General features: G+C 69.5%; 54 protein-coding genes and 3 pseudogenes (2 of these 57 running past the window's edge). 31 read left to right on the top strand and 26 right to left on the bottom strand.

Going from position 1 to position 55808, the window contains the following annotated elements; all coding sequences use genetic code 11:
- The 5 genes in view from iolD to BLU79_RS36350 are tightly spaced (at most 58 nt apart) and all read left to right on the top strand, a layout consistent with a single transcriptional unit that may run on beyond the window.
- Positions 1 to 327: the 3' end of a 3D-(3,5/4)-trihydroxycyclohexane-1,2-dione acylhydrolase (decyclizing) gene (iolD, locus tag BLU79_RS36330; RefSeq protein WP_093910255.1), read on the top strand. Its footprint begins 1557 nt before the window's first position; 327 of the gene's 1884 nt are visible here — the last part of the coding sequence; its start codon lies beyond the left edge, outside the window; it ends in the stop codon at positions 325 to 327.
- A gap of 29 nt (positions 328 to 356) precedes the next feature.
- Positions 357 to 1853: a CoA-acylating methylmalonate-semialdehyde dehydrogenase gene (locus tag BLU79_RS36335; RefSeq protein WP_093910256.1), complete on the top strand. Its 1497-nt coding sequence runs from the start codon at positions 357 to 359 to the stop codon at positions 1851 to 1853.
- 39 nt (positions 1854 to 1892) lie between these two features.
- Positions 1893 to 3335, top strand: coding sequence for a sugar porter family MFS transporter (locus tag BLU79_RS36340; RefSeq protein ID WP_093910257.1), 1443 nt, complete (start codon positions 1893 to 1895; stop codon positions 3333 to 3335).
- Positions 3336 to 3393: 58 nt separating this feature from the next.
- The gene (locus BLU79_RS36345) at positions 3394 to 4590 is read left to right on the top strand and encodes a Gfo/Idh/MocA family protein (RefSeq protein ID WP_093910258.1); all 1197 of its coding nucleotides are present in this window, start codon (positions 3394 to 3396) and stop codon (positions 4588 to 4590) included.
- Positions 4591 to 4621: 31 nt separating this feature from the next.
- Entirely contained in the window at positions 4622 to 5620 is a 999-nt protein-coding gene (locus BLU79_RS36350) for a sugar phosphate isomerase/epimerase family protein (protein ID WP_093910259.1), read from the top strand.
- A 148-nt stretch (positions 5621 to 5768) separates the two neighbouring features.
- On the opposite strand, the pseudogene BLU79_RS36355 reads toward BLU79_RS36350, so the two are convergent.
- Positions 5769 to 5986 (bottom strand): annotated as a pseudogene (locus tag BLU79_RS36355) (GntR family transcriptional regulator); the annotation flags it as partial.
- A gap of 126 nt (positions 5987 to 6112) precedes the next feature.
- On the opposite strand from BLU79_RS36355, the gene BLU79_RS36360 reads away from it, so the two are divergent.
- Positions 6113 to 8329 carry an alpha-L-fucosidase gene (locus BLU79_RS36360; protein ID WP_093910260.1) on the top strand — a complete coding sequence of 739 codons (2217 nt, stop codon included), beginning with the start codon at positions 6113 to 6115 and terminating at the stop codon, positions 8327 to 8329.
- A 34-nt stretch (positions 8330 to 8363) separates the two neighbouring features.
- Here BLU79_RS36360 and BLU79_RS36365 read toward each other — a convergent pair whose 3' ends face one another.
- Positions 8364 to 9797 (bottom strand): glycoside hydrolase family 43 protein, encoded by a 1434-nt coding sequence (locus tag BLU79_RS36365; RefSeq protein ID WP_093910261.1) that lies wholly within the window; start codon positions 9795 to 9797, stop codon positions 8364 to 8366.
- A gap of 204 nt (positions 9798 to 10001) precedes the next feature.
- On the opposite strand from BLU79_RS36365, the gene BLU79_RS36370 reads away from it, so the two are divergent.
- Complete coding sequence (locus tag BLU79_RS36370; protein ID WP_218137814.1) at positions 10002 to 11339, top strand: Gfo/Idh/MocA family protein; 1338 nt, start codon at positions 10002 to 10004, stop codon at positions 11337 to 11339.
- Positions 11340 to 11373: 34 nt separating this feature from the next.
- Here BLU79_RS36370 and BLU79_RS36375 read toward each other — a convergent pair whose 3' ends face one another.
- Together BLU79_RS36375 and BLU79_RS36380 are read right to left on the bottom strand one after the other, a co-directional pair.
- On the bottom strand, positions 11374 to 12540 hold the full coding sequence (locus tag BLU79_RS36375; RefSeq protein WP_093910262.1) for an acyl-CoA dehydrogenase family protein: 1167 nt from the start codon (positions 12538 to 12540) through the stop codon (positions 11374 to 11376).
- 30 nt (positions 12541 to 12570) lie between these two features.
- A complete protein-coding gene (locus BLU79_RS36380; RefSeq protein ID WP_093910263.1) occupies positions 12571 to 13770 on the bottom strand; it encodes a CaiB/BaiF CoA transferase family protein in 1200 nt (399 codons plus the stop codon).
- A 151-nt stretch (positions 13771 to 13921) separates the two neighbouring features.
- Between BLU79_RS36380 and BLU79_RS36385 the strand changes: the two genes are divergently transcribed.
- The 13 genes from BLU79_RS36385 (at position 13922) to BLU79_RS36445 (ending at position 24759) form a co-directional block, all read left to right on the top strand.
- On the top strand, positions 13922 to 14893 hold the full coding sequence (locus BLU79_RS36385) for a LysR family transcriptional regulator (RefSeq protein ID WP_093910264.1): 972 nt from the start codon (positions 13922 to 13924) through the stop codon (positions 14891 to 14893).
- 97 nt (positions 14894 to 14990) lie between these two features.
- Positions 14991 to 15530 (top strand): thiamine pyrophosphate-binding protein, encoded by a 540-nt coding sequence (locus BLU79_RS36390; RefSeq protein ID WP_093910265.1) that lies wholly within the window; start codon positions 14991 to 14993, stop codon positions 15528 to 15530.
- A complete protein-coding gene (locus tag BLU79_RS36395) occupies positions 15530 to 16126 on the top strand; it encodes a thiamine pyrophosphate-dependent enzyme (RefSeq protein ID WP_093910266.1) in 597 nt (198 codons plus the stop codon). Before BLU79_RS36390 ends, BLU79_RS36395 begins: the two co-directional genes overlap by 1 nt.
- A 15-nt stretch (positions 16127 to 16141) precedes the next feature.
- Entirely contained in the window at positions 16142 to 17608 is a 1467-nt protein-coding gene (locus tag BLU79_RS36400; protein WP_093910267.1) for an aldehyde dehydrogenase, read from the top strand.
- 50 nt (positions 17609 to 17658) lie between these two features.
- Positions 17659 to 19011, top strand: a complete 1353-nt coding sequence (locus BLU79_RS36405; protein WP_093910268.1) for an MFS transporter — start codon at positions 17659 to 17661, stop codon at positions 19009 to 19011.
- A 19-nt stretch (positions 19012 to 19030) separates the two neighbouring features.
- Positions 19031 to 19909, top strand: coding sequence for an HTD2 family dehydratase (locus BLU79_RS36410; RefSeq protein WP_093910269.1), 879 nt, complete (start codon positions 19031 to 19033; stop codon positions 19907 to 19909).
- Positions 19906 to 20745, top strand: a complete 840-nt coding sequence (locus tag BLU79_RS36415) for an HpcH/HpaI aldolase/citrate lyase family protein (protein ID WP_093910270.1) — start codon at positions 19906 to 19908, stop codon at positions 20743 to 20745. Before BLU79_RS36410 ends, BLU79_RS36415 begins: the two co-directional genes overlap by 4 nt.
- A gap of 148 nt (positions 20746 to 20893) precedes the next feature.
- Positions 20894 to 21277 (top strand): peptidase inhibitor family I36 protein, encoded by a 384-nt coding sequence (locus BLU79_RS36420; RefSeq protein ID WP_177001318.1) that lies wholly within the window; start codon positions 20894 to 20896, stop codon positions 21275 to 21277.
- Between the two features lie 11 nt (positions 21278 to 21288).
- Entirely contained in the window at positions 21289 to 21666 is a 378-nt protein-coding gene (locus BLU79_RS36425; RefSeq protein WP_143052546.1) for a hypothetical protein, read from the top strand.
- Positions 21667 to 21719: 53 nt separating this feature from the next.
- A complete protein-coding gene (locus tag BLU79_RS36430; RefSeq protein ID WP_093910273.1) occupies positions 21720 to 22259 on the top strand; it encodes a hypothetical protein in 540 nt (179 codons plus the stop codon).
- Between the two features lie 52 nt (positions 22260 to 22311).
- Positions 22312 to 22689, top strand: coding sequence for a peptidase inhibitor family I36 protein (locus BLU79_RS36435; RefSeq protein ID WP_093910274.1), 378 nt, complete (start codon positions 22312 to 22314; stop codon positions 22687 to 22689).
- A gap of 172 nt (positions 22690 to 22861) precedes the next feature.
- The gene (locus tag BLU79_RS36440) at positions 22862 to 23557 is read left to right on the top strand and encodes a response regulator transcription factor (RefSeq protein WP_177001319.1); all 696 of its coding nucleotides are present in this window, start codon (positions 22862 to 22864) and stop codon (positions 23555 to 23557) included.
- The gene (locus BLU79_RS36445; RefSeq protein WP_256333589.1) at positions 23545 to 24759 is read left to right on the top strand and encodes a sensor histidine kinase; all 1215 of its coding nucleotides are present in this window, start codon (positions 23545 to 23547) and stop codon (positions 24757 to 24759) included. Before BLU79_RS36440 ends, BLU79_RS36445 begins: the two co-directional genes overlap by 13 nt.
- 61 nt (positions 24760 to 24820) lie before the next feature.
- Here BLU79_RS36445 and BLU79_RS36450 read toward each other — a convergent pair whose 3' ends face one another.
- From BLU79_RS36450 to BLU79_RS36490, 8 genes are all read right to left on the bottom strand, one after another.
- On the bottom strand, positions 24821 to 26119 hold the full coding sequence (locus tag BLU79_RS36450; protein WP_093910275.1) for an MFS transporter: 1299 nt from the start codon (positions 26117 to 26119) through the stop codon (positions 24821 to 24823).
- Complete coding sequence (locus BLU79_RS36455) at positions 26116 to 27258, bottom strand: PLP-dependent cysteine synthase family protein (protein WP_093910276.1); 1143 nt, start codon at positions 27256 to 27258, stop codon at positions 26116 to 26118. The genes BLU79_RS36450 and BLU79_RS36455 overlap by 4 nt, the downstream gene beginning before the upstream one ends.
- A gap of 169 nt (positions 27259 to 27427) precedes the next feature.
- Positions 27428 to 27739 carry a hypothetical protein gene (locus BLU79_RS36460; protein ID WP_256333590.1) on the bottom strand — a complete coding sequence of 104 codons (312 nt, stop codon included), beginning with the start codon at positions 27737 to 27739 and terminating at the stop codon, positions 27428 to 27430.
- Positions 27740 to 28701: 962 nt separating this feature from the next.
- Positions 28702 to 29685 carry a BtrH N-terminal domain-containing protein gene (locus tag BLU79_RS36470; protein WP_093910278.1) on the bottom strand — a complete coding sequence of 328 codons (984 nt, stop codon included), beginning with the start codon at positions 29683 to 29685 and terminating at the stop codon, positions 28702 to 28704.
- A gap of 176 nt (positions 29686 to 29861) precedes the next feature.
- Positions 29862 to 30386 (bottom strand): GtrA domain-containing protein, encoded by a 525-nt coding sequence (locus BLU79_RS36475; protein ID WP_093910279.1) that lies wholly within the window; start codon positions 30384 to 30386, stop codon positions 29862 to 29864.
- A 135-nt stretch (positions 30387 to 30521) separates the two neighbouring features.
- Positions 30522 to 30905 carry a PPOX class F420-dependent oxidoreductase gene (locus BLU79_RS36480; RefSeq protein ID WP_093910330.1) on the bottom strand — a complete coding sequence of 128 codons (384 nt, stop codon included), beginning with the start codon at positions 30903 to 30905 and terminating at the stop codon, positions 30522 to 30524.
- 169 nt (positions 30906 to 31074) lie between these two features.
- Entirely contained in the window at positions 31075 to 32427 is a 1353-nt protein-coding gene (locus BLU79_RS36485; protein ID WP_256333591.1) for an aldehyde dehydrogenase family protein, read from the bottom strand.
- Between the two features lie 79 nt (positions 32428 to 32506).
- A complete protein-coding gene (locus BLU79_RS36490) occupies positions 32507 to 34075 on the bottom strand; it encodes an MFS transporter (protein WP_371132009.1) in 1569 nt (522 codons plus the stop codon).
- A gap of 163 nt (positions 34076 to 34238) precedes the next feature.
- Between BLU79_RS36490 and BLU79_RS36495 the strand changes: the two genes are divergently transcribed.
- Both BLU79_RS36495 and BLU79_RS36500 read left to right on the top strand, forming a co-directional pair.
- Positions 34239 to 34655, top strand: coding sequence for a MarR family winged helix-turn-helix transcriptional regulator (locus BLU79_RS36495; RefSeq protein ID WP_256333592.1), 417 nt, complete (start codon positions 34239 to 34241; stop codon positions 34653 to 34655).
- An 856-nt stretch (positions 34656 to 35511) separates the two neighbouring features.
- Positions 35512 to 36162 carry a class I SAM-dependent methyltransferase gene (locus BLU79_RS36500; protein WP_093910281.1) on the top strand — a complete coding sequence of 217 codons (651 nt, stop codon included), beginning with the start codon at positions 35512 to 35514 and terminating at the stop codon, positions 36160 to 36162.
- A 10-nt stretch (positions 36163 to 36172) separates the two neighbouring features.
- Here the strand turns inward: BLU79_RS36500 and BLU79_RS50120 are convergent, their stop codons facing one another.
- The 4 genes from BLU79_RS50120 to BLU79_RS36515 all read right to left on the bottom strand — a co-directional run bounded on the left by BLU79_RS50120 (position 36173) and on the right by BLU79_RS36515 (position 38602).
- Positions 36173 to 36805, bottom strand: coding sequence for a zinc-binding dehydrogenase (locus tag BLU79_RS50120; protein WP_371132010.1), 633 nt, complete (start codon positions 36803 to 36805; stop codon positions 36173 to 36175).
- The gene (locus BLU79_RS50125; RefSeq protein ID WP_371132011.1) at positions 36780 to 37070 is read right to left on the bottom strand and encodes an alcohol dehydrogenase catalytic domain-containing protein; all 291 of its coding nucleotides are present in this window, start codon (positions 37068 to 37070) and stop codon (positions 36780 to 36782) included. The genes BLU79_RS50120 and BLU79_RS50125 overlap by 26 nt, the downstream gene beginning before the upstream one ends.
- Positions 37071 to 37162: 92 nt before the next feature.
- On the bottom strand, positions 37163 to 37858 hold the full coding sequence (locus BLU79_RS36510; protein WP_093910282.1) for a type 1 glutamine amidotransferase domain-containing protein: 696 nt from the start codon (positions 37856 to 37858) through the stop codon (positions 37163 to 37165).
- 72 nt (positions 37859 to 37930) lie between these two features.
- Positions 37931 to 38602: a type 1 glutamine amidotransferase domain-containing protein gene (locus BLU79_RS36515; RefSeq protein ID WP_177001320.1), complete on the bottom strand. Its 672-nt coding sequence runs from the start codon at positions 38600 to 38602 to the stop codon at positions 37931 to 37933.
- A 253-nt stretch (positions 38603 to 38855) separates the two neighbouring features.
- Here BLU79_RS36515 and BLU79_RS36520 point away from each other — a divergent pair, with 253 nt between their 5' ends.
- Positions 38856 to 39764 carry a LysR family transcriptional regulator gene (locus tag BLU79_RS36520; protein ID WP_093910284.1) on the top strand — a complete coding sequence of 303 codons (909 nt, stop codon included), beginning with the start codon at positions 38856 to 38858 and terminating at the stop codon, positions 39762 to 39764.
- 72 nt (positions 39765 to 39836) lie between these two features.
- Here BLU79_RS36520 and BLU79_RS36525 read toward each other — a convergent pair whose 3' ends face one another.
- Together BLU79_RS36525 and BLU79_RS36530 are read right to left on the bottom strand one after the other, a co-directional pair.
- Positions 39837 to 40253, bottom strand: coding sequence for a DUF4345 domain-containing protein (locus BLU79_RS36525; RefSeq protein WP_093910285.1), 417 nt, complete (start codon positions 40251 to 40253; stop codon positions 39837 to 39839).
- A 40-nt stretch (positions 40254 to 40293) separates the two neighbouring features.
- Positions 40294 to 41055, bottom strand: coding sequence for an SDR family NAD(P)-dependent oxidoreductase (locus tag BLU79_RS36530; protein ID WP_093910286.1), 762 nt, complete (start codon positions 41053 to 41055; stop codon positions 40294 to 40296).
- A gap of 136 nt (positions 41056 to 41191) precedes the next feature.
- Between BLU79_RS36530 and BLU79_RS36535 the strand changes: the two genes are divergently transcribed.
- The gene (locus BLU79_RS36535) at positions 41192 to 41800 is read left to right on the top strand and encodes a TetR/AcrR family transcriptional regulator (protein ID WP_093910287.1); all 609 of its coding nucleotides are present in this window, start codon (positions 41192 to 41194) and stop codon (positions 41798 to 41800) included.
- Between the two features lie 492 nt (positions 41801 to 42292).
- Here the strand turns inward: BLU79_RS36535 and BLU79_RS36540 are convergent, their stop codons facing one another.
- Entirely contained in the window at positions 42293 to 43780 is a 1488-nt protein-coding gene (locus BLU79_RS36540; RefSeq protein WP_093910288.1) for a long-chain-fatty-acid--CoA ligase, read from the bottom strand.
- A gap of 149 nt (positions 43781 to 43929) precedes the next feature.
- On the opposite strand from BLU79_RS36540, the gene BLU79_RS36545 reads away from it, so the two are divergent.
- The 4 genes and pseudogenes from BLU79_RS36545 to BLU79_RS36560 all read left to right on the top strand — a co-directional run bounded on the left by BLU79_RS36545 (position 43930) and on the right by BLU79_RS36560 (position 48689).
- Complete coding sequence (locus BLU79_RS36545; protein ID WP_371132012.1) at positions 43930 to 45111, top strand: PucR family transcriptional regulator; 1182 nt, start codon at positions 43930 to 43932, stop codon at positions 45109 to 45111.
- Between the two features lie 357 nt (positions 45112 to 45468).
- The gene (locus tag BLU79_RS36550; RefSeq protein ID WP_093910290.1) at positions 45469 to 46455 is read left to right on the top strand and encodes an NAD-dependent epimerase/dehydratase family protein; all 987 of its coding nucleotides are present in this window, start codon (positions 45469 to 45471) and stop codon (positions 46453 to 46455) included.
- A 186-nt stretch (positions 46456 to 46641) separates the two neighbouring features.
- Positions 46642 to 47687 (top strand): annotated as a pseudogene (locus BLU79_RS36555) (IS701 family transposase); the annotation flags it as partial.
- 450 nt (positions 47688 to 48137) lie between these two features.
- Positions 48138 to 48689 carry an AAA family ATPase gene (locus BLU79_RS36560; protein WP_093910291.1) on the top strand — a complete coding sequence of 184 codons (552 nt, stop codon included), beginning with the start codon at positions 48138 to 48140 and terminating at the stop codon, positions 48687 to 48689.
- Between the two features lie 18 nt (positions 48690 to 48707).
- On the opposite strand, the pseudogene istB reads toward BLU79_RS36560, so the two are convergent.
- Positions 48708 to 49423 (bottom strand): annotated as a pseudogene (gene istB, locus BLU79_RS36565) (IS21-like element helper ATPase IstB).
- A gap of 65 nt (positions 49424 to 49488) precedes the next feature.
- Complete coding sequence (locus BLU79_RS49420) at positions 49489 to 49623, bottom strand: hypothetical protein (RefSeq protein WP_256333593.1); 135 nt, start codon at positions 49621 to 49623, stop codon at positions 49489 to 49491.
- Positions 49624 to 50131: 508 nt separating this feature from the next.
- On the opposite strand from BLU79_RS49420, the gene BLU79_RS36570 reads away from it, so the two are divergent.
- Together BLU79_RS36570 and BLU79_RS48665 are read left to right on the top strand one after the other, a co-directional pair.
- Positions 50132 to 50557, top strand: a complete 426-nt coding sequence (locus BLU79_RS36570; RefSeq protein ID WP_371132013.1) for a VOC family protein — start codon at positions 50132 to 50134, stop codon at positions 50555 to 50557.
- A 27-nt stretch (positions 50558 to 50584) separates the two neighbouring features.
- A complete protein-coding gene (locus BLU79_RS48665) occupies positions 50585 to 50773 on the top strand; it encodes a bleomycin resistance protein (protein ID WP_218137815.1) in 189 nt (62 codons plus the stop codon).
- 94 nt (positions 50774 to 50867) lie between these two features.
- Here BLU79_RS48665 and BLU79_RS48670 read toward each other — a convergent pair whose 3' ends face one another.
- The 5 genes from BLU79_RS48670 to BLU79_RS36590 all read right to left on the bottom strand — a co-directional run bounded on the left by BLU79_RS48670 (position 50868) and on the right by BLU79_RS36590 (position 54497).
- Positions 50868 to 51062, bottom strand: a complete 195-nt coding sequence (locus tag BLU79_RS48670; protein WP_218137816.1) for a hypothetical protein — start codon at positions 51060 to 51062, stop codon at positions 50868 to 50870.
- A gap of 26 nt (positions 51063 to 51088) precedes the next feature.
- Entirely contained in the window at positions 51089 to 51289 is a 201-nt protein-coding gene (locus BLU79_RS48675; RefSeq protein WP_371132014.1) for a Mu transposase domain-containing protein, read from the bottom strand.
- A gap of 559 nt (positions 51290 to 51848) precedes the next feature.
- Positions 51849 to 52379: a cupin domain-containing protein gene (locus BLU79_RS36580; RefSeq protein WP_093910292.1), complete on the bottom strand. Its 531-nt coding sequence runs from the start codon at positions 52377 to 52379 to the stop codon at positions 51849 to 51851.
- Between the two features lie 64 nt (positions 52380 to 52443).
- Complete coding sequence (locus BLU79_RS36585) at positions 52444 to 53496, bottom strand: phosphotransferase family protein (RefSeq protein WP_093910293.1); 1053 nt, start codon at positions 53494 to 53496, stop codon at positions 52444 to 52446.
- Positions 53496 to 54497, bottom strand: a complete 1002-nt coding sequence (locus tag BLU79_RS36590) for a C-terminal binding protein (RefSeq protein WP_093910294.1) — start codon at positions 54495 to 54497, stop codon at positions 53496 to 53498. Before BLU79_RS36590 ends, BLU79_RS36585 begins: the two co-directional genes overlap by 1 nt.
- A gap of 740 nt (positions 54498 to 55237) precedes the next feature.
- On the opposite strand from BLU79_RS36590, the gene BLU79_RS36595 reads away from it, so the two are divergent.
- Positions 55238 to 55808, top strand: the start of a protein-coding gene (locus BLU79_RS36595; protein ID WP_093910295.1) for an MFS transporter. Its footprint extends 698 nt past the window's final position; the window shows 571 of its 1269 coding nt (coding positions 1-571); the start codon lies at positions 55238 to 55240; its stop codon lies off the right edge, out of view.

The following is a 55808-nucleotide window of genomic DNA, read 5'->3' on the forward strand; positions in this document are numbered from 1 at the left end:
TTCGGCACCAAGTACCGCTTCCGTGACGGCGGTTCGGGCCAGCTCGACGGCGACGTCCTCCCCGTCGACCTCGCCGCCAACGCCTCCTCGCTGGGCGCGGACGTCCTGCACGCCACCTCCGTCGACGAGTTCCGTGCCGTGATGGAGAAGGCGAAGGCCGCGACCCGCACCACCGTCGTGCACGTCGAGACCGACCTCTACGGCCCCAACCCGCCCGGCCACGGCTGGTGGGACGTCCCCGTCAGCCAGACCTCCGCCCTGGACTCCACCCGCGCCGCCTACGAGACCTACGCCGCGAACAAGCTCAACCAGCGGCACTACCTGTAAGTCCCGTCCCCACAAAGGAAACCCGCACCGTGAAGACCATCCCGCACTGGATCAACGGCAGCCCCGCCCCGGGCGCCACCGCCGACACCCAGCCGGTGTTCAACCCGGCCACCGGCGCCGAGCAGGCTCAGGTCGTCCTCGGCGGCGGCGCCGACGTGGACGCGGCCGTCGCTGCCGCCTCCGCCGCTTTCGAGACCTGGTCGGAGTCCTCCCTCACCCAGCGCACCCAGGTCATGTTCACCTTCCGCCAGCTGCTCGTCGAGCACGAGGAGGAGCTGGGCCGGATCATCTCCGCCGAGCACGGCAAGACCGTCGACGACGCCCGCGGTGAGATCACCCGCGGCCGCGAGGTCGTGGAGTTCGCCTGCGGCCTCGGCGACGTGTTGAAGGGGGCCTTTTCGGACCAGGTCTCGCGCGGCGTTGACGTGCACAACTTCCGTCGGCCCCTCGGCGTCGTCGCGGGCATCACGCCGTTCAACTTCCCGGCCATGGTGCCGCTGTGGATGCACCCGATAGCCATCGCCACGGGCAACACGTTCCTGTTGAAGCCCAGCGAGCGCGACCCCTCCGCCGCCAACTTCGTCGCCGAGCTGTACAAGAAGGCCGGCCTTCCGGACGGCGTCTTCAACGTCATCCACGGCGGCAAGCCCGCCGTCGACGCCATCCTCACCCACCCGGGCATCCGCGCCGTGTCCTTCGTCGGCTCGACGCCCATCGCCAAGTACGTCCACGAAACCGCCACCGCCCACGGCAAGCGCGTCCAGGCCCTGGGCGGCGCCAAGAACCACGCCGTCGTCCTGCCCGACGCCGACCTGGAGTTCGCCGCCAACCACATCACCGCCGGTGCCTACGGCTCCGCAGGCGAGCGCTGCATGGCCGTCTCCGTCGCCGTCGCCGTGGGTGACGCGGCCGACGGGCTGGTGGAGATCCTGGAGCGCAAGGCACGCGAGGTGAAGGTCGGCCCCGGCGACCAGGCCGGCACCGAGATGGGCCCGCTGGTCACCAAGGCCGCCCAGGAACGCGTCGAGAACGCCGTCGGCGGTGCCGCCGCGCAGGGCGCCACCGTCGTCGTCGACGGCCGCGGGCTGAAGGTCGAGGGCCATGAGGAGGGCTTCTTCACCGGCCCCTCCCTCCTGGACCACGTCACCACCGAGATGGACGCCTACAAGGAGGAGCTCTTCGGCCCGGTCCTCGCGATCGTCCGTGCCGAGTCCCTCGATCAGGCGATCGACCTCATCAACGCCAACCCCTACGGCAACGGCACCGCCCTGTTCACCGGCTCGGGCGAGGCGGCCCGCCGCTTCCAGCGCAAGGTCGACGTCGGCATGATCGGCATCAACGTGCCCGTCCCGGTCCCGATGTCCTGCTACTCCTTCGGCGGCTGGAAGGACTCCCTCATCGGCGACTCCCCCATCCACGGCCCCGAAGGCATCCGCTTCTACACCCGCCCCAAGGTCGTCACCACCCGCTGGCCGGAGCCCAAGCAGCAGGTCACCGCCGGCTTCAACTTCCCCACCTCCAACTGAGGTACACCCGTCCCCCACATCGACCGGTAGGAGGTGGCCATGGACGTCAGGGACGACGCATCCCAGGCCCTCACACCAAGCAGTACCGTCAAGGACAACGCCTCGCCGGAGGTCTATCGGCGGCTGCGGCTCATCACCGTCATCGCCACCTTCGGCGGGCTCCTCTTCGGCTACGACACCGGCGTCATCTCCGGTGCGCTGCCCTTCATGTCCCTCTCGCACGAGGAGGGCGGCCTCGGGCTCACCCCGCTGACCGAGGGGATCGTCGCGTCGTCGCTGGTGCTCGGCGCGGCCTTCGGGGCGCTGTACGGCGGGCGGCTGGCCGACCGGCATGGGCGCAGGCGGACGATCCTCGGGCTCGCCGTGCTGTTCTTCGTCGGTGCGCTGGGCACCGCGCTGGCTCCGGGTCTCGAAGTGATGGTGCTGTTCCGGGTGCTGCTCGGGCTGGCCGTCGGCGGAGCGTCCGCGACGGTGCCGGTGTTCATCGCCGAGTTGGCCCCGGCGGAGCATCGCGGTCGTCTGGTGACGCAGAACGAGCTGATGATCGTGACCGGGCAGTTGCTGGCGTACACCTCGAACGCGGTCATCGCCAGGACCGTGGGCGAGGGTGGTGTGTGGCGCTGGATGCTCGCGATCGCCACCGTCCCGGCCGTGGCTCTGTGGATCGGGATGCTGTTCGTGCCCGAGTCGCCCCGGTGGCTCGCCTCGCGCGGGCGGTTCGACGACGCGGCCCGCACGCTCGGCCGGATCCGTGACGCGCGCGTCGTGGACGCGGAGTTCGCCGAGATCAAGCGCACCGTCGCAGCCGACGCCGATGAGCCGCGGGCCGGTTGGCAGGATCTGCGCACTCCATGGATACGGCGCATCGTGACCGTCGGGCTGGGGCTGGCCGTTCTGTCGCAGCTGACCGGCGTCAACTCGATCATGTACTTCGCGCCGACGATCCTGCTGGACACCGGCCTCGGCACCCAGGCGGCCCTGACGGCCACCATCGCCAACGGTGTCGTGGCGGTGCTCGCGGTGTCGACGGGCATGTGGCTGCTGGGCCGGTTCGGCCGACGTCCGATGCTGCTGACCGGGCAGGTCGGCGTCACGGTGTCGCTGGTGCTGATCGCGCTGTGCTTTCTGCTCCTGCCGGAGTCGACCGTGCGCAGCTATCTCGTGCTCGCGTCCATGCTGACGTTCCTGCTGTTCATGCAGGGCTGCATCGCGACGGTGTTCTGGCTGATGCTCTCGGAGATCTTCCCGCTGCGGCTGCGCGGCTTCGCGATGGGCATCGCCGTGTTCGGCACCTGGATGGCCAACTTCGTGGTCACGTTGGTGTTCCCGCCGCTGATCGACGCGGTCGGCGGGACCACGTTCCTGATCTTCGCCGCGGTCAACGTCGCGACGTTCTTCTTCTATCTCCGCACCATCCCCGAGACCAAGGGCCGCTCGATGGAAGCCATCGAGTCCCACTTCCGGCAGCAGTTCGCCGCCTGAGCACGCTTCCCTCCCTTTCCATAACCCCCCTCCTCTGAGACTTCTGAAAGGCACCGCCATGACCACCTCTGCCAAACCACTCTCCGTCGCGGTCATCGGCGCCGGTATGGCCGGCCGCAGCCACGCCGCCGGGTACCGCAACGTGAACACGGTCTTCGGCGCCGGCCTGCCGCCGGTCCGGCTGGCCGCGATCGCCGACGCCAACGTCGCGCTCGGTGAGGACGCCGCGCGTCGCTACGGGTTCGAGACGGCGCTCCCCAGCTGGGAGGCCGTGGTCGAGGACCCGACGATCGACGCCGTCAGCATCGTCGTCGGCAACGCTCTGCACCGGCCGATCGCCGAGGCGCTGGTCGCCGCGGGCAAGCATGTGCTCTGTGAGAAGCCGCTGGCCGGCTCGATGGAGGACGCCCGTGCGATGGCCGAGTTGGAGCGCACCGCCGAGGTCGTGACCTCGGTCGGGTACACCTTCCGGCGCGCCCCCGGCATCGCCGCGATCCGCGAGCATGTGCGGGGCGGCGAGCTCGGTGACCTGACCCTGTTCAGCGGTCGCTACTGGTGCGACTACGCGACCGACCCGAACGGGCCGCTGAGCTGGCGCTTCAAGGGCGGCCCGGGTTCCGGCGCGCTCGGCGACATCGGTTCGCACGTCATCGACGTCGCCGAGTACGTCGCCGGGCCCATCGCCTCGGTGTCCGGCGCCTCGCTGTCGACGCAGATCCCGAAGCGGCCGTTGCCGCTGGGCGCGGTCGTCGGGCACAACGCGGCCCCTGTCTCGGACGAGTTCGGCGAGGTCGAGAACGAGGACACGGCGACCTTCACGGCCCGCTTCGAGTCCGGTCTCGTCGGCACCTTCTCGGTGACCCGCACCGGTTTCGGGCTGCCCAACGGCCTCTTCTTCGACGTGCTGGGCGTCAGCGGCCGGGCCGCGTTCGACCAGCACCGGCCCGCCGAGTACCTCTTCGACGACGCCCAGCCGGAGGCCCGTACGCGCGGCGCCCGGCAGATCATCGCCGGCCCGCAGATGCCGTACTTCGCGGGCGGTGTCCCGATGGAGGCGCCGGGTGTCGGCGCCAGCAACGGCGACAACTTCACCTACCAGGCCCGGGCGTTCCTCGACCAGGTCGCGGGGGTCGCCGAGCCGCTGCCGGCCTGCGCCACGTTCGCCGACGCGCTGCGGACGATGGAGATCATCCAGGCCGTCGTCGAGTCCTCCCGCACCGACGGCGCGGCCGTCGCGGTCCCGCCCGTCGCCTGACCTCCCACACTTATCTCCAAGGAGCACCCGCATGGCCCTCAAGCTCGGCGCCTACACCGCCTGTCTGCACGACCGCACCCTCACCGACGCCCTCGACATCCTCAAGGAGAACGGCCTGACCTCGGTCGAGGTCAACACCGGCGGCTTCATCCCCTCCCCGCACTGCCCGGTCGACCTGCTGCTGTCCTCGGCCAAGGCACGCGAGGAGTACCTGGCGACCTTCGCCGGCCGCGGCATGGAACTGACCGGCCTCAACTGCAACGGCAACCCGCTCAACCCGCTCCCGGGCGTCGGCCCGAAGCACGCCGACGACCTGCGCCGCACCATCCGCCTCGCCGGCCTCCTCGGCGTCAAGCACGTGGTCACCATGTCCGGCACGCCGGGCTCCGACCCGGACGCCAAGTACCCCTCCTGGGTCGTGAACCCCTGGGACGGCGTCTACATGGACGTCCTGGACTACCAGTGGGGCGTGGCCGTCGAGTTCTGGAAGGAGATCGACGCCCTCGCCCGGGAGAACGACGTCCGGGTCGCCATCGAGATGCACCCGCACAACCTCGTGTTCTCGCCGGTGACCTTGAAGCGGCTGGTCGACGAGGGCGGCCTGACGAACGTGGGCGCGGAGATGGACCCGTCGCACCTGATGTGGCAGGGCATGGACGTCATCGCCTCCATCAAGTGGCTGGGCCCGCTGGTGTTCCACGCCGCCGCGAAGGACGCGACGCTGTGCCCCGGCGCCGACATCCGCGGCGTACTCGACACGTCGTTCACCCGCGTGCCGGCCGACGCCGAGGGCAAGGTGCCCACCGGTTACGGCTTCTGGTGCAACGCCTGGCCCGAGAACCCGGCGTGGAAGTTCGTCGCCGTCGGCCTCGGCAACGACGTGCCGTTCTGGACCGAGTTCCTCGGCGCCCTCGCCGAGATCGACCCGGACATGGCCGTGAACATCGAGCACGAGGACGCCGCCTACTCGCAGACCGAGGGCCTCGCCCTGGCCGCGAAGAACCTGCACACCGCGGCGGCGGCCTTGTAGCCCGGCCGCGTCACATGGCCCTGCCCCCGCCAGTCGGGTGCGGGGCCATGTCGCGTTCCGGTACGGGCTGTTGCGGTACGGACTGTTCCGGTACGGACCCGCCGGCGTTCAGGTGCTCCCGCAGCCACTGCTCCGTACTGCTGGAGACGGCCTCCCGCATCGCGTCAAGGTGCCGCTTCACCTCGGCCAGGTCCTCGTCGGAGATCCGGGCGACGGCCAGCGCCTTGACCGCCTCACGGGCGAGGTTGCGGGACAGCCCCAACTGGGCGGCGAGGTCGGGTTCTGGGGCAGCGTCGAGCCCGGGGGCAGCGCGCCCGAGCGGATCAGCTTACCGAGCTGGTCGATGGCCCTGTCCGTCAGAGACATGCGATGTCTCCCCTTGGGCAATCAACGTCATTCATCACCAACCGGTCAACTCCCCTATCTCAGCAGGCACATTCATCCCTGCACACCCGTTGACAGTAGTAGGTCCCATGCCTGACGTTCATGCGTATGTCGCAGTCGATCAGCAGGCGCAGGTTACTTGCCGGTGCCACGGCCGTCGTGACGGCCGCGGTGGCCACCGATGTGTTCGCTGCCGGAAGTGCGCCGGCCGCCCCGAGGACCTACCAGCCCACCTGGGACTCCGTGAACCGACACCCCGCCGCCCCCGAGTGGTTCAGGGACGCCAAGTTTGGCATCTACTTCCACTGGGGCGTCTTCAGCGTCCCCGCGTACGACAGCGAGTGGTATCCGCGCAACATGTACGTGCCGGACAGCAAGGCGAACAAGCATCACATCGCCACCTACGGCGACCCGTCCGACTGGCCGTTCCACCACTTCATCGACGGCGCGGACGATCTGGCGGGAAACCACCAGGAGTTCGCGCCGAAGCTCAAGTCCGAGGGCGGCGCCTTCGACCCCGACGAGTGGGCGCAGCTCTTCGTGGACGCCGGTGCGCGGTTCGCCGGCCCGGTCGCCGAGCACCACGACGGCTACTCGATGTGGGACAGCCAGGTCAACGAGTGGAACTCCGTGCGCAGGGGCCCGCGCCTCGACCTGCTGAAGCTGTTCACCGACGCCATCCGCGCCAAGCAACTGAAGCTGCTGGTGGCGATGCACCACGCGTACAACTACACCGGCTACTACGAGTACGCGCCGGCGCAGTCGGACGAGAGCCTGAAGAAGCTGTACGGGCAGCTCGGTCCGGAGCAGGAGAACCAGCTCTGGTACGACAAGCTCAAGGAGGTCGTCGACCGGGCCGAGCCGGACATCCTCTGGCAGGACTGGCGGCTGGACCACGTCGACGAGCGGCAGCGGCTGAACTTCCTGGCGTACTACTACAACCAGGCCGACAGGTGGGGCCGGGAAGTCGTCGCCACCTACAAGGACGGGTTCAACAGCCACGGGCAGGTCTTCGACTACGAGCGGGGCGGCCCGGCCGACCTCACCGCGCCCTACTGGTTGACCGACGACAGCATCTCCAGCTCCAGTTGGTGCTACACCGAGGGCATCGGCTACTACTCACTGGCCCAGATGCTGCACTCGTTCATCGACCGGGTCAGCAAGAACGGCAACATGCTGCTCAACATCGCCCCCAAGGCCGACGGCACCATTCCGCAGGGCCAGCGCGACATCCTGCTCGGCATCGGCGACTATCTGAAGCGCTTCGGCGAGTCGGTCTACGGCACCCGGGCCTGGACGGCGTACGGCGAGGGCCCGACGAAGATGGGCGGCGGCTCCTTCACCCGGCCCACGGCAGGCACCGCCCAGGACATCCGCTTCACCCGGAACAAGGCGAACACAGTCCTGTACGCCACCGTCCTGGGCCGGCCCGGCAGTTCGCTGACGATCGGGACCCTGGCGTCCGACCGCATCGCCCTGGACTCACTGTCGTCGGTGCAGTTGCTGAACGCGACGGCCGGCACCTACATCGACCTCCCCGCCCCGACCCAGGACGCCACCGGCCTGAGGGTGACACTCCCGCCGACGGTTCCGTTCGACGCCCCCGCCTACGTCCTGAAGCTCCGTTTCTCCGGCCGGATTCCGGCACTGCGTCCGCTCACCGGCGCGGTGGCCTTCAACGGCTTCGGCTACGGCGGCGACAGCGCCGCTCTCCCCCTCGGGGGCTACACCGCCGAGCAGTTGACCCTCGCGGGACTGCCGCCCCGTACCCTCTCCTCCCTCAGACTTGCCCCCGGGTACGAGCTCGTCGGCTACTCGGGCGACGACTTCACGGGCACCTCCTGGACCTTCACGGCCGACAACGCCGGAATCCGGAAGCGGATCACCTCCCTCAAGGTCGTGTTCAACCCGTCGGCCCACTTCCGGATCACCAACGTCACCAACGGCCTGGCCCTGGACAGCGGCGGCGACGTCCCCTCCGGCTCCGTCCTGAAGCAATGGACCTGGGACGCCTCCCCGAACCTGCAGTGGCAAGCGGTCGACCTCGGCAACGGCTACTACAAGCTGGTCAACCGCGCCAACGGCATGGTCGCCGACGGATGGGGCGCCACGAGCGACGGCGCCACCGCCCGACAGGCCGACTGGAACGGCGGCACCGATCAGCAGTGGCTGATCATCCACCGCGGCGACGACCGGTACTCCCTCGCCAACCGCACCACGGGTCTCGTCCTGGACGGCGGCGGCAAGGTGTCCGCCGGCTCCGTCACCAAGCAGTGGACGTGGGGCGCCTCCACCAACCTGCTGTGGACGTTCACCGAGTCCTGATCGACAGCTCCGGCGCCCCCGCCCGGCTCAGCCATCAGCTCGTCACACGGAAGGTGGCGTCGGCGCGTGCCGTGGCGGTGGTGACGGGGTCGAGCTTCAGTTGGTAGGCGTAGTGCCGGATGTAGCGGTCGGGGTGGTTGTAGGACCGGAACGACGACCAGCTTCCGTCGGCGAGCCCGGCGACCTGGTGGAAGGTGGCGTCCGCGGCGAAGGCGGTGGTGCCGTCGTAGTAGGCGAGTTGGAAGTCGGATCCGTCGTGCCGCAGGAAGTAGCCGGGGAAGTTCACCGACTCGAAGGAGACGGTGCCGGAGCCCGCGAGCCCGGTCCTCAGCCGGAACCGGGCGTCGTCGGCGGGGCTGACGCTCGGGTCGATGCGTACGTCGAAGTTGGTGTGCCGTACGTACCGGTCCTGGAAGTTGTACGACTGCAGCCGGCCGGCGGTCGCGGCGGGCCAGCGTGTCTGCACCCGGCTCTCCTCAGCGGCCGTCAGGTTCAGGATGGAACCGTGGCGCTTCTTGGTGCCGCCAAGGGAGTACGAGCCCGACGCCGGGAGCTTGAAGGCGCCGGGGGCGGACGGGTTGGTCGTCAGGACCGGCATGTAGCCCTTTCCGGCCGCGTACTGGTCGAGGTACAGGGTCCACTCGTCACGGTCCCGGAACTTCATCCACATCGGGCCCTCGACCTGGGAGCCGGTCAGGCCGATGCCGGAGAGGTTGCCGAGGCCGGTCCACGAGCCGAGGATCGAGTTGCTGCCTTCGAGGGTGATCTGGCCGTCACCGGAGGCCCGGACATAGCGGAAGTTGCCGACGCCGGACGGCACCTCGACGATCTGGGTGTCGATGATGCCCTGGGTGCCCGGGCGGTCGATGTAGACCTGCGGGGTGGTGATCGTACGGAAGTCCGTGGTGCGGGCGGCGTAGATACGGTGCTTCAGCACGCCGTTCAGGGTCGCGTTGGTCGCCCAGTACAGGACGTAGTCGTTCGTGGCCGGGTTCCAAATCGCTTCCGGCGCCCACGCGTTGCGCCCGTCGGGGATCGCGCCGGCGACGTTGAGCAGCCATGGCTGCGACCAGGTGACCAGGTCCTTCGACTCCCACACGACGAGGTTGCGGCTGCCGTTGTTGATGGCGTCGTCCCATGACTGCCCGCAGCCGATGCACAGGTCGGTCGCGATGATCCAGTAGCGGTCGCCGTTCGGGGAGCGGACCAGCGCGGGGTCGCGCACCCCGCGCGTGCCCACGGTGGAACGCAGGGTCATCCCGCCACCGTTGAGGTCGTTCCAGTGCAGGCCGTCCGCGCTGTGCGAGAAGTAGATCTGCTGACCGGTGGCCCCCTCCCCGATGAAGTGCGTCATCAGGTAGCCGGCGTCTGCGGCGGCTGCCCGGTCCGGTGCGGTCAGGGCTTGGCCGGTGAGGAGGAGGCAGGCGGCGACCAGTATCGCCGTCAGCCGGGCGAGAACCGCGGACATGCGCGTCTCCTATCCAGGGCGTTCGATATATCGTACGACGTTCGCAGAATCGGGCAGACGTTAAGGGCGTTCGAATGGACACGTCAATACTTCCGACATGCGCACCCCATCCCCGGGACGGAAGGGGAAAGGATTGGAAAGGGTTGCCAGAACACGCAGCACCACGCCATGCCCGACAACTCCCCTCTTCGAATGGAGACTTGCATGCCTCAGGGCACCGCACGCCGCCGAGCCGCCGTGGTCGGCCTGGGCGCCCGCGCCCGGCTGTTCACCCAGGCGCTGGCCGGTCCCTACGCGGACCGGATCGAGCTGGCAGCCTTCTGCGATGTCAACGCCCACCGGATGGCCGTCCACGACGCCTGGCTCACGGACGCCCACCCGGGACGGCCGCCCGTACCGACGTACGCCGCCGAGGACTTCGACGCGATGTTGCGCCGCGAGCGGATCGACCTGGTCGTGGTGTGCACGGTGGACCGCACCCATGACGACTACATCGTGCGAGCCCTCGAAGCGGGCTGCGACGTGATCACCGAGAAGCCCATGACGACGGACGCCGACAAGGCCCGCCGCATCCTGGACGCGCGGCGGCGCACCGGCCGCGAGGTCCGGGTGGCCTTCAACTACCGCTACAACCCGGTGCATTCGGCCGTACGGGAACACCTCGCGGCCGGTGCGATCGGCGAGGTCGGCTCGGTGCACTTCGAGTGGCTGCTCGACCTGCGGCACGGCGCCGACTACTTCCGCCGCTGGCACCGCGACAAGGCCAACTCCGGTGGCCTGATGGTGCACAAGTCCACCCACCACTTCGACCTGGTCAACTGGTGGCTGGGCACCCGGCCCGAGACTGTCTACGCCCAGGGCGGCCTCTTCTTCTACGGCGACCAGGCCGGCCGGCGCCGCGGCCTCGCCCGGGACTACGACCGCGCCCACGGCTCCCCCGCCGCCGAGACCGACCCCTTCGCCGTGCACCTGTCCGACTCGGCCGTGCTCAGCGCGCTGTACCTGGACGCGGAGGCCGAGGACGGCTACCACCGCGACCAGAACGTGTTCGCCCCCGGCGTGACGATCGAGGACGACATGGCGGTGCTGGTCCGGTACGCCACGGGCGCCACCCTGACGTACCACCTCACCGCGTACTCCCCGTGGGAGGGCTACCGGATCGCCTTCAACGGCAGCGAGGGACGCCTCGAACTGCTCGTGGAGGAGTCGACGTGGACCCGTCCCCGCGTGCGGACCGGCAGTTCCGAGCCCGTCCTGCACGGCGCCGAGACGGACCACAACGCCGGGCGCACCGAGCTGCTGCTGCGCCCCTTCTGGGGGAAGCCGCACGAGATCAAGGTCGCGACCGGCGAGGGCGGGCACGGCGGCGGTGACGTACGCATGCTGCAGGACCTGTTCGGCACCCCGGCCCCGGACCCCCTGCACCGCGCGGCCGACGCATCCGACGGCGCCCGCTCCCTGGTCACCGGCCTGGCCGCGAACCGCTCCTTCGAGACGGGGCTCCCGGTACGGGCCCGGGACCTGCTCGACGTCGACCGGTGACCGTGCGACTAACACCCGGTCCCAGCAAGGAACTTCAGGTGTCCAGCCCTCCCCGCTTGACCAACTGGCTCGCGATGACGTTGCGCTGGATCTCATTGGTGCCCTCCCCGACGATCATCAGGGGTGCGTCGCGGAAGTAGCGCTCGACGTCGAACTCGGTCGAGTAGCCGTAACCACCGTGGACGCGTACGGCATTGAGGGCGATCTGCATGGCCGTCTCGGAGGCGAAGAGCTTCGCCATCCCGGCCTCCATGTCCACCCGACGCCCGGCGTCCGCCTCCCGGGCCGCGAACAAGGTGAGCTGGCGGGCCGCTGTCAGTGAAGTCGCCATGTCGGCCAGGTAGTTGCCGATGGACTGGTGCTGCCAGATGGGCTTGCCGAAGGACTCACGTTCCCGGGCGTAGGCGAGGGAGTCCTCCAGGGCGGCCCGGCCGACGCCGAGGGCGCGGGCGGCGACCTGGAGGCGGCCGGTCTCCAGGCCCTTCATCATCTGGGCGAAGCCCTTGCCCTCGACGCCCCCGAGCAGCGCCTCGGCCGGTGCGCGGTGGTCCTCGAAGGACAGCTCGCAGCTCTCCACTCCCTTGTAGCCGAGCTTGGGCAGGTCGCGGGAGACGGTCAGGCCCGGGCCGTGCTCGACCAGGAGGATGGAGATGCCCTGGTGCGCCGGGCTCGCCTCCGGATCGGTCTTGCACAGCAGTGCGATCAGCTGGGAGCGGCGGGAGTTGGTGATCCAGGTCTTCGCGCCGTTCACCAGATAGCCGTCCGCGTCCCTTCGGGCGACGGTGCGCATCGCCTGGAGATCGGAGCCGCCGCCCGGCTCGGTGAGGGCCATCGTCGCGCGGATCCCGCCATCCGCCATGCGCGGCAGGTAGCGCCGCTTCTGCTCCTGCGTGCCGAACCTCAGCAGCAGCTTGGCCACCACCGTGTGGCCGCCCATCGCACCGGCCAGGCTCATCCAGCCGCGGGCCAGCTCCTCGGTGATCAGCACGTAGCAGGGGGTGGAGACGGGGGTGCCGCCGTATTCCTCGGGGACGGCGAGCCCGAAGATGCCGAGCTGCTTCATCTGCTCGATCAGCGCTTCGGGGTAGGTGTCGGTGTGCTCCAACTCCCGTACGACCGGCCTGACTTCCTTGTCCACGAAGTCGCGCACCGTGCGCACGACGAACCGCTCGTCCTCGGACAGGGTGTCCAGAGTGCTCATGTTGAGTTGCTCCCGGAAGTGGGACCGGCGTCACAGGACGCGGTCGGCTCGTAGGGCCTGGATCTCGGCAGGGGTGTAGCCCAGTTCGGCGAGAACGGTTTCGGTGTGATCGCCCACGGCGGGGACGGCGCCCATACGGGCGGTCACGCCCGCCAGGTCCGCCGGCGGGACCAGGGCCGGTACCGCGACGCCGCCGGGTATCGGCACGTCCCGCCATCGGCCGCGGGCGGCGAGCACGGGGTGGGCCAGGAAGTCCTCGATGTCGTTGACCCCGGCGTTGGCGATGCCCGTCTCGTCCAGCGCCTTCATCACCCCGGCGCTGTCCGACGCGGCGAACCGCTCGGCCACGATCTCGTTCAGTTCGTCGCGGTGGGCCACGCGCGCCGGGCCGGAGGCGAAGCGGGGGTCGTCGACGAGGGCGGGGGCGTCGAGGAACCGCTCGCACAGGGCGGCCCACTCGCGCTCGTTCTGGATGGAGAACAGGACGTCCTTGCCGTCGGTACAGGGGTAGGCACCGTACGGGGCGATGGTGGCGTGCTGGGTACCGGCCCGCGGGGGCTGGCCGCCCCCGAAGCGGGTGTAGTAGGCGGGCTGGCCCATCCACTCGGCGAGCGCCTCGAACAGGGAGACCTCGACGGCGCGGGCGACGCCCGTGGTGGCACGGGCGAGCAGGGCGGTGAGGATGCCGGAGTAGGCGTACATGCCGGCCGCGATGTCGGCGATCGAGATGCCGACGCGGGCGGGCTCTTCGGGGCTGCCGGTCAGGGAGACCAGACCGGTCTGGCACTGCACCAGCAGGTCGTAGGCCTTGCGCTCGGCCCAGGGGCCGGTGGCGCCGTAGCCCGAGATCGAGCAGGGGATCAGTGAGGGGAAGCGCTCGGTGAGCTCCTGCGCGCCCAGGCCCATCCTCGTGGCCGCGCCGGGCGCCAGGTTCTGCACGAACACGTCGGCCCGCGCGAGGAGTTTCTCCAGGATGCGGCGCCCGTCCTCCGCCTTCAGGTCGAGGGTCAGGGACTCCTTCGACCGGTTGAGCCAGACGAAGTAGCTGGACTCGCCGTGCACGGAGGTGTCGTACCGCCGGGCGAAGTCGCCGCCTCCCGGGCGCTCCACCTTGATGACCCGGGCCCCGAGGTCCGCCAGCTGGCGGGTGGCGAAGGGGGCCGCCACGGCCTGCTCAACACTGACGACGGTGATGCCGGACAGGGGCAGGGCTTCGGGGTGTTCGGGCATGCGTTGGCCTCCGGGGAAGGGCTCGACCCGCTGGGACTACCATCATGTGCACTCATGACATTCTGAGTGAAATAGCAAATCCTGATGCACCCATGCCCGGCACGGATGGCCATGGTGCGGATGCCGGTGCACCCATGGTGGTGGAGAAGCAATGGACGTCAAACAGCTCAAAGCGCTCGTCACCGTCGCCGAGGTGGGCAGCGTCACCCGGGCCGCGGAGCTGCTGCACCTGGTGCAGCCGGCCGTGACCCGGCAGATCCGCACCCTGGAGCAGGAGCTCGGCGTCCCGCTCTTCGAGCGCACCCGGCAGGGCATGCGGCCCACCGAGGCCGGGACGATCATGGTGGACCGGGCGCGGCGCGCCCTGAACGAGCTGGAGCGGGCGCGCGCCGAGGTCCAGCCCACTCCGGGCGCGGTGACGGGCATCGTCACCGCCGGACTGCTGGAGAGCACGACCGACCTGCTGGCCGAACCCCTCGTCTCGACCCTCGCCCGGGATCATCCCGGCATCGAACTGCGCCTGATGACGGCCTACTCGGGACACCTCCAGCAGTGGCTCGACGACGGCGACCTGGATCTGACCCTGCTGTACAACCTGGACAGCACGCCGTCGCTCAACGCGCGGCCACTGCTCCGGGAGCAGCTGTGGGTGGTCGCCCCGCCCTCGGCGGGTCTGCGGGCCGATCACCCCGTGCCCTTCACCGAGGCCGCGGCCCACCCCCTCGTCATGCCCGCGTCCGGCCATGCCCTGCGCGCCCTGATCGACGCCGCCTCGGCGCGGGCCGGGACCGCCATGGACATCGTCGTGCAGACCAACTCGATGCGGGTGCAGAAGCAACTCGTCCTCGCCGGGCACGGCTGGACGGTCCTGCCGGGCATCGGTATCGCCGAGGACGTCGCGGACGGCACGCTGAGCGCGGCGCCGTTGTGCGAGCCCGACGTGTGGCGTTCGATCGTGCTCGCCACGCCGCGGTCCGGCCGGACACCGCCCGCCGTGGAGGTCGTCGCACGGGAGCTGGTCCGCCAGATCGACACGGCCGTACGTCAGGGCAGATGGCCTTCGGCGCGACAGCCACACCCGCAGCGTCAGACGGAGCCGCAGCCGCGATCACAGGGCGGGTGAACTACGCGCCCGGGACGTGTGGTCATGCGGGTAGAGCATGCCGGGATCACGCTTTTCTATTGTTCACGGCCATCCATCAGTACCCATGATGTGCGGCATGAACGAGACACCCACTGCCGCGCCACCCTCCTGGCAGGAGGACGTCTTCGCCGCCCTGAAGAAGCGTGGCGTGCGACAGATCGCCTACGTCCCGGACTCTGGCCACTCCCACGCCATCCGCGAGGCCCAGCGGGACCCCGCGATCCACGACGTCGTGCTGACCACCGAGGAGGAGGGCGTCGCCGTGGTCAGCGGCGCGTGGCTGGGCGGTCAGCGGGCGGTGCTGTTGATGCAGAGCAGCGGCGTCGGCAACTGCGTCAACATGTTCTCCCTGCCGGCAATGTGCCGGTTCCCCTTCCTCACGCTGGTGACGATGCGGGGCGAGTACGCCGAGTTCAACCCGTGGCAGGGCCCGATGGGCCGCACCACCCAGCAGGCCCTGGAACTCATGGGCATCACCGTCCTGCGCGCCGACACCCCCGACGAGGTCGAGGAGACCGTCGAAGCCGCCCTGGACTCGGTGTTCGAGGCGGGCGAGCGCGTCGCCGTCCTCCTCGGGCAGAAGCTGATCGGCCGCAAGAAGTGGGAGCGGGACTGATGACCACCACGACCGACGTACGTCTCGACCGGCGCCGCTTCGTCGCCGACCTGATCGGCCGCGTTCCCGAGGACACCCTGATCGTCTCCGGCCTCGGTTCGCCCAGCTACGACGTCTTCGCCGCCGGCGACCGACCGGAGAACTTCTACCTGTGGGGCGCGATGGGCGCCGCCGCCCCGCTCGCCCTCGGTCTCGCCCTCGCCCAGCCGCAGCGCCCGGTCGTGGCGGTCACCGGGGACGGCGAACACCTCATGGGGATCGGCACATTGGCCACCATCGGTGCCCAACTCCCGCCCAACCTCACCCTCGTCGTCCTCGACAACGCCCACTTCGGCGAGACCGGTATGCAGCCCAGCCACACCGGCCTCGGCACCGACCTCGTCGCCGTCGCCCGGGGCTTCGGCATCCCCGACGCCGTCCGGATCACCGACCTGGCCCAGACCGAGGACCTCGCCCGGCGCATCGAGGCCCGCACCGCGACGACGTACGCACAGGTACTCATCGCCACCGACGAACCGCCGCGCGCACTGCCGCCCCGCGACGGCGTCGCCAACAAGAACGCCTTCCGCGCCGCGCTCGGCCTGAGCACCTTCTGAGCAGGCGAATCACCCATGCAGCACTACGAGTTGTTCATCGACGGGGAGAGCCGCGAGGCCACCGACGGTGAGTGGTTTCCCACCGACAACCCCTACCTGGGCACGCCGTGGGCGCAGATCGCCAAGGGCACCTCACAGGACGTCGACGACGCGGTGCGAGCCGCCGACCGCGCCCTGCGCACCGGCCCGTGGGCCGAGCTGACCGCCAGTGCGCGCGGCGCCCTGCTGCGGCGGCTCGGCGACACCGTCACGGCCCACGCCCGCGACCTCGCGGAGCTCGAAGTCCGCGACAACGGGAAGCTGTTCACCGAGATGCACGGCCAGGTCGCCTACCTCGCCGAGTGGTTCCACTACTACGGCGGCCTCGCCGACAAGATCGAGGGCAGCGTCCCGCCGCTCGACAAGAAGGGGTACTTCGCCTACACGAGGAAGGAGCCGGTCGGCGTCGTCGCGGTCATCACGCCGTGGAACTCCCCGCTGTTGCTGCTGGCCTGGAAGATCGCTCCGGCGTTGGCCGCGGGCTGCACCGTGGTGGTGAAGCCGTCGGAGTTCACCTCCGCCTCCACCCTGGTCCTGGCCCGGCTCTTCCACGAGGCGGGACTGCCCCCGGGCGTGCTCAACGTCGTCACCGGGTTCGGCCAGGACGTCGGCGCCGCGCTCGTCGAGCACCCGCTGGTCCGCAAGGTGAGCTTCACCGGCTCGGACGCCACGGGCCGTCGTATCAACGAGTCGGCCGCCCGCGACTTCAAGCACGTCAGCCTCGAACTGGGCGGCAAGTCGCCCAACATCGTGTTCGCCGACGCCGATCTGGAGGCCGCCGTGAACGGCGCCGTCTCCGGTATCTTCGCCGCCACCGGACAGACCTGCATCGCAGGCTCCCGCCTCCTGGTGCAAACGGGCGTGCACGACGAGGTCGTGGGCCGCCTGGTGGAGCTCGCGGGCACGGCCCGCATGGGCGATCCGATGGACGAGGCCACCCAGGTGGGTCCGATCACCACCCCCGCCCAGTACGCCAAGGTCCTCGACTACATCGGCATCGCGCGACGGGAGGGCGCCAGGCTCGCCCTGGGTGGCCGGGCCGCCGCCCGGGGCGGGTGGTTCGTCGAACCCACCGTCTTCACCGGGGTGCACTCCAGCATGCGTATCGCCCAGGAGGAGGTCTTCGGCCCGGTCCTCGCCGTCATCCCCTTCGAGGACGAGGACGAGGCGGTCGAGATCGCCGACGACAGCCGCTACGGCCTCGGCGCCGGCGTATGGACCAGTGACATCGGCCGCGCCTTCCGCATGGCCGACCTCATCCGATCGGGCACCGTCTGGGTCAACACCTACCGCGCGGTCAGCTACCTGACGCCCTTCGGCGGCTTCAAGGACTCCGGCCTCGGCCGCGAGAACGGCATCGCCGCCGTAGCCGCCTACCTGGAGGACAAGAGCGTCTGGATCAACACCGGCGCGCCCACGGGCAACCCCTTCGTCCTGCGCTGAGCGGAACCGCACGAGCCGTCCCCACCGCGACACGAGCAACGGAGCTTCCCATGTCGCAGAGCCGCACCCCCGCCCCCGCACCCTCCCAGGTCACCGCCAACGTCGTACGCGGCTGTCTGGGCAACCTCATCGAGTGGTACGACTGGTTCGCCTACGCCACCTTCAGCATCTACTTCGCCGCCGCGTTCTTCCCCGAGGGCGACGCCACCGCCCAACTCCTGTCCACGGCGGTCGTCTTCGCCGTCGGCTTTCTCATGCGGCCACTCGGCGGCTGGCTGCTCGGCGCCTACGCCGACCGGTACGGCCGCCGCCGCGCCCTGACCCTGTCCGTCACCTTGATGAGCGTCGGCTCGCTCACCATCGCCCTCGCCCCCGGCCACGCCACCATCGGCGTGTGGGCTCCCGTCCTCCTGGTCCTGGCCCGCCTGCTGCAAGGGCTCTCCGTGGGTGGCGAGTTCGGCTCCAGCGCCTCCTACCTGGCCGAGGTCGCGCCGCCGGGCCGACGCGGCTTCTACTCCAGCTTCCAGTACGTCTCCATCGTGCTCGGCCAGCTCGCCGCCCTGCTCGTGGCCATCGTCCTGCAGCGCCTGCTCACCGACGACCAAGTGCAGAGCTGGGGTTGGCGCATCCCCTTCGCGATCGGTGCCGTGGCCGGTCTGGTCGTGATGTACCTGCGCCGCACCATGGAGGAGTCGCAGCACTTCCAGCGGGAACGCGCGAAGGCCGCCGCGGCCCACGAGCGCAAGGGCCTGTACGCCCTGTTCACCGAGTATCCGCGCCAGCTGCTCGCCGTCTTCGGCCTGGCCATCGGCGGCACCGTCGCCTTCTACACGTACACCACGTATCTGCAGAAGTACCTGGTCAACACCGCGGGCATCGCCAAGTCGACCGTGTCCGTCATCGGCTTCGCCGCGCTGTTCGTCTACATGCTGCTGCAACCGGTCGCCGGTGCGCTGTCCGACCGCTTCGGCCGCCGACCCGTCATGTTCGTCTTCTCCCTCGGCGGCATGGCGCTCACGGTCCCGATCATGACCGTCCTCGGTGACACCGACAGCCCGTGGTTCGCCTTTCTGCTGATGACCGTGGCCCTGACCTTCCTGACCGGGTACTCGGCGCTGGCCGCCATCATCAAGGCGGAGATGTTCCCCACCAAGGTCCGGGCCCTGGGCGTGGGCCTGCCGCACGCCCTGGTCACCGCCACCTTCGGCGGGCTGACCGAACCCATCGCACTCGCCCTGAAGAAGGCCGGCCACGAGACCGTCTTCTTCTGGTACGTCACCGGGTGCATCGCCCTGACCTTCCTGGCCACCCTGGTGGTACGCGAACCGTCCCGCACCTCCCTGCTGGAGACCGGGGCGACCAGCGCGACGCCCGCCCCGCCGACGACCGCCCCGCTCCCCTGACCTCCCCCGAGGACCCGACATGCCCGCCTCCCTCTCCTCCCACGTCGAGTCATGGCACCCGGAACCGGTCACCGACTCGGACGCCCTGCCGCCCGGCCCGGCCGCCGCCCTGTCGGCGCTGCTGGACCTCCCCGCCGCCACGAAGTCCGGCGACCCGCTGCCGCCGCTGTGGCAGTGGCTGTACTTCCTGCACTGGGCACCGCAGCGAGCCCTCGGCCCCGACGGACACCTGCGCGAGGCCCGCTTCCTGCCGCCCCTCCCCCGACGTCGGCGCATGTTCGCCGGGGGACGCTGCGAGATCGCCGAACCCCTGCGCCTCGGCGAACCGGCCGAGCGCGTCGGCAGCCTGGCCGCGGTCACGCCCAAGCAGGGGCGCAGCGGCGAGCTGCTGTTCGTCACCGAGCGACAGGAGTTCCGGCAGAACGGCCGTACCTGCCTGGTCGAGGAGCAGGACATCGTCTACCGGTCGGGGCCCGGCTCCACTCCACGGCACCCGACCGCGCTCGACGACACGGCCGTACCCGAGCCCGAGGCGCCGGGCTCGGGCTCGGCCCCGTGGCGGCTGCGCCTACGACCGGAGGAAACCCTTCTCTTCCGGTTCAGCGCGCTCACCGCCAATGCCCACCGCATTCACTACGACGCCCCGTATTGCCGCGACGTCGAGGGCTACCCGGGCCTCGTCGTGCACGGCCCGCTGCTGGCCCTCCTCATGCTCGAACTGGCCCGGCGCGACGCCCCGGAACGCCAGGTACGGTCGCTCTCCTACCGGCTGCACCGGCCGGCGTTCACGGGCGAGCACCTCCTCGCCGAAGGCACGCCCACCGACGCGGGCGCCGAGCTGCGCATCGCCACGCACCGCGAGACCCGGCACGCCACCGCCGAGGTGACCTTCGCATGAGCCACCCGGACCGCGACCGCGTCGCCGCCGCGCGCACCCTGCTCTTCGTCCCCGGCGACCGCCCCGACCGTTTCGCCAAGGCGGTCTCCTCGGGCGCGGACCTCGTCGTCGTCGACCTTGAGGACGCCGTCGCCCCCGGCGACAAGGACGGCGCCCGCGCCGACGCCGCCGCCTGGCTCGCCGACGGTCACCGGGCCGTCGTACGCGTCAATCCGCCCGGTACCCCCTGGTTCGAGGAGGACCTGGCGCAGATCGCCGGCCACAGCGTGCCCCTCATGGTGCCCAAGGCCCAGGACCCGGCCGTCCTCGCGGACATAGCCGCCCGCACGGCCGGGCGCTGCCCGCTGATCCCGCTGGTCGAAACCGCCCTGGGCATCGAGCGGGCCCTCGCCGTGTGCGCCGTCGCCGGAGTCGTCCGGGCCGCCTTCGGCAACGTCGACCTCGCCGCCGGGCTCGGCATCGCCCACGACGACCACCTGGCCCTCAGCCCCGCCCGCTCCCGACTGGTCCTCGCCTCCGCGGCAGCGGGCATCGCCCCGCCCGTCGACGGTGTCACCACCGCCGTACGCGATCCGGCCGCGCTCGACGCCGACGTCGCCCACGCCCGACGCCTGGGCTTCACCGGCAAGCTCTGCATCCACCCTGCCCAAGTACCGCCCGTCAGCGACGGGTTCACGCCCACGCCGGACGAACTGCGCTGGGCCCGCCGCGTCCTCGACGCCGGCGAGTCGGTCACCACGGTCGACGGGCAGATGGTCGACCGGCCGGTACTCGAACGGGCGCGGGGCGTCGTGGCCCGAGCTACCCAGGCGGAACCCCCCTTGCTCCCCGCGTAGATTTTTCTGTTCCTTTCCTGAGATCTCTCCGACGTCCTTCTGATCCGGCGCCGCTTCAATGTGCGTGGTCCGAGTGATCGTCTCCGTCGTGGCCCCGCACACCGGAGCGACCAGCAACACGATCAAGGGAGCAAGCACGGTGAAATCCATGAGACCGCTGTCGACCATGGTCGGCCTCGCCGCCGCCACAGCCGCTGTCATCGCGGGTACGGCCACGCCGTCCTCGGCGGCGGTGAGCGACTGCCCGGACTTCGGTGTCTTCTGCGCCTTCAAGCACGTCAACTACGGCGGCACCCCTGTGTGGACCGAGAGTCGGCCCGGCTTCTACAGCTTCTCGGGCAGCGTGCGGGCCACGACCTCGGTCGTCAACCGCTCCGCCTACAAGGTCAGGATCATCGGCGACAACGAGAACCTCGGGCTGTGTGTGGTGAGCGGTCACGCCGTCCGCGATCTGCCCGACGGCTTCGACGACAGGCTCAGCGCCATCGAGATCAACCCGTCCGCCGACTCCCGCTGCGACTACACCTACTGAGGCTGATGACCATGCGCGTATCCACGGCACTCGCCGGATTCACCGCCGCGGCCGGGCTGATCGGCCTCACCGCGGTACCGGCCTCCGCGGCGCCCTACGACGACTGCCGGGGCCTGCAGTTGGTCTGCGTGTTCGAGCACCCGGACCACGGCGGCCTGGCCGTCTGGACCGGCGCCGAGGACGGCACGTACCGGATCAACTACCGCACCCGCACCACCGGGTCGAACGTCGTCAACTCCTCCAGCAGCTTCGCGCACATCAAGGCGTACAGCGGAGGCAAGTCCTGCTACGTCTACCCCGGTCGCGAGGCCAACCTGCCGGGCGGCATCAACGACAACATCGGCCAGATCGTCATCACCAACTGGAACGGCGGCCTTCCGGCCTGCTGACGAAGGCGGGCACGCGCCTCAACGCCCTTCCGCACACACCAAGGAGACATGACATGAAGGTCACCACCCCCCACGCCCTTCGCTCGTTTCTCGCCGGCGGTGTCATCACCGGTGTGGTTCTGACCGGCCTCGCGATTCCCGCCCAGGCGGCCGACGACACGGCGGCCGACTGCAGCAGCTTCACCCGCGCCAAGGTCATCAGCAAGCGCGAGATCCTCAACCCGATCACCAACGGCGAGCTGCGCAACCGTACCGGGGAGGTGCAGACCCTGGTCCTGGAGCGGTCGGTCTCCGACACCCGCTCGACGAGCAAGGAGTACCGCGGCGACTGGCAGCTCTTCAAGGCCGTGTTCACGGCCGGTGTCTCCAGGACCGTGACCGAGGAGCACACCACCAGCGGTCTCCAGCAGGCCCGTATCCAGGTTGGCGCCTGGCGCACGGTCCAGGTCACGGGCTACGTCCGCACCTGGCGCGTCGAGTCCGAGGTCACCAGCCGCAACAGCAACTGCGACTACAGCACGCGCCGCATCACCGGTGACGTCGCCACGACCGACTCCATGGTCTGGGACGCCCGCGACATCGGCCCCGCGTGACCCCGTCGGTCCGGCACAGGTCAACCGAACACTCGCAACGGAGAACCACCCCATGAAGACGAAGTTCGCGTACGTCTCCACCCTCCTGGTTGCCATGCTCATGGCAATAGGCGTCGGCGCCCCGACCGCCCAGGCCAAGGCGTCGGACTGCAAGTCGGCCCAGCTCTGTTTCTTCGCCGACCGCAACTTCGAGGGCAAGAGGCTGTACTGGTGGGACGACCAGCTCCCCCTGTCGACCAAGCTCAGCATCACCTCGCACGAGCCCTCCTGGACGGCATCGTCGGTGCTCAACAGAACGCCGTACTACGCCCACATCTGGAACGCCAAGGGTGAGCACCGCTGCCTGCCGCCCGGGTACGAGTTCTCCTACGTCGGCGACGCCTACAACGACAAGATCACTCACATCGGCCTCTACACCAACTGGTGCTGAGCCTCCCGCGGCGATAACCCGGAACAGGCGCGTACGGCCCCGCCGCCGTACGCGCCTTGAACTTTGTTAAAGATTAGACTGAATCCTGGAATCTACTTGTCAGGACATGTAAAAATGCCCAGGTGAGGGGGGATCCCACGTTTTAACTCAACGGGCCGAAAAGGTACAGGACATGACCAACCCTGCCTCGCCCCGCCTTCTCGTCGTGGACGATGAGGCAGGGGTCCGCTCGATGCTCACGATGGCCCTGGAATTCCAGGGCTTCACCGTGAACAGCGCGGCCACCGGCCGTCAGGCCCTGCAATCCCTCACCCGCTGGGCACCCGACCTCGTCGTGCTTGACGTCAATCTGCCCGATCTGAGCGGTTTCGAAGTATGCCGACTGCTGCGCGAACGCGGCCTGACCACACCGGTGTTGTTCCTGACCGCCCGCCACAGACTGGACGACCGGGTGCACGGGCTGGACCTGGGCGGCGACGACTTCGTCACGAAGCCATTCGAGCTCAAGGAGATCGCAGCCCGGATCCGAGCCCTGCTACGACGCAGCAACGGCGGTAAACGCCACATGGCCGTACAGCGGTTCATCGTCCGCGACGTTCAACTGGACCCCGGCAGTTACCAGGTGTGGGCGGCCGGACATCCCATCCAACTGACCCGCACGGAGTTCGAGCTCTTGCGGTACCTGATGGAGAACACCGGGCGGGTGCTGACCCGGACCCAGATCCAGCAACGCGTCTGGAATCACCGCGACGAGAACTCCGGGATCGTGGATACCTACATCTACTATCTGCGGCGCAAGCTGGGCTGCCAGCGGCAATCGATCATTCGCACGGTCCGCGGGGTGGGGTACCAGCTGTGCGCGGACTGACCGGCCCCGCGCGCCACAAGAACCACCGGACGGACGGTCCCGGTCGTACGCCGTCCCGGATCGTCGCCTACAGCATGGTCGCCACACTCGTCGGCCTCGGGGGGATCGCACTGCTGTCCGCCGTGACGCTCAGCCACGTCCTCGAAGCGCACACCGACCGCGAGATCGAGAACCAGCAGGGCCGGGTCGTGGAACGCCACGCGGGCGCCCCCGAACTGCCCGTATTCCCCAGGCTCAGCACGGCCCGCCTGAACGACTACGCCGACAGATCACACCCGGTGCCTGTCGGACCCTCACACGAGTACCGGGCCCTGGTGGTACGTGACTCCGATCGGGGCGGCTACCGCGTCATCGCGCGGTCCATGGCCGGCACCGAACGGGCCGCCACCCGATTGTTCCAGTCCCAGGCGGTTCTCGGTGTCGCCCTCCTGACGGCCGCCATGGTCGGAGCGCTCGGACTTCAGCGCAGGCAAGCGCGGGAATGGCGAGAGGGAGAGCGGCGGCTGCGAGAGTTCGTGGCCATCACAGGGCACGAACTGCGCAACCAGCTCACCATCATCGCCGGCTACACCCAGATCGCCGAGGCCGCGGGTGAGGAACGAACCCACCGGCACACGCGCCTCCAGGCATTCAAGAGAGTGACGGACGAGGTTCAGCGGATGACCTTGGTCCTCGACGAGTTGACTCTGCTGCAACGACTCGACCTCGGCCTGCCGCTGTGCCGACAACCGGTCGACCTGGCCCAGTTGTGCCTGACAGCGGTCACCGCGGCCCGCGACTGCCATCCGGAGCATCCGTTACGGCTGCTCATCGCACCCGGCAAGCACCTCGTCGACGGCGATCCCCAGCGGCTTCGCCAACTTGTCGACAACCTTCTGGCCAACGCCCGCCGACACACGCCGCCAGGCACCACGACCACGCTGGGACTGGGCACCGAAGACGGGTACCGGATCGTCGAGGTGACGGACGACGGGCCGGGCGTGGAGCCGGGACTGAGGGACAGGATCTTCGTGCCCTTCGTCAGGGGCGAACACACCACAGCCGTCGGCAGCGGCCTGGGACTCAGCGTCGTCGCCGCCGTCGCCGCGGCACATGGGGGCACGGCCTCGCTGGAACCGTCGCGGCGAGGTGCCTGGTTCCGGGTCAGGCTCCCCGCGGCCCCCGGTAGGCCCGACGCGCCCCTGGCCGTACCCGGATGCTGATCGAAGGGTCAAGGGCGGAACACCGTGCGGTGCCCCGCCCCTGGGTCGGAGGGTCAGTGGATCAGACGGTGGCGGGAAGTGGCTCGGAGGCGGGTGGCGCCGTCAGTCGGCCGGTGCGGTGCAGGCCGTGGAGGGCGACCGCGCAGGCCAGGCCGAGCGCGCACAGGGTGATCCACGGCAGGGCGGGCATCCCGGCCGCCCGGGCTGCGTCGAGCGCGGCGCCCATGCACAGGTTCCCGACGGTGATGCCGATACCGCAGATCGTGTTGTACAGCCCGTAGTGGGTGGCGACGAGGCGGTCACCGGAGAGGCGGACGATGGTGTCCATCTCGAACGGGTAGGCGATCATCGTGCCGAGGGCCAACAGCAGCGCGGCAAGCGCAGGGGGGACCGCGGCCAGCAGCCAGAGCCCCACGCCGGACTCGGGTACGGGCACAGCAGTGGCTGCCAACAGCGGCAGAAATGCCAGGCCCATGCAGGCCAGTCCCCTGGTCAGCGCCTGGCCGGGCGCATAGCGGGCCCCGCACCAGGCGGTCACCCTCGTCTGGCCGACGATCGTGCTCAGCCCGGAGACGGCGAAGAGCACCGCCACCGCCGCCGTGCCGAACTCCCCGTCGCCGCCGAGTCGTCGTACTTCCAGCGGCAGCGCCAGATAGACCTGGAAGGACAGGACGTACGAACCGATCATGGCGACGGAGAACAGCAGGAACGGCCGGTTGGCGAGGATGCCGCGCCACTGGGCCAGTACACCCTCCCGGTCATCCTTCTCGCTCTGGCTGTCGTCGGCCCGGCGGGAGGGCAGCGCCCGGATCTGGACCGCGGACAGCAGCGCGAAGATCCCGGCCGCCGTGAGGCAGGTGACGCGGAAGTCCACCCCGGTCAGGACCATGCCGACCAGAGGGCCGAGCAGGATGCCGGCCTGGTAGAACACGTTGAACAGGGCGAACGCCTCGACCCTGCGCTCCCCCGCGTCGGCCGCGAGGTAGGCCCGTACGGCCGGGTTGAACAGCGCCCCCGCCAGCCCGGTGGCCGCCGATGCCGCGAGCAGTGCGGGGAGTGAGTCGACGAGCCCGAGCGTCGCGAAGCCGAGGGTGCGCAGCACACACCCGGCGACGATCATCGGCTTGTAGCCGATCCGGTCGGCGAGTGTGCCGCCGACCAGGAACATGCCCTGCTGGCTGAAGTTCCGTACGCCGAGGACGAGTCCCACGATCCAGCCGGCCAGCCCGAGGGTGCCGGAGAGGTGGGCGGCCAGGTAGGGCATCAGCATGTAGAAGCCGAGGTTGATGGTGAACTGGTTCACCATCAACAGCTGAACGCTGCGTTCGTACGACCGGACCTGGGTGAACAGCCCCTTCATCGTTCCTCCTTGAAGGAGTCGGAGTCGAGCCCCGGAACGTCCTCGGTGACGTCCTGCTCCGCGCCTTGCAGGGTGAGGGGATCGACCACGGTGGTGCACCGGGTCCAGCGGTGTACCTCCTTCTCGTCCAGGCGGCCGATCAGTTCCGGTTCGGGCGCCGGCGGGGAGTCCAGCAAGCCGTGGGCGGCGCAGTAGTCGTCGTCGTAGACCGTCCCCAGATAGCGCTGCGGGCCATCGGGGAAGATCGCGACGATCCGGGCGTCCGCGGGCATCGTCCGGGCCAGCCAGCCGGCCACCAGCGCGACCGCGCCCACACTCCACCCGCCGGTGGCGTAGTGGGAGGCGGCCAGTTGGCGGCATGTCGACACGGCCTCGTGCGGTGCGACCCAGTGCACCTCGGCGAACTGCTCGTAGGCGACGTTACGGGGATAGATGCTGGAGCCGAGCCCGCGCATCAGACGGGGTCGGGCGGTCTGGCCGAAGATCGTCGAACCGGTCGTGTCCACGCCGACGACGGTCAGCTCCGGGTAGAGCTGCCGCAGGACCCGGGAGACGCCGGCCGAGTGACCGCCGGTGCCGACGCTGCACACCAGCACGTCGATGTGGCCCATTTCCGAGGCCAGTTCGAGAGCCAGCGGAGTGTAGGCGGCGACGTTGTCGGGGTTGTTGTACTGGTCCGGGCACCAGGAGCCGGGGTGCTGCTCCAGCAGGCGCTGGACGCGCTCGCGGCGGGCCTGCTGCCAGCCGCCCGTCGGATGGGGCTCGGAGACGACGTTGACCTGGGCGCCGTACGCCGTCAGCAACCTGGTCATGGACAACTCCAGCCCCGGATCGGTGACCAACGTGACGGGGTGGCCGTACACCATCCCGGCCAGCGCCAGCCCCAGCCCCAAGGTGCCGCTGGTGGACTCGATGATCCGTCCGCCGGGCCGCAGGTCGCCGCGGGCCCGGGCCCGCTCCACCATGTGCAGCCCCGGACGGTCCTTGATACCGCCGGGATTGAACCCCTCGAGCTTCGCCCAGAAGCCGCGCCCGGCCGGGGCCAGCGGCTCCGACACCCGCAGCAGCGGGGTGTTTCCCACCAGCCCGGACAGGGCGGACCGGCCCGCGTCGGCCGCGGCCTTGGTCAATGACTGCATGTCTGTGTTGTCACTCTCGCTAGATGAGTACAGGTGAAATCGCGTGAGTTCATCTCGTGACTACGCGTGGGTTCATCTCGCGCCCCATGGCGACAGGGCGGACCGCGGGTCCGCCTTCAGTGCATGGGGCGCGGCAGCCGACGAGGTCGGTCGGCTGCGAGCGAGTGGCCTAGATCCGCCACCGACAGGTGCGGGCGAGCGCCGCGCGGCCGGTGCGTGCGCCGCGGAGTCTGCGTGTTTCATGCCGTAGGAAGGGGCTCCCCACCGCCAGGGAAACGGCGACGAGTACCGCCACGGCCAGTGCGCCGAGGGGAAGATCCTCCGCCGACTGGGCCCCCGTACGGACGATCATGTCGACCGCACAGTCCTCGGCCTGGTGCGGGTGAGGGCCATGTGGCCGGTGCCCGTGCGGCTCCCCGCCCGTGTCCGTCGCCGCGGAAACGACGGGCACGGACACCGGCCCGTACGGATCCTCGGACACGCCATGAACCACGGAGCACAGCATGAGCGCCATCAGGAGGGCGCCACGGATCGCCGAGACGAGACGGCGCCGCCGCGATGAGCCGCATGGGGCCAAGGGGGCGTGCGTGGGCATACGGAAGTGTGTCGGCACAGGTCCTCCGCGCTGCTGCCACGTCTCCGGTGGGGACGACATAGGGCGCAGGCATCGTGGGGGCAGGACGGCATCAACGAACGTGACGCCCCATCATGAGCACGGGAAACGACGCTCGTCGTGCGATATCAGCCGAACCGGTGACCACCGGCAGGGCTGGTTGGAGGCCTCCGTGCTTCTAGACCTGTTGCACCACTGAAGCTGCTCTGAGAGCCGCACGTGAGGAAGCGTCCATGGACTCGTCGGCGGCAGGCACTCGCCCGGTTGAGGCGTCGTCGGCACAGGTTGATTCACAAACCGACGCTGCAAAGCAGGGAGATGCCGGGCCAGAACCCTGTTGGGGCTGCCCAGACGCGCACTGCTCGGCAGGATGTGACGCCTCATGACCGCCGTGATGATCGTCCGGTTCCGCGGTGAACAGCGACGCGGGCCCGTCGACTGGATGGCCAACGTCATCGCCCGAGAAGAACGCGGAGGCCGTTGCACTGGTGGAGAGGTGTCCCCTGACACTTTCGACATGCACGCCGTGTGTCACGAGGATCCCGAACAACAGCACGGCCAAGGCCGGCACGCGCAGCAGAGGGCCCGCACCGTAGCGGGCCCCGAGCACACGCAAGGGCGACCAAGCCGTAACCATGCCGTGATCCTAGCGGCACCTCGGCAGTGGCCGACCACCACTCCTGAAACACCGGGTCAACTCGTCGGGCGAATGGCTGGTTTGCTGCGGCGAGTGTGCAGGCGCCTGGCAAGCCCGCGTGCGTCGTTCATAGGACCGTCGCCGTTGCCTCGGTGCGACTCCGGCTCCGCGCATGACCGGCCGGACAGGGCCTCTAGAGCATGCTGAGTGCCTGCATCGCGTCGCGTTCGATGCGCGAGAGCTCGTGAAGGATGGAGCCGGCCTGCATGAGGTTCTTCGCGTCGCCTGATTCGCCTGCTGTCGCGACGAGTGCGGCCACCTGTGTCCAGAGGGTGGCGGCCTCCGTATACAGGCTGTGGCCGGTGCGCAGATGGCTGCTGCCGATCAGCTGGACACACTCGGCGAGGAAGTCCCGGTAGAGATTGCGGAACAGGGCGCCGCCGGTGCCGGCCCTCTCCATGAGGACTGCGGCCCGTGGCAGGTCCTCCCGCGGATTGTCGCTGCGCTGCAGCCACTTCGGCACTTGCTTGGCGGTCTTCTCGATGCCCCGGTGGCCCAGGTTCGCGATGGGCGGGTTCAGGAAGGCCTCGGCGCAGGTCTTGATCGCGGGGATGATCCGGTCCTGCGGTGACGTCAGGTCGCCGGGCGCTGTGATGGTGAAGGAGCGGTGTTTGGCGGTCATCGGGCCGCGCTCGGCTCTGGCCCGGGCCAGGCCGGCGAGGCTGGTCGAGACGGCTCCGCCCTGCGGGTCGGTGTCCACCAGGTAGGCGTCCTGTTCGTCGTAGCCGTACATGGCCACGATGTGTCCGCCGAAGTGCACCTTGGTGCTGAAGTAGTCCAGGTGGTAGCTGTCGAGCTGAAGGCCGACCGGCCGACCGGCGTCGATGGGTGCCGCCACGTTGTGCCAAGCCCTGCGCGGGGAGGTGGTCTCCCCGACCAGCAGCTCAAGCCCGAGTACGGCGGCCAGGTTCCTGGTGAGCTCGAACGGCTTGACCCGGCCTCCCAGGAAGGGAAAGCCCATGCCTTTGCCGTCCCAGTAGATGAAGGACAGCCCGGAGCCAAGCCCGAACAGCATGGGCTCGGACAGGTCGAGTCCCTCATGCCGCAGCAGCACGCCCAGCGTCGTCGTCTCGCAGTGCTGCATACCGCGGACATCGAGGTCCTTCACCATGGTCATGCCGCAAATTCTCCTCCCCCGCACAGCGTTGGCATCGCCCCGTGATCGTATTGCTGACATCACGCCTGGGCTGCCCCGGACGGACAACTTCCAGCACTGGCCGCCGTGGCGTGATGTGGACGTCGGTCCACGGCGAGGTCGCCCGTCCCGCGCGGCGGGCCCGACCGGCGGAACGGTCAGGCGGCGCGGCCCAGCACCACTGGACCGGCGGATGCCGCGGTGCGGGCCGCGGTCGTGGGCACGGGACGGGCGGCGCGGACTGTCGCCGCGACCTGCGAGCGGCTCCGCGTGAAGACAACGAGGCGCAGCACCGCGAACCGCGCGACACCGGCGAGTGCGGAGGCGGACAGGTAGACGACCTGCTCGAGCACCACACCGGGTGCCGCCACCAGTTGCTGCAGGACAAGCATCGTCACAGAGGTCACCGCATACGCGCCCGCCGCGGACCCGGCCGACTGCGCATGCTGGCGCCAGGTCGCGCGCCCGCCCGCGCCGAAGGTGAAACGGGCATGCAACTCGGTGGCGAGCAGCGTGGAAGCCGCGGTGATCAGAGCGTTGGCCAGGCCCCAGTAAACCCAGGAGGCGAGAGCCGCCACGGCGAAGCTGGAGGCGAGCCCCACTCCGCCGCCGAAGAGTACGAAGCGGGCGAAGGCGGTGAAGGTGCCGGGTGCCGCCTGCTGCTGACTCGGCGTTGTCTCCATTGCCCGACCCCCTTGATCGCTCGTTCCTGTGTGCCGTGACCGTCTGATGGCATTCACCAACGCATTCACCAAGGCCATCCGACAGGCGGCCCCTGCTGCGGGAGCTGACGGCGCATCAACTCGTGCGTCAACCCGTCACGGTGAGAGCCGCACGCGGATGCCCAGCGTCCGGTTCGCTCCCCGCAGCCAGCTGTCGAGGATCATGAGGCGGCCGACGATGCCGTACTTGCGGGCGATGAGGGTGCGGTAGCGGGCGCCGGTGGCCGCGTCGGTGATCTCGGCGGTGGCCGGGACCGGGTCGCCCGTCGGGTTGCCGCGCAGGTCGCAGGGGCCGACGAGGATGTCGCCGCGGGCCCGGATCCGCTTGACCTTCCAGGAATCGGCCGGGGTCCGCACGCCCAGCGTGTCTCCGTCGCGTACCACCCACACCGGGGTGGCGACCGGGGTGCCGTTCTTGCGGTAGCTGGTGATCAGCATGTACTTGCCGGCGCCGAGCTGCTCCAGCAGCGTGTCGTCCATGGCGCTCTTCTGCTCCTTGCTGCCGAGTTCGAGGTCATGGGCCACCGGGGCGGCGTACTGCGATGTCAATTCGCGCATGGTGATGCCTTCTCGCGAGGAGGGGGTGGGGCGGCAGCGCGTGTGAGGTTGCGGGGTGAGATTGCGTACCGCTGCCGGGGGCCGGGATGGGTCAGCTCAGCGGGACGTCGAGGACCGCCTTGCGGTGACTGAACGTCTCGATGGAGTAGCGGCCGTGGTAGTTGCCCATACCGCTCTCGCCGACACCGCCGAAGGGAAGCGTCGGCACGGCGAGGTGGCGCATCGGCAGGCCGAAGTTGAGGCCGCCCGAGGAGGTCTCGGCTGCGAGACGGCGCTTGGTGGTGTTGTTCTCGGTGAAGGCGTACAGGGCGAGGGGCTTGTCGCGGTCATTGATGAACGCGATGGCCTCGTCCAGGTCCGCCACGGGAAGGATCGGGAGGATGGGGCCGAAGATCTCCTCCTGCATCACCGGCTCGTCGGGGCGGACGTCGCCCAGCACCGTCGGGGCGATGTACTTGTCCGCGCGGTCGGTCCGCCCGCCGGTGACCGTACGGCCGGAGCCCAGCAGCGCGGTCAGCCGGTCGAAGTGCCGAACGTTGATGATCCGTCCGTAGGCGTCGGAGGTCTGCGGGTCCTCACCGAACAGCCCCTTGATCGCAACGACCAGGGCGGCCTGCAGTTCGGTCGCGGTGTCCGGGTCGGTCAGGACGTAGTCGGGGGCGACGCAGGTCTGTCCGGCATTGGCGAACTTCGTCTGCGCCAGGCGCTGCGCGACCGTGGCGATGTCGGCGTCCCGGTCCACGAACACCGGTGACTTGCCGCCGAGTTCGAGGGCGACAGGGGTGAGGTTCTTCGCAGCGGCGGTCATCACGATGCGGCCGACGGTGCCGTTGCCCGTGTAGAAGATGTGGTCGAAGTGCTGCTCCAGCAGCGCCGTGGTCTCCGGCGCGCCGCCCTCGACGACCGCGGTCGCGTCGGTGTCGAGATACGCGGGCAGCAGATCGGCCAGCAGTGCCGAGGTGCGGGCGGCGTAGTCGGCGGGCTTGATGACGACCGCGTTCCCGGCGGCGAGCGCGCCCGCGACGGGCACCAGCAGCAGATTGATCGGGTAGTTCCACGCCGAGATGACCAGGGCGACACCCAGGGGGTCGAACACGGTGCGGGCGGTGCTGCCGGGGACTACGGGCGCCGTTATGGGGGCGGGCTGCGGGGCGGTCCACTCCTCCAGGTGCTCCAGGTAGTCGTCGATCTCGACGATCGTGAGGTCGATCTCCATGGCGTCGGCTTCGGCGCGGTTCTTGCGCAGGTCGGCGTAGAGGGCGTCGGCTATCGCCGCGCGGTTGTCGGTGAGCAGGTCGCGCAGGCGGGTCAGTTGCTGCCGACGCCAGGCCAGGGGCTTGGTGCGGCCGGTGCGGAAGGTGGTGCGCAGCCGGTCCACCAGCGCCGTGGCTTCGGCGGCGGTGAAGGTGTCGTCGAGGGTGAAGGCTGCCTTGGTGTCGGTCACAGTCGTGTCCTGTTCGATTGGGAGGGAAGGCCGGGCGGCATCCGGCTGCAGGAAAGGCGCCGCCATGCAGGTGGTGTGGTCAGACCGTGGCGGCCGTGCGTGCGGTCGTGGCTTCGCCGTCGCCCGACGGGGCGGGTGTGGCTTCGCTGTCACCCGACGGGGCGGGCGTGGCTTCGCTGTCGTCTGACGTGGCGGGCGTGCCGGTGGCGGGCGACGGGGACGTGCGACGGATCGCCAGGCCGACCATGGCCACGCCGATGACCAGCAGGAACGCCATGCCGGCGAGGGCGAAGCTGAGGGTGTACTGGCTCTCGGCGGGCAGCGCGGGCACTCCGGCGGGCAGGTTGTCCAGCGTGTTGGAGGCGAGCAGCGAGGTGATGACCGCGCTGCCGATCGCGCTGCCGGTGGAGCGGGAGATGGAGTTGATGCCGTTGGCGATGCCGGTCTGGTGGTGGGGAACGCCGGCCACGATCAGGGCGGGCATCGCGGCGTAGCCGAAGCTGATGGCGACGCCGACGACCATGCCGGCCAGGATCACCGACGCGGTGGTGTCGTGGGCGAGGGTCAGCCAGGCGAACCCGACGACGCCGAAGAAGGCACCGACGGCGAGGGTGAGACGCGCGCCGATGCGGCGTACCAGCACGCCTCCGAACTGGGCGGCCACGAGCGAGACGAGGGCGGAGGGCAGCAGGTAGAGGACGGAGGCCCGCAGGACGGAGGCGCCGAAGCCGTAGCCGGCGATCTCAGAGGGCGTCTGGACGAGGTAGGAGACGCCGATGAACTGCGCGAACATGGCGAATCCGACGAGCAGTCCGGCGACGTTGGTGACCAGCACCGGCCGGTGGACGAACATCTTCATGTCGACCAGGGGGTCACGGACCCTGCGTTCGACGAGGACCCAGAGGACCGTCGTGACGGCGGCACCGGCGAACAGGGCGAGCGTGCGAGGTGAGGTCCAGCCCCAGGTGTGGCCCTGCGAGATGGGCAGCAGGAGCAGCACGAGCAGCAGGGCGAGACCTGCGGCGCCGAGCCAGTCGGTGCGCCCGCCCGTCCGGGTGCGGGGCGCGGGGACGGCGACCGCAACCGCGATCAGGGCGGCGGCGGCGAGTGCGGCGGCCAGCCAGAAGACCAGGTGATAGTCGGGGTTGTCACCCTGGCTCAGGAGTCCGGCGCTCACCAGGGCGAGACCGCTGCCGAACCCGAGCGTGCCGCTGACCAGGGCCATGGCGCCGGGCAGCCGCGCGGGTGCGACCTCTTGGCGCAGCACGGACAGCGCGAGCGGGAAGATCGCGGTGGCGGCGCCCTGCATCACCCGGGCCACGATGAGCCACAGCATCGAACTCGTGGTCGCGGCGAGCACGGATCCGGCGACCATCACCACCAGTACGCCCAGGAGGGTCGGCTTCGTGCCGTGCTGGTCGCCGAGGCGGCCCAGGAGCGGCGTGAAGACGGCGGCCGACAGCAGCGTGGCGGTGGTGACCCAGCTGACCTGGGCCGTGGTGGCGCCGAGGTCGTTCTGGATGATGCCGAGGATCGGGATGACCAGGGTCTGCATCATCGACACGACCATGGCGGCGAGGCCCAGCACCAGGACGAGGCTGAGGCTGCCGGCGCGGCGCTCCGGCGCGGTGGCAAGGGAGGACTTCACGGTGTTCTTTCCGCTGGAAGGTGGTGGTTACCCGAAGGGCGAAAGCATCGATGGTCGATGAGTCAAACCATTGAGGTACTCGATGCTTGAGGACATCAAACAATATGACGCCGGTAGATGTCAAAGGTTGAGGTGCTCAACCTTTTGGCGGTACCCTCGACGCATGCCACCCATCCCGTCCAAGGCGCAGCTCATGGAGTTGCTCGCCCATTCGGTCAGCACGCATTACGCCGACTTCACAGCCGCCGCCACCGATATGAGCCTCACCTCCAGTCAGGCGAAGACCCTCACGGTGCTGCGCCGCGCGCCTGCCTCGATGCGCTCGCTCGCGACCACCCTCGCCTGTGACGCGTCGAACATGACCGGGATCATCGACCGACTCGAAAAGCGCGACCTGGTCCACCGCGAAGTCAGCACCACCGACCGCCGCGTGAAGAACGTCGCCCTCACCGAGGCGGGCCAGAAGGCGATCGACACGATCCGTGAGCGGATGGAGCAGACGCAGACCGGCCTGGACAAACTGTCCGACGAAGAGCGCGCCGAGCTCTTCCGCCTGCTGACGGTCGTATTCCCGCGCTGATGCGCGCAGGCGCCGTTCCGTCGAACAACCGACACAGGGATCGGTCTCGACGTCGCTGATCGGCGAAGAAATAGTGATGGACCGGGCTTTTGGCCCCCGTCCCCCTCAGCGTCGCGGCGGTGGTGGCGCCGACCGCCTCGGCCGGCTGGGAAGCGACGCCGTCAGACGCGCGGCGATGGGTGCCGTGACGTGCACGGCGTCCGTACCCAGTGACGGTCACTCGCGGTTCCGGGCGCCTTTCACGGGCAGACACAGCGAGCCGAAGCCGAGGCCGCACATGTAGCGCAGCGGCAGCACCTCGCCGATCTCCGGATTCTTGCAGCACCAAGAGGTCCTCCATGTCGGTGGCGGACGGGTGAGGGATGCCTCAATCGAGCCGAGTACTGGCGCGAGGTCACCGGGAGAGCTATCGTCGAGCCCAGTAGAGTTACCGCTCATTCTACCTAGCGAGTGCGCGGGCCGTCCGGCGGGAACGCCTCCAGGCGGACGGCTGCCACGGGGTTCCCGGTGCACGTCGAACAGGGATGAAAAGGCTCCATGAAACCAATCCGCTCCCGGGTCGGGGTCGCCCCCGCCGGTGAGTCCCTCGCCGGCCTGACGCCGTGCGTCAGGGACCAGTTGGCCAGTTCCGAACCGTTGTGGGCGGCCGTCGAGTCGTCCAGGTAGCCGGCAGCCACGTCCTCCTTGGAAGCGAAGTGCTGGTGGAAGGCGTCGCGTCCGCCACTGCCGACGTCGCCCTTCCAGCCCTTCCGCCCTCAACAGAACCGGCCACCGCGCCACCAGCGGGACCTCACCGCGCATTGCCCCTTCGCGCCGACATGATCGACCATCCGCACCTCCCGACAAGGGCATCGACATGACCACCAGTACCGCGCGCCGCACAGCCCGGCAGTGCCGTCTCTGCAGACCCTCGCAGGAGCCGAACGACTACACCCTCTTCCTGCGGCGGTGGGTGCGCTCACCGGCCCGCATGGGGGCCATCGCGCCCAGCTCGCGGCACCTGGCCGAGGCGGTCTGCGCCCCGGTGCCCGAACGCGGTGAGCCCGTCGTGGTGGAACTGGGCGCCGGCACCGGGCCGTTCACCGCCGAGATCCAGCGCCGGCTCGGCGGACGGGGCCGCCACCTGGCCGTCGAGATCGATCCACTCCTCGCCCGGCGCCTGCGCCACCGCCACCCGGGTGCGGAGGTGATCCAGCGCGACGCCGTGCATCTGCGCCATCTGCTGGACGATCGTGGCATAGAGGGCGCCGACGTGGTGGTCAGCGGCCTCCCCTGGGCCCTCTTTCCCACCCCCACCCAGCACAAGCTCATGGACGCGACAGCCGCGGTGCTCGCCCCGGCGGGGGCGTTCACCGCGTTCACCTACCTCCACGCCGTTCCCCTCACCCCCGCCCGCCGGTTCCGCGACCTGCTGGCCGACCGCTTCGAGGAAGTCGTCCCCAGCCGCACCATATGGCGCAACACGCCCCCGGCCTTCGTCCTTCACGCGCGAAGACCCCGCACGTGACCCCCTTGAACTAGGGCGGGTGCGACGCCACTTGGGGTCGCGTCGGTGATCTCCCGGTCAGCCTCGGTGACGGTCTCATGGGGCATCGCCGGCTTCTCGGCGCCCTGTAGTCGGTGGGATGGGTGGTGGCGACGTGACCGGAACCGCAGCAGGTTCGCCATCGCGGCGTGTCGATGACCACCTGTACGGATCCGTTCTCGATCAGCGGCCACACGTGGTCCTGGACCTCGGCCACGATGGCTGCCTTCTGTCCGGTCGGGCGGGAACGCAGAGTGGTCCCGTGTACGGACGCGCGCTTGAAGAGGAATTCGGCGAGGTTGAGTTCGCCCTCCAGGCCGTTCTGCAGACCGATGACGACCCGGCGCCCTTCGAGAGCCAGGGAACGGACGTTGCGTTGGAGGTAGTGGCCGCCGATGACGTCGAGGATCACGTCGTACGGGCCGTGCTCGGCGAAGTCCTCGTTGCGGTGGTCGATCGCGAGGTCGGCGCCGAGGTCTCGTACCCTGGCGGCCTGTTCGGGGCCACCGACGGTGGTGACGACTCGGGCGCCGCAGGCCTTGGCGATCTGGATGGCCATCGTGCCTGTGCCGCCGGCTCCACCGTGCATGAGGAAGGTTTCACCCGCCTTCAGAACACCGGTCATGAAGACGTTCGACCATACCGTGGCGGCGGCTTCGGGCAGGGCCGCCGCTTCCACAAGACTGATGCCCTTGGGCACCCTGAGCAGCTGCCCGGCAGGGACGGCGACCTTCTGCGCGTACCCGCCCCCCCTTCCCCCCGGCAAGCAACGCGCATACCTCGTCACCTGGTTGCCACTGGGTCACGCCCGCGCCGATGGCGCTGATCCGGCCCGAGACCTCCAGTCCCGGGTAGGGCGATGCTCCCGGCGGGACCGGGTACCACCCCATCCGCTGGGCGACATCTGCTGGTGCCTTGATCGAGATTGCGGGCGGAGGTCAGCGTGGCCAGGGACCACGCTGCTCCGGTCCGGATTCGTGGGTCAGGCCAGCTTCTTGAGCATCTCGGCTGCGGCGGGCCCGGCGGAGGCCGGGTTCTGACCGGTGACCAGGTTGCGGTCCACGACCACGTTCGGGGCCCACGGCTCGCCCTCCTGGTAGTCGGCGCCGATGTCGACCAGGCGGTCCTGGAGCAGCCACTTGGCGCCTGCCGCCAGGCCGCCCTGGGTCTCCTCGACGTTACTGAAGCCGGTGAGCCGGTAACCGGAGAAGGCGTTGCCGCCGTCGGCCTTGGTGGCGGCCAGCAGCGCGGCCGGGGCGTGGCAGACCACGCCGAGCGGCTTGCCCGAGGCGAGGGCGTCGATGAGGAGCCTGCCGGAGGTGGCGTCGACGGCCAGGTCTTCCATCGGGCCGTGGCCTCCGGGGTAGAAGACGGCGGCGTAGTCGGCGAGGTCGACGTCCTCCAGCTTGATGGGGTGCTGGATCTCGCTGATCGAGGCGAGGGCGTCCGCCATCGCCTTCGCGCCCTCCTCGCCGCCGTTGAACTGCGGCGCCAGGCTGACCTGGTCCAGGGGCGGTACGACGCCGCCCGGCGTGGCGATGACGATCTCGTGGCCGGCGGCCGTGAATGCCTGGTACGGGGTGACGGCCTCCTCGGCCCAGAAGCCGGTCGGGTGCTGGGTGCCGTCCGACAGCGTCCAGTGGTCGGCGCCGGTCATCACAAAAAGGATCTTCGACATGGTGCAGTTTCCTCGATCTCGGTTTATCGGGTGACGCCTCGCGGATGCCGGCGCCCCAGATTTCTGTACTGGTTACTGGGTCTCGGCCAAGGCACTGAGAATCAAGTCGCTGACGGCCTTGGTGGACACGGGGTTCTGGCCCGTGATCAGGCGGCCGTCGCGCACGGCGTGCGGCGTCATCGGGACGGTGGAGCGCACATATCTGGCTCCCTTCGCGCGCAGTTCGTCCTCCAGGAGGAACGGCACCCTGCTCTTCACGCCCGCCAGCCTTTCCTCGACCGTCGCGAAGCCTGTGACAGTGCGGTTCTGTACGAGCGGATTCCCATCGGCGTCATGAAGGTTGATGAGGGCGCAGGCGCCGTGGCAGACCGAGGAGACGATGCCGCCCCCGGCGTAGATGGCCTCGGCCGTTCCCCGCAGGTCGGCACTGTCGGGAAAGTCCCACATGGTGCCGTGCCCACCCGTGAAGAAGATCGTGGAGTAGACGTCCGGATCCGCGTCGGCAAGAGAAGCCGTGGATTTCAGGGAGGCCATGAAGGCCGGGTCGGCTCCATAATGGCGAACCGTCTGGTCGGCGAACAATCGGCCCAGGCTTCGGGGGTCGAGGGGCACCTCGCCGCCCGCCGGGCTGACCACATCCACGGTGTGGCCGTCCTTGACCGCCTTGTCGTAGAAATGGACGAGTTCCCCCAGCCACAGGCCGGTGCGATGCCTGCTCGCCCCATAAGTAGCCTGATTGGTCACGACCGCCAGAATCTTTTTCTGTCTCACTTCTCACACGTCTCCTATATCGGCCGACTGCGCATTCGGAACCGGGTGAGGAAGAACGACACCGACGCTGGTGGTCTGTAGAACCCGTGCCCTTAGGTCTCAAAACTAAAGCTGTTGAAGTATCCGCGCCAATGAAGAGACCGATGTCAGGTATCGGTGCCCCGATGACTCGTCCCCTTGGACGGACGGCAGGTGGCTGCCACGCCTCTCTCGTAGGCTCGATACCGTGGGCGATCACGACATTCATGGGCTCGGTCCGCTGGATCTGAACCTGCTGCGAACCTTCCTCGCGGTCCACCGCCTGGGCTCCTTCACCGCAGCCGCACGTCAGCTGAGCCTGTCGCAGTCCACCGTCACCACGCAGATCCGGGCCCTGGAGAACCGCCTGGGCCGCGAGCTCTTCGAACGCCGGGCGCAAGGCGTCACCCCGCTCCCCCACGCCGACGAACTCGCCGGCCGACTGTCAGCCCCCCTGGACCAGTTGGCCGTCATCACCGGCGAGGAGCCGAGCAGTACCGTGGCACCGGTGCATCTGGCGGGACCCGCGGAGTTCATGAGCGTGGCCGGTCTGAAGGTGTTGGCCCCGCTGATCGCGCAAGGCGTCCGGCTGCGGGTTGCCATCGGGCTGACCGAACCGCTGCTCGAGGAACTACGGGCCGGACGCCACGACCTCGTCGTCGCCACCCGGCGGCCCCGAGGCCGGACGCTGCACTTCGAACTCCTCGCCGACGAGGAATTCGTCCTGGTCGCCGCTCCCGCATGGGCCGATCGGCTCAAGGGGCAGGAGCTGCTCACGGCCCTGGAGAGCTTTCCCCTGATCACCTATGCCGAGGACCTGCCCATCGCCCGCCGCTACTGGCGCCACGTCTTCGGCCGCCGGCTGCACGCCCAGGCCGCGATCACCGTCCCCGACTTGCGCGGCGTCCTCACCGCCGTCACCGCCGGCGCCGGCTGGAGCGTCCTGCCCAGCTATCTGTGCCAAGGCGAACTCGCCTCCGGCGCCCTCCGGTTGCTGCACCAGCCGGAGGACCCGCCGATCAACACCGCCTACCTCGTCCAACGCCCGGGCAGCTCCACCAACCCGCACGTGACACTCGTCCGCGAGCAGCTCCTGGCGGCGGCGAAAATCTGGTGAGCCGACCCCGGCAACGCCGTCGCATTGTGACGCATCGTGCCTCCGGCCGGTCTGCCGCCCGGGATTGCCGCCTCAGGCGGCAGCCGCCACTCGTCTGGACCTGAGTGCGGTGGAGTGCGCCCAGACGATGACGATCGGGAGAACGAACTCCAGGAGGGCGGAGGCGAGGAAGACTCCCGCCGGGCTGGGCAAGCCGTCCCGGGCGAAGGAGACCAGCCGCCCGACGCCACCGAGGAAGATCGGGACGGCCAGGAAGTGGACGAGTACTCCCTGCCGGCGGATCGTTGCCGCCACCCAGGCGAACAGGGGAGCCCAGCCCACGTAGACGCCCGCCAGGAAGCGGTGCGCGTTGTCCGCTTCCGCCGCGTCCGCCGGGCCTCCCTGCGCCAGTTGCTGCAGGCCGTCTCCGAGCGCGATGGCAGCGGCCAGCAGCAGGCAGACACGGACGATGGTGTTGGCTGCTGTGACAGGGGTGCCGGCCGCCATCATGACTCCTTGCTCGTCTCGGAGTTGGCCCCGGTGTTGGTGTTCAGGCCTGCTCGGTGGGGCGTACGAGCAGTTCGGCGACGGCCACGTGCCGGGGGCGGGTGACGATGTAGCCGACGGTGTCGGCGATGTCCTGGCTCTGCAGCCGCTCGATGTCTCCGAGGGCGGCGACGATGTGCTGCTGGATGACGTCGGGGTTGTGCGTGCGCAGTTCGGTGTCGACGCTGCCCGGCTCGATGACCGACACACGGACGTGCTGGCGTGTCAGTTCCTGGCGCAACGCCTCACTGAAGGCACCGACGCCGAACTTGGTGGCGCTGTACACGGCGGACATGGCGTAGGCGTTGCGGCCGGCGAGCGAGCCGACGTTGACGATGTCGGCGACCCGACGCGGCTCCTCGGCGGCGGCCTTGACCAGGTGGGGGACGGCCGCGTGAGCGGTGTACATCAGGCCCATGAGGTTGATGTCGATCATGCGCCGCCAGTCGTTCAGGTCCGCACCGGGGGCGGGCCCGAGCAGCATGAGGCCTGCGTTGTTGACCAGCGTGTCCAGGCGGCCCAGGCCGTTGACAGTCCGCTCGACCGCTTCCGCGGCGGCCTGGGCAGTGGTGATGTCGGCGGGCACGACCAGGGCCTTGCCACCGGCGTTGGAGATTTCCGTGGCAAGGTCGGTGAGCCGGTCCTCACGCCGGCCGACCAAGGCCACGGAGGCACCCTCGCGGGCAAGCTCCAGGGCGGTGGCATGGCCGATGCCGCTGGATGCTCCGGTGACCAGGGCGACGGTTCCTTCAAGACGACGAGTCATCGTTCAAGCCTTTCGATACGCGGCACGGCCACCCACCTTGCTGTGAGCCGTGCGGGACATGGGGGGATACGGCCCTGCTGTGAGGCCGTAGGGGGGTGCAGGCCGCTCAAGGCCGGGCCGAGGGCACAATGGGGAAGTGAGCATCACTGGGAAGAAGACCACCGACACCGAACGTCAGGGGACCAAGACCGTGGCAGATCTCCCGCCTCGCGAACGCCTCGTGCGGGCCGCGTCGCGGCTGTTCTATTACGAGGGCGTACGCGCGGTCGGAGTGGAGCGGCTGATCTCCGAGGCCGGGGTGACGAAGGTGACCTTCTACCGGCACTTCGCCTCCAAGGACGACCTGGTCGTGGCCTATCTGCTGACCAAGGACGCCTACTACAAGGGGGTGGCCGAACCGCTGGCCGCCGGGCACCCGCCCGCGGAGGCGCTCGACCTGATCTTCGAGGCGATCGCCGAGCACGCCCGCGAGCGCGGCTTTCGCGGATCGCCGTTCCTGAACGCGGCCGCCGAGTACCCGGACGCCGACCATCCGGTCCGCGGCCTGGTGACATCCCACCGGGACTGGATCCGCACCCTCTTCCAGGACCTGCTCACCCGGCTCGGCCACACCGACCCGGAGTCGGCCGCCGGTGCACTGCTGATGCTGTACGACGGTGCGATGGCAGCGGGCTACCTGGACGACTCGACGGCCGCCCACAAGACCCTGCTGGACGCGGTCCGGCTGATCCGGTCGGGAGGCTGACCCCTTCGAGGCCGCGCGAAACACCGGCCCTCTGTTGGGCCCCGGGCAAGCCGGGGCGCGGATTGGCTTCATGGAGCTTTTCATCTCTGTTCGACGTGCACCGGGACCCCCTGGCAGTTGCTTGCCCGGTTGGCAGTCCCGCCCGGGAGGTCGAGGCGCCCCTACGGGGTAGGGTTACCGGTCATTCTACCTCTAGACGATAACTCCCTTGGCATCCCCACGCCAGCGGGGTGGCCCGTTTGTGGGATCCCCCACGGGCTGCTGCTGCCCACAGGGCCTCACAGGGCCTTCCCGGCTTGCGCAGCGACGGAGTCCGGTCCGTTCGGGTTCATGTGGATCTTCTACAGACTCCCTCGGCCGCATAAGCAGGCGACAGGCACAGCCTCTCTGCCCGGTTGCCGGGTGCCGCCGTCGGCCGGGGAGCCGTCGAGAACCCGCGAACGCGTCGGCGTTGCTGCTCGTCGCTACCCGGCCGACTCGACCACATCGACGTCACCCCGCCGGCGCGCTGATCTCCCTCTTGAGAATCTTGCCGCTGGGGCCGGTCGGCAGCGTGTCCACGAGCCACACCTCGCGCGGGTACTTGTACGCCGCCACCCGCTCCTTGACGAACTGCCGGAGCTCGTCGGGTGTGGCCTGCGCCTGCGGGCGGAGCACCACCGCGGCCGCGATCTCCTCGCCCAGATGTGCGTCGGCCACGCCCACCACCGCGGCCAGCGCGACGGCCGGGTGCTCGTGGAGCACCTCCTCGATCTCACGCGGGTAGACGTTGTAGCCGCCGCGGATGATCATGTCCTTCTTGCGGTCGACGATGTACAGGTAGCCGTCCTCGTCCTGGCGCGCGAGGTCGCCGCTGCGCAGCCAGCCATCGGGGATGGTGGCCGCGGTCTCCTCCGGGCGGTTCCAGTACCCCTTCATCACGTTCGGCCCGCGCACGGCCAGTTCGCCGATCTCGCCGGGAGCCACGTCCTGGCCCTTGTCGTCGAGGAGCCGCACCTCCACGTCCTTGATCGGGGTGCCGATGGACCCGGCCTTGCGTGGCCGGTCGGGGTGGTTGAAGGTGACCACCGGACTCGTCTCGGACATGCCGAAGCCCTCCAGCACCACGCAGCCGAAGCGACGCTCGAAGCCGTGCAGGATCTCCACCGGCAGCGAGGCTCCGCCGGAGACGCACATCCGCAGCGTGGAGACGTCGGCCTCCGACGGGTGCTGGAGCAGTGCCGCGTACATGGTCGGTACGCCCTCGAAGATCGTCGCCCGGTCGCGGGCGATGGCGTCCAGGACGGTCTGCGGGTCGAAGCGGGGGATCAGGGTGAGCGAGGCACCGGCGCGGACGGTCACGCTCATCGTGCAGATCTGGCCGAAGATGTGGAACAGCGGCAGACAGCCCACGACCACGTCCTGCGCCGTCATCCGCTGCACGTGAACCGTGTTGACCTCGGTGTTGTGCCTCAGCCCGGTGTGGGTGAGCGTGGCGCCCTTGGGGCGGCCGGTGGTACCGGAGGTGTACAGCAGCACGGCCACGTCCTCGCCGTCCGGCTCGCTCACCTCCGGCAGCGGCTCGTGACCGGCCAGCAGGCCCGCGAAGGCGGCGGGCTCGACGGCCAGGTGCCGAACTCCGGCGGCGGCCGCGCCCTGCGCACCCTCGCCCGGCGCCTGGTGCCACTCGAAGAGCAGCTTGGCGCCCGAGTCACGCAGGTGGTACTCGGTCTCCCGGGTCTTCAGCAGCGGGTTCATCGGCACGACGACCGCTCCGGCGCGCAGCACGCCGTAGTACAGGACGACGAACTCGGGAACGTTCGGCAGCATCAGCGCGACCCGGTCCCCCGGTCGTACGCCCTCGGCCCGCAGCAGCGCGGCGGCACGGGCACTGCGCTCGTCGAGCTCCGCGTAGCTGGTGACCTGGCCCCCCAGTCGCAGCACGGGGCGTTCAGGCTGCCGCCGTGCCGTCTCCACCAGGAACTCCGCCAGATTGGCCATGACCGCCTCCACGAACGTCGCCGTCGAAATCCGCTGTTCACGTTGCCGACATCGTGCAGACGTCGATGGCGACGGCCTATGTGCGGCATGACAGCGTCTGCCCTCCCGGATTGTTCCCGAGAACAAAACAGGGGCGTTACGCTGCGGGAATGAACTTCTCAGGGGTGGTCTCGGCTCTTCAGGAGAAGCTGCCGGAACTGGGCGAGCGGATGGCGCAGCGCATCCGCTCGGACGTCGACGCCTACAAGGACGAGTCGCTGATCCCCTTCGACTCACTGCGCCGCTCGTGCACCGCCAACGCGGACCTGCTCCTGGACCAGCTCGGCCGCGCCGGCGCGCAGGACCCGAGCCCGGCCCGGGAGACCGGCCGTCTCCGCGCCGAGCAGGGCGTGCCGCTGGCGGACACCCTGCACGCGTACCGGATCGGCTTCGAGCTCCTGTGGACGGACATCCTCGCCGAAGCACGCACCCATCCCGAGGTCACCGACGCCCAACTGGTGTCCCAGTCCGCGGAGATCTGGGCTCTGTTCGGCCGCTACGCGGAGGCGGTGGCGGCGGCCTACCGCGAGACGACCGCCGAGCTGACCTCGCGACGTCAGGCGCGCCGCTCGGCGCTGGTGGAGGCGCTGTTCACGGGAGTCATCGCCGACCGCACACTGTGGGAGGCCGCCCGCGAGCTGGGTCTGCCCGACCGCGGACCCTACGTGGTCGCCGCGGCGGCGGCCGACGCTCCCGGCGAGGAGCCGCTGGCGGGGACGGAAGCGGCGCTGCGTCAGGCCCAGGTCCCCTTCGCCTGGCGGCTGCTGCCCGACCAGCAGATCGGTCTGGCCGCCCTGCCCACGGCGACGGCGGAGAGCACCTGTCTGCGCATCCTGCGCCGCGCGGGCGCCCGCGTCGGTGTCAGCCCGTGCTTTCACTCGCTGCGGGACACCCCCCAGGCTCTGCGCTTCGCCCGCCTGGCTCTGGCCGGCCTCCAGGGCACCGGCCCCGGCGTCGCGCGGTTCGACGACAACCCGCTGGCCATGGTCGTGGCCGCCGCCCCGGCCGAGGCGGCGCACCTCGTGGAGGTGGTCCTCCAGCCCATGCTCGACCTCCCGGCCGCGGAGCGTGCCCGTCTCCTGGAGACCCTGGAGCACTGGTACGCCGCCGCCGGCTCCGCCACGGACGCAGCGCGGAGTCTCTTCGTCCACCCCAACACCGTCCGCTACCGGCTGCGCCGTGTCGAGGAGTTGGCGGGCCGCTCCCTGTCCGATCCACGAGCGGTGGCGGACATCGGCGCGGCCCTCCTTGCGGTCCGCCGGGCGGGCGCCTCATTCGATGACGTCCTCTGAGAAGACCGCCGTGGTCAGTGACTTGTCGAGCGCGCCTCTCGTACGTCTGGCCGACAGCTGCCACGCTCAGTTACCTCAGCAACTGGCCGTACCTGGGGAATTCTTGATGGCACCGCCGTCAAGCAGCGGAAAGGATCTCCGTCGCGGTCTGGTTGGGGAAAGCTTTCGCCTCGTGGGCAGGGGTGTTCCTACTCAGCTCCGGCTGAGGGCCGCTGGTTTGCGACTTCGTGATCGGATGTCCGGATGCCTCGGCGGGTCGACGTTTTTGCCCGAGGGTTGAGGTCGACTTGACGGCTGACCATCTGCTGTCAGCGAATCCGCCTGACCGGGCGGTGATCCCGGTGCTTGTGTGTCGGTATGGAGATCCTGGTTCTGGGCGGAACGGCATGGGTGGCTCGGGAGTTGTCGCGGCAGGCGATCGAACGCGGCCACCGGGTGACCTGCCTCGCGCGTGGCGAGAGCGGAGAAGTCGCGGACGGAGCGACACTGGTCGCCGCCGACCGGCGCGATCCGTCGGCGTACGAGCCCCTGCTCGACCGCGTATGGGACGCGGTCGTCGAGGTGTCATGGCAGCCGGGCTTCGTTCGTGGAGCACTCGACATGCTGGGCAGCAAGGCCGGGCACTGGGTGTATGTCTCGTCCGGCAACGCCTACGCCTCGCACGCCACGCTGGGGGCGGACGAGTCCGCGGCCCTGCTCGCCCCGACCGAACGGAGCGAGGTCGACCGCGAGTTGTACGGCGAGGCGAAGGTCGCCTGCGAGCAGGCGTCGACGGCCGCTGTGGGCGACCGCCTCCTCATTGCACGAGCCGGGCTCATCGGCGGCCCGGGCGATGACAGCGGGCGCTCCGGCTACTGGGTCGCCCGCGCCGCACGCGATCCGCGAGGTCCGATGCTGGTCCCCGACACACCGGCCATGCCCACCCAGGTGGTCGACGTGCGGGACCTCACCTCCTGGCTGCTCGACTCCGCGGAGACGGGAACCACCGGCACGTACAACGCCGTCGGCCCGGTCGTTCCGTTCGAAGAGTGGATCGAGCTGTCCCGCGCCGCCGGCGGGCACACCGGTCCGGTGGTCACCGCCGAAACGGCGTGGCTGCTCGCCAACGGCGTGGCCCAGTACATGGGGTCCGAATCGCTGGCGATGTGGCTGGTCGAGCCGGGCTGGGAAGGGTGGTCGACCCGGGACGGCTCCTCGGCGCGCGCCGCGGGGCTGCGTCACCGGCCCCCGTCGGAGATGCTGGCCGACACGCTGCGCTGGGAACGCGAGCAAGGGCTGGACCGGGAAAGGCGCGCAGGCCTTAGCGCGCAGCGCGAGCGCGAGTTGCTCGACGCCCTCGGCTGACGACGCGGGACCGGGCTCGCACACCCGAGCGTCTCTACAGGCGCCTTCAGTTCCGACTTCCCGATCTCGTGGTGGGCCCGGCCGAGAACCGGTACGACCACCGCGTGATCACCGGGAGTTGTGTGGACTCCTGAAGATCGTGCGGTGGCCACAGGCCATAGCGTGGACCCTGCCCGCTGGCGGGCGATGTTCGACCGGGTCATGGCCCGAATCGCGGGCCGGTTCGGGCGAGTTGGGCCCCGGGCCGCGGCCCCGCTCCTACCTGCCCGGGCTGCCGTTCGAACGTCGAACGGAAGAACTGCTGGCAGCCGGCCGAGCAGGCGGGCCACACCCGGCCCGGGCCGATGCAGCGTTTGCTGCGCCACGCCCGCTTGGATGCCGATGCGGTCCGGTCCGGACGGCGACGAGGTACGCGCCTACGCCACTGAACACCTCGGCGCCGAGGACGGTGTCTTGATCGTGGACGAGACCGGCTTCCTCAACAAGGGCCAGTCCTCGGCAGGGGTGCAGAGGCAGTACACCCGCACTGCGGGACGCATCGAGAAGGCCCAGGTCGGCGTGTTCCTCGCTCTGGCCACCAGCCGGGGCCGGGCCTTGATCGACCGACGGCTCTACCTCCCGGAACGCTCCTGGTCCCATGGCCCTGAGCGCCGCACCGCAGCTGGGATACCCGAGACGGTGCAACTCGCCACCAAGCCCCGTTTAGCCTCGGAGATGATCGCTGCCGCCTGGACGCCGGGATCACCGCCCCCTGGGTGACCGCCGACGAAGCCTACGGACAGGACCCCCAGCTGCGTGCCGCCCTTGAGGCACGTGGCACCGGCTACGTGCTGGCCGTCGCCTGCCCGATGCGAGTGAGAATCAACCACGGCCGCACTGCCGTCCGCGCGGACACCGTCGCCGCTCGACTGCCCGCCACGGCCTGGCAGCGGCACAGCGCCGGCAACGGCGCGAAGGGGCCGCGGTACTACGACTGGGCCTGGATCCACACCGGCACCGACAGCCACCACCACCTGCTGGTCCGCGTCGCCGGTGCCCGCCGGAGCATCGAGGAATGCTTCCAAGCGGCCAAGGGCCAGGTCGGACTCACCCACTACGAGGTCAGCCACTGGACCTCCTGGCACCGGCACATCACACTCGCCCTGCTCGCCCTGCTCGCCCTGACCGTCCTCGCCGCAGACCGAGACGGACGACGGCTCCTGAAGCGGCAAAGTGACCCTATGCCGCCCCTTGCCGACTTACATGACGCAGCTCCACAACTGCAGAGCCCTTTACGTGGTCGGTCGGCGGTCGGGCTGGCCGAACCGCCGACGACACACGAGGCGGGCCACAGTCAGGTGGCGGAAGGCTCCCGCCGCTACGGGTGCGGCTCCAGCCAGAGACGTCCGAAAAGCGTCACCTCGCCCTGAACCGGGTGCAGAAGACACCTGCCATGACACTTGTCCGCCTCGCCCGCCGCTTATGTGGACACATGCCGCCGCCACGTGTGTTGGCCGATCGCGTGAACGTCCCGGATTCGACAACGTGAGCCGGCTCCGCTCGGCAGCGGGTTTCGGCCCCACTTAGTGATCTTTCGGACCTGATCTGGCAGTGGAGTTCGGCCCCACCCAGACCGCGCGGCATGCTGATCGGACATGCCGGGCCCGACGCGGGGGCATGGCAACGGGGCGGGGAGGATCGCGTTGATCGTCTGGGTGAACGGTGCGTTCGGCAGTGGGAAGACCACGCTGGTGGACGAGTTGCGTCCGCGCTGGCCCGAAGTGCTGGTCTATGACCCGGAGATGGTCGGCTATGTGCTGCGGGAGATCGTGGAGGTGCCGACCGGCGACTTCCAGGACCTTCGGCTGTGGCGTCGGCAGGTCGCCGACCTGGCGGTGGGCCTGGTCGAGGAGTATCGCCGCCCGGTCCTGGTCCCCATGACCTTGGTCAATCCCGGTTATGTCGGTGAGATCTTCGGCGCGTTGAAGGATGCGGGCATCGACGTCCACCACTTCTTCCTCAAGGTCTCCCGAGAGGTTCTGGAGCAGCGGATCGATGGCCGGAGCTTCACCCCGGACAGCCCTGAGCAGGACGAGAAGGTTCGGCGCTGGTGCAAGGCCAGGATCGAGCCGTGCATGGCCGCAGCCGACACCTTGCCCAGCGACACGGTGTTCCTGGACGGCGAGTTGACCCCGCAGGAGTTGGCCGACCAGGTGCTGGCCCGGGTCCGCGCCAGCGGAACCTCCGGGGTATGACCGCGGCGGCGGCTGCGCTCAGCCGCTGTCCTGCTGGGCCTTGGCGTGCGCGAGGCGGTAGGAGTCGGTGCCGGTCTCGATGATGTTGCCGCCGAAGGTGAGCCGGTCCACGATTGCCGCGCAGAGCCGGGGATCGGCGAAGGTCTTCGTACACCCTCCGAACGATTCGTTGGAAGCGATGGCCACCGACGCCTTCTCTTCCCGCTCAGTCAAGACCTGGAACAGCAGTTCAGCGCCGCGGCGGTCGAGTTCCATGTAGCCGAGTTCGTCGATCGCGAGGAGATCAACGCGGCCGTAGCGGGCGTTGGCCTTGGTCAACTGGCGTTCGTCGGCGGCCTCGACGAGTTCTTTGACGAGCTTGGCGGCCAACACGTAGCGGACCCTGAAACCGGCCGTGGCGGCCTCGGTGCCCAGCGCGATCAGCAGGTGCGACTTGCCGGTGCCGGAGTCACCGATCAGGCGGAGCGGCTCGCCCTTCTTGATCCATTCGCAGGAGGCCAGGGTGTGGATCACGGCCGGGTCGGTGTTGGGGTTGGCGTCGAAGGAGAAGTCCCGCAGGGACTTCTGGCGGGGGAAGCCGGCCGCTTTGCTCCGCCGCTCGGGCGTCGGCGGGCCCGGTCGTCGCACTCGGCCATCAGCAGTTCGGCAAGGAACCCGCGATACGTCATCTGCTCGCGGGCCGCCGAGCCGGCGGCGTCGGGGAACTGGGCCCGGATCGTGGGCAGCCGCAGCATCCCGCAGGCGGAGTCGATGGCAGCGTCGGCGGCCTGCTCGGTCAGGCCCCGATGGCGTTGAGCACTCACGGCGGTTCCCCCTGGGGACGGACGGTGGCGGGCCGGGGATGTCGCAGCAGCGCGTCGTAGCCGGCCAGCGACGGCAGCGGCTGGGTGTTGGCGGGCAGCCGGGCCAGCCGGCGGGCGGTCAACGAGGCCACCGGCTGTCGGCGTACACATGAACGTGCTCAATCACGTACGGATGAACGTGCCCGGTTCCTGACGTGCGGAGGGTTGCTGGTGGGCAGCCGTTCGCACGCTGCAGTCGCCGACCGTCACGGGCAGCGACTGCCCCGGGACCGTACGTGACCAGCGGTTCCACCTTTCGGGCGCGAACGTGATACCCCGGGTGCCGCCCGGTGAGAAGTCGTCGGCCTGACGCACTTTGTGCTCGACATGACACGCCTGGTCCGGAGCCGGACTCCCGGTTCTTGGCCGGACACCGCGACCTCCACACCGGGGAGTATGGGCTCGTCGAGCCAGATTTTACCCATTGAGCGAGAATTGTGATATTGCCGGTCACGGATGACCCAGAGTCGGCGCTCGGGTTCCCGCCGCTGGCGGCTTATCAGGGGTCATAACCGGCATCCGTCACGGGAGGTCGATGTGAGCACCCTGCAAGCACATAAGGACGGCGCAACGGACGTCGTACAAGATCCGACCATCAATATGAGCCTTGAGGTCATCGTCATCCCGGTCGTTGACGTCGACCGTGCCCTGCGCTTCTACAGGAGCCTGGGGTGGCGGCTCGACGCGGACTACGAAGCCGGCTCGGAGTTCCGGATCGTGCAGGTGACGCCACCGGGGTCTGTGAGCTCGGTTATCTTCGGCCGTGGGGTCACCTCCGTGGCACCGGGCTCCGCCCAGGGTCTCTACCTCGTGGTCTCCGACATCGACCGAGCCCGCGCCGACCTGGTCGACAGGGGCGTTGACGTGAGCGAGGTCTTCCACAACGTCTACGACAACGGCGTCCAGGAGCCGGTGGACGGCCCCGATCCAGAGCGTCGCAGCTACGGCTCATACGCCTCGTTCAGTGACCCGGACGGCAATGGGTGGTTGCTGCAAGAGGTCCAGGTGCGACTGCCCGGACGGTGATTCCGGGACGACGGAGGAAGTTTCGCCATGAACGTCACCGCGTTGACAGAACTCTTGCGTGAGACCGAGCAGCACCACGGTCTGTACGAGGCAACGGCCCCGGAGCACAACTGGTGGGACTGGTACGCCGCGTACATGGTCGCCCGTGAGAGCGGCCGGACTCCCGACCAGGCGGCCGGCGACGCCGCGCTCCACATGGAACCGCTGCTGCGATAAAGGCCGCCTGCGACGTGCCCGCCCAGGCCACACCGCACCTCAGCATGGCGCGACCTTGAGGCTGACACGCACACTGTCGTCCAACTGGGCACGTTCATCCATACCTCACTGAGCACGCTGATGAGTACGCGGACACCGGCGAGGGCTCCGGCTCCTCCGTCTGGTCCTCGGCGGTGTGCGGGTCGTCGGCCTCGGCGGCCTTGCGGGCCTCCAGCGCAATCGCGTCCGCGGTCAGGGCCCCGGCGCCCAAGGCCGCCGCGATGCCGGCCACCACGTGTTCGTGGGCCATGTGCCGGTGCAGCAACAGGACCTCGATCAGTGTCCGCGTCCCGGTTGCGTCACCGTGCGCCTTGCGGACCGCAGCAGGGCCTCCAGGTAGTGGTCGAGTTCGAGGCGCGCCCCTCCCTTGGCGACCAGGCGTTCATGCCGGGCGACCTCCGTGCGGCCGTCGTAGATGACCACTTCGGAGGCGTGCAGCAAGACCCGCACCTGCCGTCCGGTCAGCCGTACTGGCACCGAGTAGCGGTTGGTGCGGACGCTGACCTGTCCCGTAGCGGTTCACCCGCGGGCTCGACCAGCGGCCGGTCTCGAACGGCTCGTCGGGCAGCGGCTTGAGCAGCGGCCGTTCGGCGGCGAGTACTCACCCGCAGTCCGCGGTGCCGTCGAACGCGACACCCGCAGGGACTGTCTGGGGAGTTCCGGTAGCCATTTGTGCGCCGAAGGCATGGACAGCGGCCTCCTGGATCTGATGGCGCGCCACAGCACCGCTCGTCGTCGGGACGTCAGAGTCGCCCCACCAAGTCCAGCACCCCGCCCCAGGACCTTCGGCTCACAGGGCGGCAATCAGCTCCTGGGTGGCCGCAGATGAACGGGCCGGTACTTCGGCTGACAGCGTGTCATGGGCCGGTGCCACAGGCGGAGACTTCTCGCTGGGACCGGCCACGACCGTCGCCGCCCAGAACCGGTGCACCTCGGTCGACGAGAACCCTCGACTACGAAGCCACACGTGTCCGCCATGGTCGCTTCACATGGAGAGGACTTCCCCGGCTTCGGGATCGCAGCCGCTCCTGCTCTGTCAGCGACCACATTCCGCGCCGACGAGGACGAAGGCCATCGTGACCGGCTGGTCGCCGTGGTTGCGCCAGGCGTGGCGGGTGCCGTTCTGGATCACGATGTCCCCTGCCGAGAGCCGGGTGAGGTGGCCGTCGTCGAGTTCGAGGACGATCTCGCCCTGCAGCACGATGCCGTAGTCGACGGTCGGCGTGGTGTGCATGCCGTCGGGCCCGATGAGTTCGGCGATGCCGGGCGAGTCGGCCCGCTGTTCGCGGTCGAAGGCGTCGGGGTCGAACGCCGGGTCGGCCATCGCGGCGTCCGGCGGGAAGGTCAGGACGATGAATCGTGTGCCGCCGGGCGCCGGGAGCAGGCTGGTGACCTTCGGCGTGGGGTCCTCCCCGGTCCGGCCGACCTGCTCGCCGGGTTCGGTGGCCCATGGCAGGCGGGACACCCAGCCCGGCAGGCTGGTGAACTCCCGGCTGCGCGGCACGGGGCAGTCGCTGACGACGACGGACTTCCCGTTCTCGTCATGGCCGGTGACGACTCTGCGCATGTGTGTCTCCTCGGTCGGTTCCGGCGGATCCGCCTGGTCCGCCGGATCCGTCGAGTCGGTTGGGTCAGTCGCGTATGCGGCTGCCGGTTTCGGTCGGGGACTTGAGCGCGGTCGCCCAGGCGTCCAGGACATCCGCCATCGTGAGGGCGGGTGCCCGGAGCAGGGCCGACGCCACTGTCCGCACGAAATGCCGGTGCAGGTCATCCGTGAGGTACTCCACCGGGGACTTACCGTCCACGCGTGCCAGCAGCAGCGCCGGCAGCAGTGATGCGGCCCGCGCCTCGAGCACGGGCACGGGCTCCCAGTCGACGCACCGGACGTACTCCTCGGCCAGCACCCGGGCGGAGCCGAGGAGTTCGGCTCGGTGGCCGGGCACGACGAGGCTCTTCAGGAGCAGATGGTTGACGCAGAAGGCCAGGTCGAAGGCCGGGTCTCCATACCAGGCGCACTCGGCGTCCAGCAGCACAGGCCCCGAGGCGCCGACGAGGATGTTCTTGGGGCTGACGTCGCCGTGCACCAGGGCGAGGTGTGTGTCGGCCGTGCGGTCGGCGAGGCCTTGGAGGATGTCACTGAGATCGGGGTGTGCGGCAGCGGTGGCCAGCAGGTACGGCTCGATGCGCAGCGCGTGGAAGTTGTCGTCGGTGGCGAACTCCTCGGCGAGGGTGGCATCGCCCGCGCTCGCCGCGTGCAGGTTGCCGAGCAGTCGTCCGACGGCCGCGGCGGTCGCCGTCTCCACCTGACCGTCGAGCAACTGTGCCTTCCACACCGGGTATCCCTCGGGGGGCAGGAAAGCCATCGCGAAGAGGCCGGCTTCGGCGTCGTGGGCCAGCAGCTCGGGCACACTGTCCGGCTGGTGCCGGGATGCGAATCGCATCCACGCCCATTCGAAGGCGTTGCGCGACACGGGCGCCTGCCAGTCGGCGGCGACGCGAAGCCGGGCCAGCGCCCGCTTGACGCACAGGCACCGTCCCGGCAGGTCCACCCGCCACAGGTCGGACGAGACGCCACCGGCCAGCGGGGTCCAGTGCGCGGCTTCGCCGGGCCCGGCCAGCTTGTGGGCGAGCAGGAAGTCGGCCAGTGCGGGATCCGGGCTGACCTGCGCGGAGGTCGGGCTCATCACCGGTCACCCGCACCGGTGCTCGGGCCGCTGGGGGTGTTGCATGCGTGGGCCGGCGCCTCGCCCGCAAGGATCCGTACGACCTCCTCGGCGGCGCGGCGGCGCAGTTCGGTGACCGACGCGTCGGAGGAGAAGGCCACGTGCGGAGTGAGGAGCGCGCCCGGCTGGTCCAGCAGCTCGTCGGGGACGTGCGGCTCGGTCTCCAGGACGTCGAAGGCGGCCCCGTCCAGGTGCCCGGTGTCGAGCGCCTTGGTCACCGCGTCGGTGTCCACCAGGCCGCCCCGGCTGACGTTGACCAGCAGGCCGCCCGGCTTCATCAGCGCCAGCTGCTCGGCTCCGACGATGTGGTGCGTGGCGGGTGTGAGCGGCACGTGCAGGATCACCACGTCGCTGCGGCGGAGCAGTTCCTCCAGGCCCACCATCTCCACTCCGGGGGCGTCCTTCGGCGGGTGTGGGTCATGCGCCAGGATCCGGCAGCCGAACCCGCCGAGCCTGCGTACCGTGGCGCGCCCGATCCGCCCGTACCCGACGACGCCGCAAGTCAGCGCCGACAGACGGCGCAGCCGGGCGCTCGCGGGGTCCCAGTGGCCCGCACGGACCTCCCGGTCGAACACCGCGAGGCCACGTGTCCAGGCCAGCACCATGCCGACGGCGTGGTCGGAGACCTCCTCGACGCAGTAGTCCGGCACGTTGGTGACCCACACGCCCCGCTCGGTGGCGGCGTCCACGGCGATGTTGTCGAGGCCGACACCGAGCCTGGCCACGATCCGCAGGTCCGGCGTGGTGCCGATCGCGGTGGCGGAGACGGGCGCCCAGCAGGTCAGGATCCCGGCGGGCCGATGCTCGGCCACCAATTCCTCGATGGCCTCGGCGGAGGCGGGCTCGGCAGGGCCGGTCACGAGGGTGTGGCCCGCGCCTTCGATGATCGATCGCTCCACGGAGTCGTCGGGCCAGGCGTAGTCGGTGAGCAGCACAGTTGCCGGGCGGCTCGATGGGTTCATAGCAGATCGTCCTCGCATGATCGTGCGGCCGCGGCGGACAGACGGGCGTCGGGCTCGGTCGTGTCCGGTGAGCGGGTTCTGATTGCCACCTTTGAGGGCGGCCGACGGTATGTCCGATGAGTCGCCGGCCGCCACGGGTGGAAGGGAAGGGGTCGCTGGGCTCGGGTCGGGTGTCGCCGACGCTCGCCGACTTGTGGTCGGGCAGGTGCGGCAGTACGCCCCTGGAACGGGTCACGAGGTGCCGGGGCATGTCGAGTCACTTTGTCACAGCCACGTGATGCTAACGATAGCATTCACGGTCTTCGACGCGTCAAGAGTGCGGCGGTCACCTGATCTTCGGCGCCTGGCGGCAGCACCCATTTCAGAGCGGCGGAGCCCCGTCACCACAGGAAAAGGAGGACCGCCGAAGAAATCCACTGTTCGCATCTTGACGGGCCAAGGACTTCCCTTCATGGTTTCTGCCAGCACCGACCGTGTGACCAACGAGTGTCCACACGAGGTCCGGCTGTCGAAGACGCCATAGCCACGGACGTCCCGACGGGCGGTATACGGCTGAATTCGCATGCGGTGTCCGACCGCACGGCAGCCCACCTCCCGCATTCCGCCGACCGGCGAAACCCTCGCCGTCGCCGACTCAAGTCCGTGTTCAGCTCACCGCTTCTCGTCATCGCCCGCACAGCCCCGTGCAGGCGATGGATCCGCCGTGGCCTGCCGCGGCCAATTCCTCCTCAGGAGCCGCTATGACTCACGCAGCGCAAGTCGACACCAGCGCGGTGCCCGCCGGCGAAACACAGGAACGCAACCGGCCTCCCCTTTCCCGCCCCATGATCGCGGTGGGCTTCCTGCTGATCGTCCTCTCCTACATGGTCAACGCCATGGACCGCCAGGTCTTCCCTCCCCTGCTGCCCAACATCCGTGAGGATTACGGGTTCTCGCTGGAGCAGGGCGGACTACTGGCAACCAACTTCACCCTCGGCATGGCCCTGGCCGGCCTTCCCGCGGGCTATCTCCTGGACCGCTTCCGCCGCAAGACCGTGCTGCTGGTCAGCATCGTGATCTACTCCCTGGGCACGATGGCCACTCCGCTGGCGACCGGCTTCGCCGACATGAGTGCGTACCGGGTGGTCTCGGGCTTCGGAGAGGGCATGCAGTCAGCCGCCATCTTCGCGGCGATGGGCGCCTTCTTCGCTCACCGGCGCGGCCTCGCCTTCGGTGTCATCGGTGCGGGCTACTCCATCGGCGTCTTCATCGCCCCGCTGATCGGCGTCCGGCTCATGAGCACGCACGGCACCTGGCACTCGCCCTTCTACG

The sequence above is a fragment of the Streptomyces sp. cf386 genome, assembly GCF_900103585.1.
Taxonomy (GTDB): domain Bacteria; phylum Actinomycetota; class Actinomycetes; order Streptomycetales; family Streptomycetaceae; genus Streptomyces.

What these genes read in the sequence shown, in the direction of transcription:
- BLU79_RS36350 (WP_093910259.1), top strand. Translation starts at nt 4,622, where the DNA reads ATGGCCCTCAAGCTCGGCGCCTACACCGCCTGTCTGCACGACCGCACC.
- BLU79_RS36390 (WP_093910265.1), top strand. Translation starts at nt 14,991, where the DNA reads ATGAACGAGACACCCACTGCCGCGCCACCCTCCTGGCAGGAGGACGTC.
- BLU79_RS36380 (WP_093910263.1), bottom strand. Translation starts at nt 13,770, where the DNA reads ATGCCCGAACACCCCGAAGCCCTGCCCCTGTCCGGCATCACCGTCGTC.
- BLU79_RS36360 (WP_093910260.1), top strand. Translation starts at nt 6,113, where the DNA reads ATGTCGCAGTCGATCAGCAGGCGCAGGTTACTTGCCGGTGCCACGGCC.
- BLU79_RS36475 (WP_093910279.1), bottom strand. Translation starts at nt 30,386, where the DNA reads ATGGAGACAACGCCGAGTCAGCAGCAGGCGGCACCCGGCACCTTCACC.
- BLU79_RS36365 (WP_093910261.1), bottom strand. Translation starts at nt 9,797, where the DNA reads ATGTCCGCGGTTCTCGCCCGGCTGACGGCGATACTGGTCGCCGCCTGC.
- BLU79_RS36455 (WP_093910276.1), bottom strand. Translation starts at nt 27,258, where the DNA reads ATGCAGTCATTGACCAAGGCCGCGGCCGACGCGGGCCGGTCCGCCCTG.
- BLU79_RS36525 (WP_093910285.1), bottom strand. Translation starts at nt 40,253, where the DNA reads ATGATGGCGGCCGGCACCCCTGTCACAGCAGCCAACACCATCGTCCGT.
- BLU79_RS36510 (WP_093910282.1), bottom strand. Translation starts at nt 37,858, where the DNA reads ATGTCGAAGATCCTTTTTGTGATGACCGGCGCCGACCACTGGACGCTG.
- BLU79_RS36450 (WP_093910275.1), bottom strand. Translation starts at nt 26,119, where the DNA reads ATGAAGGGGCTGTTCACCCAGGTCCGGTCGTACGAACGCAGCGTTCAG.
- BLU79_RS36375 (WP_093910262.1), bottom strand. Translation starts at nt 12,540, where the DNA reads ATGAGCACTCTGGACACCCTGTCCGAGGACGAGCGGTTCGTCGTGCGC.
- BLU79_RS48665 (WP_218137815.1), top strand. Translation starts at nt 50,585, where the DNA reads ATGAACGTCACCGCGTTGACAGAACTCTTGCGTGAGACCGAGCAGCAC.
- BLU79_RS36470 (WP_093910278.1), bottom strand. Translation starts at nt 29,685, where the DNA reads ATGACCATGGTGAAGGACCTCGATGTCCGCGGTATGCAGCACTGCGAG.
- BLU79_RS48670 (WP_218137816.1), bottom strand. Translation starts at nt 51,062, where the DNA reads ATGGCCCACGAACACGTGGTGGCCGGCATCGCGGCGGCCTTGGGCGCC.
- BLU79_RS36590 (WP_093910294.1), bottom strand. Translation starts at nt 54,497, where the DNA reads ATGAACCCATCGAGCCGCCCGGCAACTGTGCTGCTCACCGACTACGCC.
- BLU79_RS36420 (WP_177001318.1), top strand. Translation starts at nt 20,894, where the DNA reads ATGAGACCGCTGTCGACCATGGTCGGCCTCGCCGCCGCCACAGCCGCT.
- BLU79_RS36435 (WP_093910274.1), top strand. Translation starts at nt 22,312, where the DNA reads ATGAAGACGAAGTTCGCGTACGTCTCCACCCTCCTGGTTGCCATGCTC.
- BLU79_RS36530 (WP_093910286.1), bottom strand. Translation starts at nt 41,055, where the DNA reads ATGACTCGTCGTCTTGAAGGAACCGTCGCCCTGGTCACCGGAGCATCC.
- BLU79_RS50125 (WP_371132011.1), bottom strand. Translation starts at nt 37,070, where the DNA reads ATGGGGTGGTACCCGGTCCCGCCGGGAGCATCGCCCTACCCGGGACTG.
- BLU79_RS36550 (WP_093910290.1), top strand. Translation starts at nt 45,469, where the DNA reads ATGGAGATCCTGGTTCTGGGCGGAACGGCATGGGTGGCTCGGGAGTTG.
- BLU79_RS36410 (WP_093910269.1), top strand. Translation starts at nt 19,031, where the DNA reads ATGCCCGCCTCCCTCTCCTCCCACGTCGAGTCATGGCACCCGGAACCG.
- BLU79_RS50120 (WP_371132010.1), bottom strand. Translation starts at nt 36,805, where the DNA reads ATGACCGGTGTTCTGAAGGCGGGTGAAACCTTCCTCATGCACGGTGGA.
- BLU79_RS36500 (WP_093910281.1), top strand. Translation starts at nt 35,512, where the DNA reads ATGACCACCAGTACCGCGCGCCGCACAGCCCGGCAGTGCCGTCTCTGC.
- BLU79_RS36415 (WP_093910270.1), top strand. Translation starts at nt 19,906, where the DNA reads ATGAGCCACCCGGACCGCGACCGCGTCGCCGCCGCGCGCACCCTGCTC.
- BLU79_RS36370 (WP_218137814.1), top strand. Translation starts at nt 10,002, where the DNA reads ATGCCTCAGGGCACCGCACGCCGCCGAGCCGCCGTGGTCGGCCTGGGC.
- BLU79_RS36480 (WP_093910330.1), bottom strand. Translation starts at nt 30,905, where the DNA reads ATGGACGACACGCTGCTGGAGCAGCTCGGCGCCGGCAAGTACATGCTG.
- BLU79_RS36545 (WP_371132012.1), top strand. Translation starts at nt 43,930, where the DNA reads ATGAACTTCTCAGGGGTGGTCTCGGCTCTTCAGGAGAAGCTGCCGGAA.
- BLU79_RS36495 (WP_256333592.1), top strand. Translation starts at nt 34,239, where the DNA reads ATGCCACCCATCCCGTCCAAGGCGCAGCTCATGGAGTTGCTCGCCCAT.
- BLU79_RS36340 (WP_093910257.1), top strand. Translation starts at nt 1,893, where the DNA reads ATGGACGTCAGGGACGACGCATCCCAGGCCCTCACACCAAGCAGTACC.
- BLU79_RS36405 (WP_093910268.1), top strand. Translation starts at nt 17,659, where the DNA reads ATGTCGCAGAGCCGCACCCCCGCCCCCGCACCCTCCCAGGTCACCGCC.
- BLU79_RS36345 (WP_093910258.1), top strand. Translation starts at nt 3,394, where the DNA reads ATGACCACCTCTGCCAAACCACTCTCCGTCGCGGTCATCGGCGCCGGT.
- BLU79_RS36430 (WP_093910273.1), top strand. Translation starts at nt 21,720, where the DNA reads ATGAAGGTCACCACCCCCCACGCCCTTCGCTCGTTTCTCGCCGGCGGT.
- BLU79_RS36385 (WP_093910264.1), top strand. Translation starts at nt 13,922, where the DNA reads ATGGACGTCAAACAGCTCAAAGCGCTCGTCACCGTCGCCGAGGTGGGC.
- BLU79_RS36395 (WP_093910266.1), top strand. Translation starts at nt 15,530, where the DNA reads ATGACCACCACGACCGACGTACGTCTCGACCGGCGCCGCTTCGTCGCC.
- BLU79_RS36580 (WP_093910292.1), bottom strand. Translation starts at nt 52,379, where the DNA reads ATGCGCAGAGTCGTCACCGGCCATGACGAGAACGGGAAGTCCGTCGTC.
- BLU79_RS36400 (WP_093910267.1), top strand. Translation starts at nt 16,142, where the DNA reads ATGCAGCACTACGAGTTGTTCATCGACGGGGAGAGCCGCGAGGCCACC.
- BLU79_RS36570 (WP_371132013.1), top strand. Translation starts at nt 50,132, where the DNA reads ATGAGCCTTGAGGTCATCGTCATCCCGGTCGTTGACGTCGACCGTGCC.
- BLU79_RS36425 (WP_143052546.1), top strand. Translation starts at nt 21,289, where the DNA reads ATGCGCGTATCCACGGCACTCGCCGGATTCACCGCCGCGGCCGGGCTG.
- BLU79_RS36440 (WP_177001319.1), top strand. Translation starts at nt 22,862, where the DNA reads ATGACCAACCCTGCCTCGCCCCGCCTTCTCGTCGTGGACGATGAGGCA.
- BLU79_RS36585 (WP_093910293.1), bottom strand. Translation starts at nt 53,496, where the DNA reads ATGAGCCCGACCTCCGCGCAGGTCAGCCCGGATCCCGCACTGGCCGAC.
- BLU79_RS36540 (WP_093910288.1), bottom strand. Translation starts at nt 43,780, where the DNA reads ATGGCCAATCTGGCGGAGTTCCTGGTGGAGACGGCACGGCGGCAGCCT.